General features: G+C 64.3%; 52 protein-coding genes and 7 tRNA genes (2 of these 59 running past the window's edge). 53 read left to right on the plus strand and 6 right to left on the minus strand.

Features of this window, described 5'->3' with window-relative positions; translation table 11 throughout:
• The 5 genes in view from lpxK to murB are tightly spaced (at most 34 nt apart) and all read left to right on the plus strand, a layout consistent with a single transcriptional unit that may run on beyond the window.
• Positions 1–154, plus strand: partial view of a tetraacyldisaccharide 4'-kinase gene (gene lpxK / locus K8374_RS06680; protein WP_224458393.1) — the end only. 866 nt of this gene lie to the left of the window's left edge; the window shows 154 of its 1,020 coding nt (coding positions 867–1,020); its start codon lies beyond the left edge, outside the window; it ends in the stop codon at positions 152–154.
• A gap of 34 nt (positions 155–188) precedes the next feature.
• On the plus strand, positions 189–374 hold the full coding sequence (locus tag K8374_RS06685) for a Trm112 family protein (protein ID WP_003247142.1): 186 nt from the start codon (positions 189–191) through the stop codon (positions 372–374).
• Positions 371–1,135 (plus strand): 3-deoxy-manno-octulosonate cytidylyltransferase, encoded by a 765-nt coding sequence (gene kdsB / locus K8374_RS06690; protein ID WP_224458394.1) that lies wholly within the window; start codon positions 371–373, stop codon positions 1,133–1,135. The genes K8374_RS06685 and kdsB overlap by 4 nt, the downstream gene beginning before the upstream one ends.
• Entirely contained in the window at positions 1,135–1,599 is a 465-nt protein-coding gene (locus K8374_RS06695; RefSeq protein ID WP_224458395.1) for a low molecular weight protein-tyrosine-phosphatase, read from the plus strand. The genes kdsB and K8374_RS06695 overlap by 1 nt, the downstream gene beginning before the upstream one ends.
• On the plus strand, positions 1,596–2,615 hold the full coding sequence (gene murB / locus K8374_RS06700) for a UDP-N-acetylmuramate dehydrogenase (protein ID WP_224458396.1): 1,020 nt from the start codon (positions 1,596–1,598) through the stop codon (positions 2,613–2,615). The genes K8374_RS06695 and murB overlap by 4 nt, the downstream gene beginning before the upstream one ends.
• A gap of 231 nt (positions 2,616–2,846) precedes the next feature.
• Here the strand turns inward: murB and rne are convergent, their stop codons facing one another.
• Positions 2,847–6,080: a ribonuclease E gene (gene rne, locus K8374_RS06705; RefSeq protein WP_224458397.1), complete on the minus strand. Its 3,234-nt coding sequence runs from the start codon at positions 6,078–6,080 to the stop codon at positions 2,847–2,849.
• Between the two features lie 785 nt (positions 6,081–6,865).
• Here rne and rluC point away from each other — a divergent pair.
• Genes rluC through sppA form a run of 3 tightly spaced genes read left to right on the plus strand, consistent with a single transcriptional unit; the run spans position 6,866 to position 9,500 of the window.
• A complete protein-coding gene (gene rluC, locus K8374_RS06710) occupies positions 6,866–7,822 on the plus strand; it encodes a 23S rRNA pseudouridine(955/2504/2580) synthase RluC (protein ID WP_196144999.1) in 957 nt (318 codons plus the stop codon).
• Between the two features lie 6 nt (positions 7,823–7,828).
• On the plus strand, positions 7,829–8,515 hold the full coding sequence (locus K8374_RS06715) for an HAD family hydrolase (protein ID WP_224458398.1): 687 nt from the start codon (positions 7,829–7,831) through the stop codon (positions 8,513–8,515).
• Positions 8,508–9,500 (plus strand): signal peptide peptidase SppA, encoded by a 993-nt coding sequence (gene sppA, locus K8374_RS06720; RefSeq protein ID WP_224458399.1) that lies wholly within the window; start codon positions 8,508–8,510, stop codon positions 9,498–9,500. The genes K8374_RS06715 and sppA overlap by 8 nt, the downstream gene beginning before the upstream one ends.
• 75 nt (positions 9,501–9,575) lie before the next feature.
• Here the strand turns inward: sppA and K8374_RS06725 are convergent, their stop codons facing one another.
• Complete coding sequence (locus tag K8374_RS06725; protein WP_224458400.1) at positions 9,576–10,154, minus strand: Maf family protein; 579 nt, start codon at positions 10,152–10,154, stop codon at positions 9,576–9,578.
• Between the two features lie 96 nt (positions 10,155–10,250).
• Between K8374_RS06725 and K8374_RS06730 the strand changes: the two genes are divergently transcribed.
• The 17 genes from K8374_RS06730 (at position 10,251) to K8374_RS06810 (ending at position 24,103) form a co-directional block, all read left to right on the plus strand.
• Positions 10,251–10,778 (plus strand): YceD family protein, encoded by a 528-nt coding sequence (locus K8374_RS06730; RefSeq protein WP_224458401.1) that lies wholly within the window; start codon positions 10,251–10,253, stop codon positions 10,776–10,778.
• Positions 10,779–10,791: 13 nt separating this feature from the next.
• Entirely contained in the window at positions 10,792–10,974 is a 183-nt protein-coding gene (rpmF, locus tag K8374_RS06735) for a 50S ribosomal protein L32 (RefSeq protein WP_224458402.1), read from the plus strand.
• Positions 10,975–10,977: 3 nt separating this feature from the next.
• Positions 10,978–11,988, plus strand: a complete 1,011-nt coding sequence (gene plsX, locus K8374_RS06740) for a phosphate acyltransferase PlsX (RefSeq protein ID WP_411969606.1) — start codon at positions 10,978–10,980, stop codon at positions 11,986–11,988.
• 124 nt (positions 11,989–12,112) lie between these two features.
• Complete coding sequence (fabD, locus tag K8374_RS06745) at positions 12,113–13,051, plus strand: ACP S-malonyltransferase (RefSeq protein WP_224458403.1); 939 nt, start codon at positions 12,113–12,115, stop codon at positions 13,049–13,051.
• Positions 13,052–13,067: 16 nt separating this feature from the next.
• On the plus strand, positions 13,068–13,808 hold the full coding sequence (fabG, locus tag K8374_RS06750; RefSeq protein ID WP_224458404.1) for a 3-oxoacyl-ACP reductase FabG: 741 nt from the start codon (positions 13,068–13,070) through the stop codon (positions 13,806–13,808).
• A gap of 203 nt (positions 13,809–14,011) precedes the next feature.
• Entirely contained in the window at positions 14,012–14,248 is a 237-nt protein-coding gene (gene acpP, locus K8374_RS06755; protein WP_043214413.1) for an acyl carrier protein, read from the plus strand.
• A 153-nt stretch (positions 14,249–14,401) separates the two neighbouring features.
• Positions 14,402–15,646: a beta-ketoacyl-ACP synthase II gene (gene fabF, locus K8374_RS06760; protein WP_224458405.1), complete on the plus strand. Its 1,245-nt coding sequence runs from the start codon at positions 14,402–14,404 to the stop codon at positions 15,644–15,646.
• A complete protein-coding gene (pabC, locus tag K8374_RS06765; protein WP_224458406.1) occupies positions 15,646–16,467 on the plus strand; it encodes an aminodeoxychorismate lyase in 822 nt (273 codons plus the stop codon). The genes fabF and pabC overlap by 1 nt, the downstream gene beginning before the upstream one ends.
• A 3-nt stretch (positions 16,468–16,470) precedes the next feature.
• Complete coding sequence (gene mltG / locus K8374_RS06770; RefSeq protein WP_224458407.1) at positions 16,471–17,652, plus strand: endolytic transglycosylase MltG; 1,182 nt, start codon at positions 16,471–16,473, stop codon at positions 17,650–17,652.
• A 9-nt stretch (positions 17,653–17,661) separates the two neighbouring features.
• Positions 17,662–18,294, plus strand: coding sequence for a dTMP kinase (gene tmk / locus K8374_RS06775; RefSeq protein ID WP_224458408.1), 633 nt, complete (start codon positions 17,662–17,664; stop codon positions 18,292–18,294).
• Positions 18,287–19,273 (plus strand): DNA polymerase III subunit delta', encoded by a 987-nt coding sequence (locus K8374_RS06780; protein WP_224458409.1) that lies wholly within the window; start codon positions 18,287–18,289, stop codon positions 19,271–19,273. The genes tmk and K8374_RS06780 overlap by 8 nt, the downstream gene beginning before the upstream one ends.
• 36 nt (positions 19,274–19,309) lie before the next feature.
• The gene (locus K8374_RS06785; protein ID WP_084855034.1) at positions 19,310–20,092 is read left to right on the plus strand and encodes a TatD family hydrolase; all 783 of its coding nucleotides are present in this window, start codon (positions 19,310–19,312) and stop codon (positions 20,090–20,092) included.
• 417 nt (positions 20,093–20,509) lie between these two features.
• Positions 20,510–21,145 (plus strand): TetR/AcrR family transcriptional regulator, encoded by a 636-nt coding sequence (locus tag K8374_RS06790; RefSeq protein ID WP_084855035.1) that lies wholly within the window; start codon positions 20,510–20,512, stop codon positions 21,143–21,145.
• A gap of 178 nt (positions 21,146–21,323) precedes the next feature.
• A complete protein-coding gene (locus K8374_RS06795) occupies positions 21,324–22,292 on the plus strand; it encodes a GTP 3',8-cyclase MoaA (RefSeq protein ID WP_224458410.1) in 969 nt (322 codons plus the stop codon).
• A 65-nt stretch (positions 22,293–22,357) separates the two neighbouring features.
• Positions 22,358–22,963 carry a DUF4823 domain-containing protein gene (locus tag K8374_RS06800; protein WP_084855037.1) on the plus strand — a complete coding sequence of 202 codons (606 nt, stop codon included), beginning with the start codon at positions 22,358–22,360 and terminating at the stop codon, positions 22,961–22,963.
• A 10-nt stretch (positions 22,964–22,973) separates the two neighbouring features.
• Entirely contained in the window at positions 22,974–23,531 is a 558-nt protein-coding gene (locus K8374_RS06805) for a DUF1285 domain-containing protein (RefSeq protein ID WP_224458411.1), read from the plus strand.
• 158 nt (positions 23,532–23,689) lie between these two features.
• Positions 23,690–24,103: a cupin domain-containing protein gene (locus K8374_RS06810; RefSeq protein WP_224458412.1), complete on the plus strand. Its 414-nt coding sequence runs from the start codon at positions 23,690–23,692 to the stop codon at positions 24,101–24,103.
• A gap of 65 nt (positions 24,104–24,168) precedes the next feature.
• Here the strand turns inward: K8374_RS06810 and K8374_RS06815 are convergent.
• Both K8374_RS06815 and K8374_RS06820 read right to left on the minus strand, forming a co-directional pair.
• Positions 24,169–24,244, minus strand: a tRNA-Asn gene (locus tag K8374_RS06815).
• A 63-nt stretch (positions 24,245–24,307) separates the two neighbouring features.
• Positions 24,308–25,504 carry an amino acid aminotransferase gene (locus K8374_RS06820; RefSeq protein WP_224458413.1) on the minus strand — a complete coding sequence of 399 codons (1,197 nt, stop codon included), beginning with the start codon at positions 25,502–25,504 and terminating at the stop codon, positions 24,308–24,310.
• A 276-nt stretch (positions 25,505–25,780) separates the two neighbouring features.
• On the opposite strand from K8374_RS06820, the gene uvrB reads away from it, so the two are divergent.
• The 13 genes from uvrB (at position 25,781) to K8374_RS06885 (ending at position 35,008) form a co-directional block, all read left to right on the plus strand.
• Positions 25,781–27,796 carry an excinuclease ABC subunit UvrB gene (uvrB, locus tag K8374_RS06825; RefSeq protein WP_224458414.1) on the plus strand — a complete coding sequence of 672 codons (2,016 nt, stop codon included), beginning with the start codon at positions 25,781–25,783 and terminating at the stop codon, positions 27,794–27,796.
• A gap of 164 nt (positions 27,797–27,960) precedes the next feature.
• Positions 27,961–29,442 carry a glutamate--tRNA ligase gene (gene gltX / locus K8374_RS06830; protein WP_084855042.1) on the plus strand — a complete coding sequence of 494 codons (1,482 nt, stop codon included), beginning with the start codon at positions 27,961–27,963 and terminating at the stop codon, positions 29,440–29,442.
• A gap of 334 nt (positions 29,443–29,776) precedes the next feature.
• Positions 29,777–29,852 (plus strand) — tRNA-Ala (locus K8374_RS06835).
• Between the two features lie 78 nt (positions 29,853–29,930).
• A tRNA-Glu gene (locus K8374_RS06840) sits at positions 29,931–30,006 on the plus strand.
• A 53-nt stretch (positions 30,007–30,059) separates the two neighbouring features.
• A tRNA-Ala gene (locus tag K8374_RS06845) sits at positions 30,060–30,135 on the plus strand.
• A gap of 42 nt (positions 30,136–30,177) precedes the next feature.
• Positions 30,178–30,253, plus strand: a tRNA-Glu gene (locus K8374_RS06850).
• Positions 30,254–30,322: 69 nt separating this feature from the next.
• A tRNA-Ala gene (locus K8374_RS06855) sits at positions 30,323–30,398 on the plus strand.
• Between the two features lie 42 nt (positions 30,399–30,440).
• Positions 30,441–30,516, plus strand: a tRNA-Glu gene (locus K8374_RS06860).
• Between the two features lie 166 nt (positions 30,517–30,682).
• Complete coding sequence (locus K8374_RS06865; protein WP_224458415.1) at positions 30,683–31,222, plus strand: TetR/AcrR family transcriptional regulator; 540 nt, start codon at positions 30,683–30,685, stop codon at positions 31,220–31,222.
• A 22-nt stretch (positions 31,223–31,244) separates the two neighbouring features.
• Positions 31,245–32,078, plus strand: coding sequence for an alpha/beta fold hydrolase (locus K8374_RS06870; RefSeq protein ID WP_084855044.1), 834 nt, complete (start codon positions 31,245–31,247; stop codon positions 32,076–32,078).
• Positions 32,079–32,121: 43 nt separating this feature from the next.
• Positions 32,122–32,559, plus strand: a complete 438-nt coding sequence (locus K8374_RS06875) for an acyl-CoA thioesterase (protein WP_224458416.1) — start codon at positions 32,122–32,124, stop codon at positions 32,557–32,559.
• Between the two features lie 807 nt (positions 32,560–33,366).
• Complete coding sequence (locus tag K8374_RS06880; RefSeq protein ID WP_224458417.1) at positions 33,367–34,338, plus strand: tRNA dihydrouridine synthase; 972 nt, start codon at positions 33,367–33,369, stop codon at positions 34,336–34,338.
• A 226-nt stretch (positions 34,339–34,564) separates the two neighbouring features.
• Positions 34,565–35,008, plus strand: coding sequence for an Hsp20 family protein (locus K8374_RS06885; protein ID WP_224458418.1), 444 nt, complete (start codon positions 34,565–34,567; stop codon positions 35,006–35,008).
• Positions 35,009–35,068: 60 nt separating this feature from the next.
• Here the strand turns inward: K8374_RS06885 and K8374_RS06890 are convergent, their stop codons facing one another.
• Both K8374_RS06890 and K8374_RS06895 read right to left on the minus strand, forming a co-directional pair.
• Positions 35,069–38,365 (minus strand): PAS domain S-box protein, encoded by a 3,297-nt coding sequence (locus K8374_RS06890; RefSeq protein WP_224458419.1) that lies wholly within the window; start codon positions 38,363–38,365, stop codon positions 35,069–35,071.
• Between the two features lie 56 nt (positions 38,366–38,421).
• A complete protein-coding gene (locus K8374_RS06895; protein ID WP_224458420.1) occupies positions 38,422–39,300 on the minus strand; it encodes a LysR family transcriptional regulator in 879 nt (292 codons plus the stop codon).
• 131 nt (positions 39,301–39,431) lie between these two features.
• Between K8374_RS06895 and leuC the strand changes: the two genes are divergently transcribed.
• The 15 genes from leuC to K8374_RS06970 all read left to right on the plus strand — a co-directional run.
• Entirely contained in the window at positions 39,432–40,865 is a 1,434-nt protein-coding gene (leuC, locus tag K8374_RS06900; protein ID WP_084855050.1) for a 3-isopropylmalate dehydratase large subunit, read from the plus strand.
• Positions 40,862–41,506 (plus strand): 3-isopropylmalate dehydratase small subunit, encoded by a 645-nt coding sequence (gene leuD, locus K8374_RS06905; RefSeq protein WP_084855051.1) that lies wholly within the window; start codon positions 40,862–40,864, stop codon positions 41,504–41,506. Before leuC ends, leuD begins: the two co-directional genes overlap by 4 nt.
• Before the next feature lie 148 nt (positions 41,507–41,654).
• Positions 41,655–42,419, plus strand: a complete 765-nt coding sequence (locus K8374_RS06910) for a class I SAM-dependent methyltransferase (protein WP_084855052.1) — start codon at positions 41,655–41,657, stop codon at positions 42,417–42,419.
• Between the two features lie 54 nt (positions 42,420–42,473).
• A complete protein-coding gene (leuB, locus tag K8374_RS06915; protein ID WP_224458421.1) occupies positions 42,474–43,556 on the plus strand; it encodes a 3-isopropylmalate dehydrogenase in 1,083 nt (360 codons plus the stop codon).
• A gap of 64 nt (positions 43,557–43,620) precedes the next feature.
• Positions 43,621–44,733, plus strand: coding sequence for an aspartate-semialdehyde dehydrogenase (gene asd, locus K8374_RS06920; RefSeq protein ID WP_196147006.1), 1,113 nt, complete (start codon positions 43,621–43,623; stop codon positions 44,731–44,733).
• Between the two features lie 197 nt (positions 44,734–44,930).
• A complete protein-coding gene (locus K8374_RS06925) occupies positions 44,931–45,935 on the plus strand; it encodes an aspartate-semialdehyde dehydrogenase (protein WP_224458422.1) in 1,005 nt (334 codons plus the stop codon).
• 71 nt (positions 45,936–46,006) lie between these two features.
• Entirely contained in the window at positions 46,007–48,649 is a 2,643-nt protein-coding gene (locus tag K8374_RS06930) for a FimV/HubP family polar landmark protein (protein WP_224458423.1), read from the plus strand.
• Positions 48,650–48,868: 219 nt separating this feature from the next.
• Entirely contained in the window at positions 48,869–49,723 is an 855-nt protein-coding gene (gene truA / locus K8374_RS06935; protein WP_411969607.1) for a tRNA pseudouridine(38-40) synthase TruA, read from the plus strand.
• A gap of 60 nt (positions 49,724–49,783) precedes the next feature.
• Entirely contained in the window at positions 49,784–50,404 is a 621-nt protein-coding gene (locus tag K8374_RS06940; protein WP_224458424.1) for a phosphoribosylanthranilate isomerase, read from the plus strand.
• Positions 50,405–50,655: 251 nt separating this feature from the next.
• On the plus strand, positions 50,656–51,549 hold the full coding sequence (accD, locus tag K8374_RS06945) for an acetyl-CoA carboxylase, carboxyltransferase subunit beta (RefSeq protein WP_084855144.1): 894 nt from the start codon (positions 50,656–50,658) through the stop codon (positions 51,547–51,549).
• The gene (gene folC / locus K8374_RS06950) at positions 51,549–52,835 is read left to right on the plus strand and encodes a bifunctional tetrahydrofolate synthase/dihydrofolate synthase (protein WP_224458425.1); all 1,287 of its coding nucleotides are present in this window, start codon (positions 51,549–51,551) and stop codon (positions 52,833–52,835) included. Before accD ends, folC begins: the two co-directional genes overlap by 1 nt.
• Positions 52,836–53,516 carry an SPOR domain-containing protein gene (locus tag K8374_RS06955; protein ID WP_224458426.1) on the plus strand — a complete coding sequence of 227 codons (681 nt, stop codon included), beginning with the start codon at positions 52,836–52,838 and terminating at the stop codon, positions 53,514–53,516. It begins immediately after the preceding gene.
• Positions 53,517–53,861: 345 nt separating this feature from the next.
• Entirely contained in the window at positions 53,862–54,416 is a 555-nt protein-coding gene (locus K8374_RS06960; RefSeq protein ID WP_224458427.1) for a CvpA family protein, read from the plus strand.
• Between the two features lie 42 nt (positions 54,417–54,458).
• A complete protein-coding gene (gene purF / locus K8374_RS06965) occupies positions 54,459–55,964 on the plus strand; it encodes an amidophosphoribosyltransferase (protein ID WP_084855061.1) in 1,506 nt (501 codons plus the stop codon).
• Between the two features lie 15 nt (positions 55,965–55,979).
• Positions 55,980–56,735: the 5' portion of an O-succinylhomoserine sulfhydrylase gene (locus K8374_RS06970; RefSeq protein WP_224458428.1), read on the plus strand. It continues 456 nt past the right edge of the window; only the first 756 of its 1,212 coding nucleotides appear in the window; its start codon is at positions 55,980–55,982; its stop codon lies off the right edge, out of view.

The following is a 56,735-nucleotide window of genomic DNA, read 5'->3' on the forward strand; positions in this document are numbered from 1 at the left end:
GACCGAGAAGGATGCGGTGAAGTGCCGCGCCTTCGCTGCCGAAGACTGGTGGTACCTGGCCGTGGATGCGGTGCCGTCCCAGGCCTTCGCCGCCTGGTTCGACGGCCAACTGCAGCGGTTGCTGCCCGGGCGCCCCGCGCCTCAAGATCGTTAATTTTTCCGGCCTCTGGCCTCGTAAGGAAGCCTCCATGGACACCAAACTGCTCGATATCCTGGCCTGCCCGATCACCAAGGGCCCGCTCAAGCTCAGCGCCGACAAGACCGAGCTGATCAGCAAAGGCGCAGGCCTTGCCTACCCGATCCGCGACGGCATCCCGGTGATGCTGGAAAGCGAAGCGCGCACCCTGACCGATGACGAGCGCCTGGATAAATGAGCCTGAACTTCACCGTGGTGATTCCCGCCCGCCTGCGCTCCACGCGCCTGCCGGGCAAACCCCTGCTGCCGATCGCCGGCAAGCCGATGGTCCAGCATGTCTGGGAGCAGGCGCGCAAGAGTGGCGCCAGCCGCGTGGTCATCGCCACCGATGACGCCAGTATCGTCGAGGCCTGCCAGGCCTTTGGCGCCGAGGTCCTGTTGACCCGCGCCGATCATGAGTCGGGCACCGATCGCCTGGCCGAAGTGGCCGCGCAATTGGCGTTGCCCGCCGATGCCATCGTGGTCAATGTCCAGGGCGACGAACCCCTGATCCCACCGGTGATCATCGACCAGGTGGCCGCCAACCTCGCGGCCCACCCGGAGGCCGGCATCGCCACCCTGGCCGAGCCGATCGCCGAGCCGGAAACCGTCTTCAACCCCAACGCGGTGAAGGTGGTCAGCGACAAGAATGGCCTGGCCCTGACCTTCAGCCGCGCTCCGCTGCCTTGGGCTCGGGATGCCTTCGCCAAAGACCGCGAAAACCTTCCTGGGGGCGTTCCGTACCGTCGTCACATCGGCATGTACGCCTACCGCGTGGGCTTCCTGCAAGACTTCGTCGGCTGGGGGCCATGCTGGCTGGAGCAGACCGAGTCGCTGGAGCAACTGCGCGCCCTGTGGCATGGCGTGCGCATCCATGTCGCCGACGCCATCGAGGCGCCTGCGGTCGGCGTGGATACCCCTGAAGACCTGGAGCGCGTACGGCGCTTGCTGGAGGCCTGATGCGCGTTCTGTTCGTCTGCCTGGGCAACATCTGTCGTTCGCCGACTGCCGAGGGCGTGCTGCGTCATCAACTGCAGGCCGCAGGCCTGGCCGAACAGGTGCACGTGGCGTCTGCCGGCACCGGTGACTGGCATGTGGGCAAGGCGCCCGACAGCCGTACCTGCCAGGCGGCCCTGGCGCGTGGCTACGACCTGTCGCGCCAGCGCGCCCAGCAGGTCAAGGTCGAGCATTTCGGTGACTACGACCTGATCCTGGCCATGGACAAGAGCAACCTCGGCCACCTGCAGGCCATGCGCCCGCATACCGCCCGCGGCGAACTCGACCTGTTCCTGCGCCGCTATGGTGCGGCCCTGGATGAAGTACCAGACCCTTACTACGGCGGCGCCGAAGGTTTCGAGCAGGTCCTGGACCTGATCGAGGCGGCCTGCCGTGAGCTGGTCGTGGAAATCAAGGGGCGGCTATGACGGCGAGTTGGCAGGAACGGGTATCGCTCAAGCCTTACAACACCTTTGGCATCGACGTGAGCGCCCGGTACTTCACCCAGGCCCATGACGACGACGAAGTGCGCCAGGCCCTGGCCGAGGCTGCCGAGCGGCAGGTGCCGGTGCTGGTGATCGGTGGCGGCAGCAACCTGCTGCTGACCGGTGATATCGACGCCCTGGTGCTGCACATGGCCAGCCGTGGTCGCCGGGTCGTGCAGGAGGACAGTGACCGGGTCGTGGTCGAGGCCGAGGCCGGTGAGCCTTGGCATCCTTTCGTGCAATGGTCCCTGGAACAGGGGTTCTGCGGCCTGGAAAACCTCAGCCTGATTCCTGGCACCGTGGGCGCTGCGCCCATGCAGAACGTCGGCGCCTACGGGGTGGAAATCAAGGACGTGTTCGCCGGGCTGACCGCACTGGACCGGGAAACCGGCGAGCTGCGCGATTTCGCTCTGGAAGAGTGCGCCTTCGCCTACCGTGACAGCCTGTTCAAGCGTAACCCTGGGCGCTGGTTGATCTTGCGGGTGCGTTTCGCCCTCAGCCGGACCTTGAGGGCTCACCTGGACTACGGGCCGGTGCGCCAGCGCCTGGCCGAGCAGGGCGTCGAGACGCCGACAGCCCAGGCTATCAGCGAGGCCATCTGTAGCATTCGCCGGGAAAAACTGCCCGACCCGGCCGAACTGGGCAACGCCGGCAGCTTCTTCAAGAACCCGGTGGTTCCGGCGGCGCTGGCAGAACGCATTCGTGAGCACTACCCGAACGTGGTGGCTTATCCACAACCCGACGGCCAGGTGAAACTGGCTGCTGGCTGGCTGATCGAGCAAGCTGGGTGGAAGGGCTATCGGGATGGCGATGCCGGGGTGCACCGCCTGCAGTCGCTGGTGCTGGTGAATTATGGGCAGGCGACGGGTGCCCAGCTGCATGATCTGGCGCGTAGGATCCAGGCCGACATCTTCGAGCGGTTTGGTGTGGTGTTGGAGATGGAGCCCAACCTGTACTGATGGTGTCGTCAGTGCTTGGCATGGCCTTTGTAGGAGCGGGCTTGCCCCGCGATCGGCTGCGTAGCAGCCGCAAACCCGGCAAGAATTTGGTCTGCCTGGTCTATCGAAGTGGCTGATCTTACGGCTGCTACGCAGCCGATCGCGGGGCAAGCCCGCTCCTACACGGAACAACGCCCATGAAAAAGCCCCGCCAGTTCGCACTGGCGGGGCTTTTTCATTCAACCGATGGCATCAACCGTGGTTAGGCTTTTGCGCTTCGGTGGTTTCCAGCGCCTCGGGCTCCTGGGCTGCTGCAGCGGCCTTGGCGGCAGCGGCGGCAGCTTCGGCTTCGCGCTTGCGGCGACGCACTTCGCGTGGGTCGTTCGGGGCGCGGCCGTTGGGCAGCATCACAGTGGCCGGTTCGACCGGGGCCGGTGCCTCTGGCGCTGCTTCTGCAGGCGCGGCTTGGGCTGCGACCGGAGCAGGTTCGACCACTTCAGGCGTTGCCTCGACGGCTTCGACAACCGGCTCTGCAACCGGCGCTTGCCCGGTGGCAGGGGCTTTCTCGGCTTCGCCGGACTCAACGGCCGGTGCTTGTGCGGCAGTTTCGACCGCAGGGGCTTCGGCAGCGGGCTGTTCAGCCGTTTCCACGACAGGTTCGGCACCAGGCTCGACTACGGCAACCGGTGCGCTGACAGGCTGCTCTACCACTGGGGCGATAGCGGCTTGCTCGACCTGGGTAGCCGGCTCTGCGGCGACCTGTTCAGCCGACAGGGCGATGACTTCACCTTCGGCAACCGTGGCAGTGGCTTGTTCGGCCTGCTGGTTGGCCTGGGCTTCGGCGTCGGCGCTGATGTTGCTGGTGGCGACGGCGGCCGTCACGGCCAGGCCGGCGGCCAGTTCCGCACCCAGCTCGGTGGCTTGGTGCTGCGGTGCTGCCTGTTCTTCGCCGGTAGCGTCCTCGTCACCGCCTTCGATCAGCTCGCCGTTGGCGTTGCGCTGACGTTCGCGACGGTTGCTGCGACGACGCTGGCCACGGGAACGGCGGCGTGGGCGTTCGCCATCGGTGCCTTCCTGTTGCTCATCCTGCAGCAGCTCTTCGTTGGGCAGTTGCTCCTCGGTGGCTTCGGCTGCTTGCTCGGCGGCACGCGGCTGGCGCTCTTCGCGTGGTGGGCGCGGCTGGCGTTCTTCACGCTCGGCACGCTCTTCGCGCGGAGCACGTTCTTCACGAGGGACACGTTCTTCACGCGGAGCACGTTCTTCACGAGGAGCGCGTTCTTCACGCGGGGCTCGTTCTTCACGCGGGGCACGTTCTTCGCGAGGCGTACGTTCTTCACGTGGCTGGCGTTCTTCACGCGGTGCGCGTTCTTCGCGGGCTACGCGTTCTTCACGTGGCGCACGTTCTTCGCGCGGCTGGCGCTCCTCGCGGGCGGCCGGTGCGGCGTCCAGCGGTTCACGCAGCTCGCGTACACGCTCTTCGCGGTTGCCACGGCGGTCTTCGCGTGGCTGGCGCGGCTGGCGCTCTTCACGTGGTGCGCGCTCCTCGCGAGGTGCACGTTCTTCACGCGGCGCACGCTCTTCGCGTGGCTGGCGCTCTTCACGCGGGGCTCGCTCGCCACGCTCTTCGCGCGGCTTGCGCTCCTCATCGCGGCGGCCGTTGCGATTGCGGCTCTGCTGACGGCCGTTGCGACGCTCTTCGTTACGCTGCGCGCGTTCGGTGGCAGGTTTCTCGGTGGCGGCAGCCGGAGCGGCAACAGGCTCTTCCTTGCCGGCGAACAGGCTGACCAGGGACTTGACCAGGCCTTTGAACAGGCTCGGTTCAGGTGCGCTCGGCGCCGGCGCGGCAGGAGCGGCCGGTTGCGGTTCGGGCGTGGCCGGTACCGGGGCATTGGCGCGGGCCGGAGCGGTCTTCACTGCGGCTTCCTGGCGAACCAGGGTGCGGGTGGCGGTCGGCTGCGGTGCTTCTTCGGTTTCGGCGGCCGCGATCTCATAGCTGGACTGGCTGTTGAGCACGTCCGGGTTGTCGTCGCGCAGGCGCTGGACTTCGAAGTGCGGGGTTTCCAGGTGATCGTTCGGCAGGATGATGATGCGCGCACGGGTGCGCAGTTCGATCTTGGTGATCGAGTTGCGCTTTTCATTGAGCAGGAAGGCGGCCACCGGGATCGGCACTTGGGCGCGTACCTCGGCGGTACGGTCCTTGAGGGCTTCTTCCTCGATCAGGCGCAGGATCGCCAGGGACAGCGACTCGACGTCGCGGATGATGCCGGTGCCGGAGCAGCGTGGGCAGACGATGCCGCTGCTTTCGCCAAGCGATGGGCGCAGGCGCTGGCGGGACATCTCCAACAGGCCGAAGCGCGAAATGCGGCCAACCTGGACGCGGGCACGGTCGGCCTCGAGGCATTCGCGTACGCGCTCTTCCACGGCGCGCTGGTTCTTCGCCGGGGTCATGTCGATGAAGTCGATGACGATCAGGCCGCCGATGTCGCGCAGACGCAGCTGGCGGGCGATTTCCTCGGCCGCTTCCAGGTTGGTCTGCAGGGCGGTTTCCTCGATGTCGCTACCCTTGGTGGCGCGCGCCGAGTTGATGTCGATGGAAACCAGGGCTTCGGTCGGGTCGATGACGATGGAGCCGCCCGACGGCAGGTCGACCACGCGCTGGAAAGCGGTCTCGATCTGGCTTTCGATCTGGAAGCGGTTGAACAGCGGGACGCTGTCTTCGTACAGCTTGACCTTGCTGGCGTACTGCGGCATCACCTGGCGGATGAAGGTCAGGGCTTCTTCCTGGGCGTCGATGCTGTCGATCAGCACTTCGCCGATGTCCTGGCGCAGGTAGTCGCGGATGGCGCGGATGATGACGTTGCTTTCCTGGTAGATCAGGAACGGCGCGGCGCGGTCTTGGGACGCTTCCTTGATGGCGGTCCACAGTTGCAGCAGGTAGTCCAGGTCCCACTGCATTTCTTCGCTGCTGCGGCCAAGGCCGGCGGTGCGCACGATCAGGCCCATGTCGCCCGGGACGGTCAGGCCGTTGAGGGCTTCGCGCAGCTCGTTGCGCTCTTCGCCTTCGATGCGGCGGGAAATGCCGCCGGCACGCGGGTTGTTGGGCATCAGCACCAGGTAGCGGCCGGCCAGGCTGATGAAGGTGGTCAGGGCGGCGCCTTTGTTGCCGCGCTCTTCCTTCTCGACCTGGACGATGACTTCCTGGCCTTCGCTCAGTACTTCCTTGATGTTGACGCGGCCTTCGGGCGCCTTCTTGAAGTATTCGCGGGAGATTTCCTTGAGTGGCAGGAAGCCGTGGCGTTCGGAGCCGAAGTCGACGAAGGCGGCTTCGAGGCTGGGTTCGATCCGGGTGATCCGGCCTTTGTAGATGTTGGCCTTCTTCTGCTCGCGCGCCCCGGACTCGATATCCAGGTCGTAGAGGCGTTGGCCATCCACCAGGGCTACACGCAACTCTTCGGGTTGAGTCGCGTTAATCAGCATTCTTTTCATGTTGTACCGTCGGTTTCCGGGCTGCCGGAAACGGCGTTCGGCACACACGACTGTTCATGGTCGGTGCCAAGGTGCGCAAAGGGTGGCGGGCCACCCCCGTGTCCAGCGACGTTCGGCACCAGCCGGTTACCCAGCCTGCCGTGGTCGCGACGACGCGTCCTGTTTGCTGCGATGCCAAAAAGACCTGTGGTATCCGAATCAACCATACAGGCCCCGTGCACTCAGTCAGGAGGAGGAATCAACCGTCGGCCGTGGACGCCCGAGGGGCATCTGTCCAGGACCGGGTCCGCTCATCGGCCAAACAAGGGGCCGGTGGCCGGACGCGGTGCTACACGGTCCGAGGGCTGTGCATCTCCACCCTGCACGTATCCTGATCATTCGGGTGCTGCCGCGCGCTGAATCCGCAACGGGTTGCATTTTTCGCCAGCTCCGATTCGGGAACTGGCGCCATTCATATCCAAGGCAGGTATTTCCGAAGCATTCGCCGGGCGATGCGTGCAAGCGCCGGAGCGGGCAGAGGTACGGCGAAAAGAAGCGGGTAAGCAGGTGAAATACCGCACTTGTCGTTTTTTTTCGGTCTTCTCTACACAGCGCTGGTGGCGATTCCAGGCATTTCGGTAAACTGGCGAAAACCCCGTAGGACGGCCTCGCGTCCTCGAGAATTGCGATGGTCAGGGGCGGGCCTGGAGCCTGCTGCCGCTGGCCTGCCGCTTTTGGCGGCGTTCGCGACTATAGCAGTAATGATTAAGTGCTTCAATTCCATAAAAAATTGTTATGATTCCCGCATGACGACCAATACCCCCCCGACTTCCGGCGTACAGCTGATCGAAGTCGCGCCGGAGCTTGCCGGCCAGCGCATCGACAATTTCCTCATCACGGCCCTCAAGGGCGTGCCCAAGACCCTGGTCTACCGCATCCTGCGCAAAGGCGAGGTGCGGGTCAACAAGGGCCGGATCAAGCCTGAGTACAAACTCCAGGCCGGCGATATCGTGCGCGTGCCGCCGGTGCGCCTGCCCGAGCGTGACGAGCCGGCCCCGGTGGCCCAGGGGCTGCTGCAGCGCCTGGAGGCGGCCATCGTCTACGAAGACAAGGCGCTGATCGTGCTCAACAAGCCGGCCGGCATCGCCGTGCATGGCGGCAGCGGCCTGAGCTTCGGGGTGATCGAGGCGCTGCGCCAGTTGCGTCCGGACGCCAAGGAGCTGGAGCTGGTCCATCGACTCGACCGCGACACCTCCGGTCTGCTGATGATCGCCAAGAAGCGCAGCATGTTGCGCCACCTGCACGCGGCCCTGCGTGGCGATGGTGTCGACAAGCGCTACATGGCCCTGGTGCGCGGCCATTGGCCGACGTCCAAGAAACAAGTCAGTGCGCCGCTGCAGAAGAGCAACCTGCGTTCGGGCGAACGCATGGTCGAAGTCAACGACGAAGGCAAGGAGGCGCTGACCCTGTTCCGCGTGTTGCGCCGCTTCGGCGACTTCGCCACCCTGGTCGAGGCGCGTCCGGTGACCGGCCGCACCCACCAGATCCGCGTGCACACCCTGCATGCAGGGCACAGCATCGCCGGTGACAGCAAGTATGGCGACGAAGACTTCTCCAAGGAGATCCGCGACCTGGGCGGCAAGCGCTTGTTCCTGCATGCCTATGCCCTGACCGTGCCGCTGCCCGACGGCGGTGAGCTGAAGGTCGAGGCGCCGGTGGACGAGGTATGGGCCAAGACCGTGGAGCGTTTGAGTGCGACCTGATTTCCCATGAACAAACCGTATGAGCTGTTGATCTTCGACTGGGATGGCACCCTGGCCGACTCCATCGGGCGGATCGTCCTGGCCATGAACAGTGCCGCCGAGCGTGCCGGCGAGGCGCCCAGTGACGAGGGTGCGATCAAGGGCATCATCGGGCTGGCCCTGGGTGAGGCGATCGCCACGCTGTACCCGCATCTGGATGTTGGTCAGGTCGAAGTGTTCCGCCAGCACTACGCCGATGTGTACATGGCGCTGGACCAGCAGCCTTCGCCGCTGTTCGAGGGCGTGGTGGAATCGCTGGAGGCGTTCCGTGCCGAGGGTTACCGCCTGGCGGTCGCCACCGGCAAGGCGCGCCGTGGGCTGGACCGGGTGCTCAAGGCCAATGGCTGGGAGCGTTACTTCGACATCACCCGCGCTGCCGACGAAACCCGTGGCAAGCCGCACCCGCTGATGCTCGAGCAGATCCTTGCCCATTGCCAGGTCGAACCGCAGCGCGCATTGATGGTCGGAGATTCGGCGTTCGACCTGCAGATGGCCGCCAATGCCGGGATGCATTCGGTCGCCGTGGGGTATGGTGCCATGTCCCTGGAGGCCTTGAGCGAGTTCGGTCCGCAGGTGTGCATCGATCATTTTTCACAGTTGCGTGAGTGGCTGGCCACATCGCGCACCCATTCCAAGGTAGGTGAGCATGGCTGACGAGTGGCGGGCACCCGAGCCCGAGGGCTCCGGGGACAACGACGAGCGCAAGAGCTGGAAGCTGCTGGAGAAGACCCTGCTGGCAGGTGTGCAGGAGCAGCGTCGGGCACGGCGCTGGGGGATCTTCTTCAAGCTGCTGACCTTCGTCTACTTGTTCGGCATCCTGCTGCTGTTCACCCCGCTGATGGACATGGACAAGGCGGCTTCGCGCAGTGCCAGCCATACCGCCTTGGTCGAGGTGCGCGGCATCATCGCCGACCAGGAGCCTGCCAGCGCGGACAATGTCGTCAAGAGTCTGCGCGAAGCTTTCAAGGACCCGAAGACCAAGGCCGTTGTCATGCGCATCAACAGCCCGGGCGGCAGCCCGGTGCAGGCGGGCTACATCTATGACGAGATCCGTCGCCTGCGTGGCGAATACCCGGGGATCAAGCTCTATGCGGTGATCGCCGACCTGGGGGCGTCGGGCGCCTACTACATCGCCAGTGCGGCCGACGAAATCTATGCCGACAAGGCCAGCCTGGTGGGCTCTATCGGTGTCACGGCGGCCGGCTATGGTTTCGTCGGCACCATGGAGAAGCTTGGCGTGGAGCGGCGTACCTACACGGCCGGTGAGCACAAGGCCTTCCTCGATCCCTTCTCGCCGCAGAAGCCTGAGGAAACCGAGTTCTGGCAGGGCGTGCTGAACACCACCCATCAGCAGTTCATTGCCATGGTCAAGCAGGGGCGGGGTGATCGGCTCAAGGACAAGGAGCACCCCGAGCTGTTCAGCGGCCTGATCTGGTCGGGTGAGCAGGCCAAGGCCCTGGGACTGGTGGATGGCCTGGGCAGTGCCAGCTATGTGGCGCGTGAGGTCGTGGGCGAGAAGGAGTTGGTGGACTTCACGGTCGAAGAGTCGCCGTTCGATCGCTTCTCCAAGCGCCTGGGAGCCAGCGTGGCCGAGCGCCTGGCCATGTGGATGGGGTTCCAGGGCCCTGCCTTGCGCTGATCTGGGATCGGGCCGCTGTGCGGCCCTTTCGCGGCACAAGGCCACTTCTGCCAGGAAGGGCGATGCCGGGGCGTTTCAGGGAACCTGCACGCCTTCTTTCAGCAGCATGTCCACCAGGCGGATCAGCGGCAAGCCGATCAGGCTGGTGGCATCGCACCCGTGGGTGCTTTGGAACAGGCTCACGCCCAGCCCTTCAGCCTTGAAGCTGCCTGCGCAGTCCAGCGGCTGTTCGGCCCTCACATAGCGCTCCACGCGTTCACGATCCAGTTCCCGCAGGTGTACGGTAAACGGCACGCAGTCCACCTGGCAGCGGCCGGTGGTGCTGTTGTACAAGGCCAGGCCGGTGAGGAAGCTGACCTGTTGCCCGCTGGCGGCCAGCAGTTGCTCGCAGGCACGTTCGAAGGTGTGCGGCTTGCCCAGGATCTGTTCGCCGAGCACCGCCACCTGGTCGGAGCCGATGATCAGGTGGTCGGGGTGGCTGCTCGCCAGGGCCTCGGCTTTTTGCCGGGCCAGGCGGCGAACCAGGTCGACGGCCGGTTCGTCATCCAGGCGCCGCTCGTCTATGTCGGGGCTTGCCCAGGTGAAGGGCAGGCGCAGGCGCTCGAGCAGTTCGCGCCGGTAGGGGGAGCTGGAAGCCAGTAACAGGGGAAGCATGATAGACTCCTGGGCAGATGACCCCGATTCTAACATGCGTGATGCTGCCGAATTTCCTTTGACAGGGGCGGGGGGCATCCCTAGAATGCTGCGCCTATGTTGAATGACCCGATTCCACCTCACGTTGACCCGCGCAAATTGGCTGATCGCGGCGTAACCCTCCAAGGTTCGCTGCAACTCGCTGATTTGGAAAGACTCTGCGACCCGCTTTCCGACGATGTCGGTACGGTGCAGGCGAAGTTCGATTTTGAGCGAGACGAACAGAACGCCGTGGTTATCCACAGCGAACTCGACGTCGAGGTCAAGATGGTTTGCCAGCGTTGTCTTGAGCTGGTCACCCTGCCGATCCACAGCGAATGTACGTACGCCGTGGTGAAGGAGGGTGCGAATACCCAGTCGTTGCCGAAAGGCTATGACGTGCTGGAACTGGGCGAAGATCCTTTGGATCTGCAGGCGCTGATCGAGGAAGAGCTGTTGCTCGCCCTGCCGATCGTACCTGCTCATCATCCGGAAGAATGCCAGCAGCCGGCGGGCGCCGATGAGCCCGAACCGAGCAAGGACGAGGTATCGCGGTCCAACCCGTTCAGTGTTTTGGCGCAGTTAAAGCGTGACCCAAACGTTTAGGAGTTAATCAATTATGGCTGTTCAGCAGAACAAAAAATCCCGCTCTGCCCGTGACATGCGCCGTTCCCACGACGCCCTGTCGGAAAACGCGCTGTCCGTAGAGAGGAGCACCGGTGAAGTACACCTGCGCCACCACGTTTCGCCAGAAGGCGTATACCGTGGTCGCAAAGTGATCGACAAGGGCGCTGACGAGTAATCCTTGTCTGCTCAGATCATCGCGATCGACGCAATGGGCGGGGACTTCGGTCCCCGCAGCATTGTTCAGGCAAGTATTGCTTGCCTCTCGGCTACCCCCTCGCTGCACCTGACCCTCGTCGGTCAACCTTCCCTCCTCGAAGAACTCATCAGTGGCCTTGCAGCTGCGGATCGCGCACGCCTGCAAATTGTCGCGGCCAGTGAGGTGGTGGGTATGGACGAGCGGCCATCCCAGGCGTTGCGTGGCAAGCCTGACTCGTCGATGCGCGTCGCCCTTGAGTTGGTGCGGGACGGCAAGGCCCAGGCCTGCGTGAGCGCCGGTAACACGGGTGCCCTGATGGCCTTGTCGCGTTTCGTGCTCAAGACCTTGCCGGGCATCGACCGGCCGGCGATGGTGGCGGCGATCCCGACCCAGGGCGGCTACTGCCAGTTGCTCGACCTGGGTGCCAATGTCGACTGCAGTGCCGAAAACCTCTACCAGTTCTCCGTGATGGGTTCCGTGGCCGCCCAGGCCCTGGGTATCCAGCGCCCGCGCGTGGCGTTGCTGAATGTCGGTACCGAGGACATCAAGGGCAACCAGCAGGTCAAGCTGGCGGCCAGCCTGCTGCAGAATGCCCGCGGCCTCAACTACATCGGTTTCGTCGAAGGCGATGGCCTGTATCGGGGTGAGGCCGACGTGGTGGTGTGCGACGGTTTCGTCGGCAACATCCTGCTCAAGTCCAGCGAGGGCCTGGCGACCATGATCGGGGCGCGCATCGAGGCGTTGTTCCGTGGGGGAGTGCTGACGCGTGCCGCCGGTGCCTTGGCCATGCCGCTGCTCAAGCGCCTGCAGGCCGACCTGGCTCCGGCGCGACACAATGGCGCGAGCTTCCTCGGCCTGCAGGGTATCGTCATCAAGAGCCATGGCTCTGCCGGGGTGCAGGGCTTCCAGAGCGCCATCCAGCGGGCGCTGATCGAAATCCAGGAGAACCTGCCGCAACGCTTGCATGGTCGCCTGGAAGATCTCTTGCTTTAATTCCCGCGGTGAAATGGTTAAATGTGACCGCTTGGTCTCTTTTCCCATCCAAGTTTTCAGTTTCCGCGTCCAGCCCTTGGCTCGACGCACCCTATCCGACGACAAGATCATAAGGGCTTGTTCAATGTCTGCATCCCTCGCATTCGTCTTTCCCGGTCAAGGCTCCCAGTCGCTGGGCATGCTCGCCGAACTCGGCGCAGAAAAGCCGGTGATCGTCGAGACCTTCAAGGAAGCTTCCGAGGCTCTGGGCTACGACCTGTGGAAGTTGGTCCAGGAAGGTCCGGAAGAACAACTCAACCAAACCGACAAGACCCAGCCGGCGATCCTCACTGCCTCTATCGCCTTGTGGCGCCTGTGGCTGGAGGAGGGCGGGGCGCGTCCGGCCTTCGTTGCTGGCCACAGCCTGGGTGAGTACAGCGCGCTGGTCGCCGCTGGCAGCCTGAGCTTGAAGGACGCCGTGCGCCTGGTCGAGCGCCGTGGCCAGTTGATGCAGGAAGCCGTGCCGGCCGGTCACGGTGCCATGGCCGCGATCCTCGGCCTGGATGACGCCGACGTAGTCGCCATCTGCGCCGAAGCGGCCGAAGACGAAGTGGTCAGCGCGGTCAACTTCAACTCGCCAGGCCAAGTCGTCATCGCCGGTAACAAGGCTGCGGTCGACCGCGCCATCGAGCTGTGCAAGGCCAAGGGTGCCAAGCGCGCGCTGCCGCTGGCGGTCAGTGTCCCGTCGCATTGCGCATTGATGAAGCCGGCTGCCGAGCGTTTTGCCGAAGCGGTCAACGCCATCGAGTGGAAGGCCCCGCAGATTCCCGTGGTGCAGAACGTCACCGCCGCGGTCGCCGCTGACCTCGCTGCCCTCAAGCAGGACCTGCTGGCCCAGCTGTACCAGCCGGTGCGTTGGGTCGAGTGCGTGCAGACCCTGGCGGCCAATGGCGCGGTCAACCTGGTCGAGTGCGGCCCGGGCAAGGTCCTGGCCGGCCTGAACAAGCGTTGCGCCGACGGCGTGACCACCTACAACCTCAACACCCCTGACGCTGTCGCCGCCACCCGTGCGGCGCTGGCCTGAAATTGGAGAAGCTTGCATGAGCCTGCAAGGTAAAGTCGCACTGGTCACCGGCGCCAGCCGTGGTATCGGCCAGGCCATCGCCCTCGAGCTGGGCCGCCAGGGCGCGACCGTGATCGGCACCGCCACCTCGGCTTCGGGCGCAGAGCGTATCGCCGCCACCCTGAAGGAGCACGGTATCACGGGCACCGGCATGGAACTGAACGTGACCAGCGCCGAGTCCGTGGACGCCGTGCTGGCCGCCATCGGCGAGCAGTTCGGTGCGCCGGCCATCTTGGTCAACAATGCCGGTATCACCCGTGACAACCTCATGCTGCGCATGAAGGACGACGAGTGGTTCGACGTGATCGACACCAACCTGAACAGCCTCTACCGTCTGTCCAAGGGTGTGCTGCGTGGCATGACCAAGGCGCGTTGGGGTCGTATCATCAGCATCGGCTCGGTCGTCGGTGCCATGGGCAACGCCGGCCAGGCCAACTATGCCGCCGCCAAGGCCGGCCTGGAAGGTTTCAGCCGCGCCCTGGCGCGTGAAGTGGGCTCGCGCGGCATCACCGTCAACTCGGTGACCCCGGGCTTCATCGACACCGACATGACCCGCGAGCTGCCAGAAGCGCAGCGTGAAGCGCTGCAGACCCAGATTCCGCTGGGTCGCCTGGGCCAGGCCGAGGAGATCGCCAAGGTGGTTTCCTTCCTGGCATCCGAAGGCGCGGGCTACGTTACCGGCGCCACCGTGCCGGTCAACGGCGGGATGTACATGTAAAAACCCAGTGCGATGTGACGGATTGCTTCAAAAAAGAGTCATACACGAAGCCTAAAATCCGTTATAAAGCTGCAACCAGATTCCAGGCAGAGGGTGGAGTGACTGGGTGAACGGCGCGTTGCGCTTGAAAAGCAGGCGTCTTTCTATAAACTTGGTCACCGGCCAGCTGCCTGACATATGTCCATTAGGAGTGAAAACTAGGTATGAGCACCATCGAAGAACGCGTCAAGAAAATCGTCGCCGAGCAACTGGGCGTCAAGGAAGAGGAAGTGACTGCCGAGAAGTCCTTCGTCGATGACCTGGGTGCCGATTCGCTTGACACCGTTGAGCTGGTGATGGCTCTGGAAGAGGAATTCGAGACCGAAATCCCTGACGAAGAAGCCGAGAAGATCACTACCGTTCAAGCTGCAATCGACTACGTCAAAAGCCACCAGGCCTAAGACGCAGTAGTCGACGCTTCTTGTCGGGAAAAACCGCACTGCCTTTGCCGGCGTGCGGTTTTTTCTTTGCGAGCCCCCAGAGCCTGTTGCATTGCATTTCGTCGCCATTGAATGCAATGGCAAGAGACTCTGTTATCAGAAGAGGAGAGTACTGTGTCGCGTAGACGCGTCGTGGTCACCGGTATGGGTATGCTGTCGCCACTGGGTACCGATGTACCGAGCACCTGGCAGGGCATTCTGGCTGGCCGCAGTGGCATTGGGCCGATCGAACACACGGACCTGTCTGCCTATACCACCCGTTTTGGCGGCTCGGTGAAAGGCTTCGAGGTCGAGCAATACCTGTCGGCCAAAGAGGCCCGCAAGCTTGACCTGTTCATTCAGTACGGCCTGGCGGCCGGTTTCCAGGCGGTGCGCAACGCTGGCCTGGAAGTCACCGACGCCAACCGTGAGCGCATCGGCGTGGCCATGGGCTCGGGCATCGGCGGCCTGACCAATATCGAGGAAACCAGCCGGACCCTGCATGACCAGGGCCCACGGCGGATTTCGCCGTTCTTCGTGCCTGGCTCGATCATCAACATGATCTCCGGCTTCCTGTCGATCCATCTGGGGTTGCAGGGCCCGAACTACGCCATTTCCACGGCCTGCACCACCGGCACCCACTGCATCGGCATGGCCGCGCGCAACATCGCCTACGGCGAGGCCGACGTGATGATCGGCGGCGGCGCCGAAATGGCGGCCTGCGGCCTGGGCATGGGTGGTTTCGGAGCCTCCCGCGCGCTGTCGACCCGCAATGACGAACCGACCCGCGCCAGCCGCCCGTGGGACAAGGGCCGCGACGGTTTCGTGCTGTCCGACGGTGCGGGTGCCCTGGTGCTCGAGGAGCTCGAGCACGCCAAGGCCCGAGGCGCGACGATCTATGCCGAGCTGGTCGGTTTCGGCATGAGCGGTGATGCCTACCACATGACCTCGCCACCCGATACCGGTGACGGCGCCGCACGTTGCATGGTCAATGCGCTGCGCGATGCCGGCATCGCCCCCGAGGCGGTCAGCTACATCAACGCCCATGGCACCTCGACCCCGGCTGGCGACATCGCCGAAGTGGCCGCGATCAAGAAGGTGTTCGGCGAGCATGCCTACAAGCTGGCGGTCAGCTCGACCAAGTCGATGACCGGCCACCTGCTGGGCGCCGCGGGCGCGGTGGAGGCGATCTTCAGCGTGCTGGCGATCAACAGCCAGATGGCGCCGCCGACCATCAACCTGGACGAACCGGACGAAGGTTGCGACCTGGACTTCGTGCCCCACGAAGCCCGCAGCATGCCGATCGACGTGGTGCTGTCCAACTCCTTCGGCTTTGGCGGAACCAACGGTTCGCTGGTATTCCGCCGGTTCGTCGGCTGATGCACAGCTGGATCGACGGCCAGCCCGCTGCTGCACTCAACCTGCAGAATCGCGGCCTGGCCTACGGCGATGGGCTGTTCGAGACCATCGCCGTGCGTGCCGGCAGGCCCAGCCTGCTCACGCAGCACCTCGACCGCCTGGCGCTGGGTTGCCAGCGCCTGGCGATCGAAGCTGACCTGTCTGTTGTCCGTAACGAAATCATCGCCTATGCCCGCCAACTCGGCGAAGGCGTGGCCAAGCTGATCCTTACCCGTGGCGATAGCCTGCGTGGCTACGCCCCCATGGTGGGCGCCGCGCCCCGGCGCATTCTCCAGGGCAGCCCGTTGCCCGCCTACCCGAAGGAACACGCCGAACAGGGCGTACACCTGTTCGATTGCCAGACCCGTCTGGCCGAACAGCCGCTGTTGGCCGGCCTCAAGCACCTCAACCGCCTGGAACAGGTACTGGCCAGAAGCGAATGGCAGGGTGGCGAATATGCCGAAGGGCTGATGCGTGACATGCACGGGCGGTTGATCGAGGGCGTCTACAGCAACCTCTTCCTGGTCCGCGACGGCGAGCTGTTGACGGCCGACCTCAATCGTTGCGGCGTGGCGGGCGTCATGCGTGCGGCGTTGCTGGAGCAGGCCGCAGCCCTGGGCATCACGGCCCAAGTGCGCGACCTGGCGCTCGACGACCTGAAACAGGCCGACGAAGTGTTCCTGTGCAACAGCGTCTATGGTGTATGGCCGGTGCGTACATTTTCTGCCTTGAAGCTCGACTGGCCGCCAGGCCCACTCACCCGTAAACTGCAGGCCGTTGCCCGTACGTTACTGGAAACCTGATTCGTGAGACGTAAATTCCTGCTGCTGCTGGAAATGGGGTTGATCCTCGCTGGCCTGGCCTTCGGCTGGTCGGCCTGGAAGGTCAACTCAGTCCTGGAGCAGCCCCTGCACGTGACGCAGGAGCAACTGCTCGACGTGCCCACTGGCACCACGCCCAATCGCATGTTCTATCGCATGCAGAACGAGGGCCTGCTGGACGACGCCATCTGGTTGCGCCTGTACTGGCGCTTCAACATGGCCGGCACCCCCTTGCACACCGGCGAATACCGCCTCACCCCTGGCATGACTGTGGCCGAGCTGTTCGATGCCTGGCGCCGTGCCGACGTGGTGCAATACAACCTGACCCTGGTCGAAGGCTGGACCTTCCGCCAGGTGCGTGCTGCGGTCGCCAAGCATGAAAAGATCAAGCACACCCTCGACGGGCTGTCCGACGCGCAGGTGATGGAAAAGCTTGGCCATACCGGGGTGTTTCCCGAAGGCCGCTTCTTCCCTGATACCTACCGCTTCGTGCGCGGCATGAGTGATGTCGAACTGCTGCAGCAGGCCTACATGCGCCTGGAGGAAGTACTCGCCAAGGAATGGGCCGAGCGCGCCACCGACCTGCCGTACCGCGACCCGTACCAGGCGCTGATCATGGCGTCGCTGGTGGAGAAGGAAACCGGTATTCCCCAGGAACGCGGGCAGATCGCCGGGGTGTTCGTGCGCCGCCTGCGTCTGGGCATGATGCTGCAGACCGACCCGACCGTGATCTACGGCATGGGCGAGCGCTACAACGGCCGCATCACCCGCGCCGACCTGCGCGAGCCGACGCCCTACAACACCTACACCATGACCGGGTTGCCGCCGACACCGATCGCCATGGTCGGCCGCGAGGCCATCCATGCCGCGCTGAACCCCGCCAACGGCTCCAGCCTGTACTTCGTCGCTCGCGGCGACGGCAGCCATGTGTTCTCCGATGACCTGGACGACCACAACAGCGCCGTGCGGGAGTTCCAGCTCAAGCGTCGCAGTGACTACCGCTCGAGCCCCGCGCCCCAAGCGCAACCAGGCGCTGGCGAGCAGGCGCCGGTCGAGCCTGCGCCACCTGCCAGCGGGCCATCAGGCGAAGGCCTGGCGCCCGAAGGTGATGCGCCTGCCAGCGAACCCGCGCCGGCCGAGACGCCGGCTCCCGACGAACAACAGTAAGGACTGCCCGTGAGCGGTTTGTTTATCACCCTGGAAGGCCCCGAAGGCGCGGGCAAGAGCACCAATCGCGAATACCTGGCCGAGCGCCTTCGTGAACAGGGCCTGGACGTGGTCCTGACCCGCGAACCGGGCGGTACGCCGCTGGCCGAGCGGATCCGCGAACTGCTCCTGGCGCCGAGCGACGAGGCCATGGCCGCCGACACCGAGCTGCTCCTGGTGTTTGCTGCCCGTGCCCAGCACCTGGCCGAGGTCATTCGCCCGGCACTGGCCCGCGGTGCGGTGGTGCTGTGCGACCGTTTCACCGATGCCACCTATGCCTACCAGGGCGGTGGTCGCGGCTTGTCCCAGGAGCGCATCGCCACCTTGGAGACCTTCGTCCAGGGCGCACTGCGCCCCGACCTGACGTTGGTTTTCGACCTGCCGGTGGAAGTGGGCCTGGCCCGCGCTGCCGCCCGCGGTCGCCTGGACCGTTTCGAGCAGGAGGGCCAGGCGTTCTTCGAGGCCGTGCGCCAGGCCTACCTGCAGCGCGCCGGGCGCGAGCCCCAGCGCTACCGCTTGCTGGATGCCGCACAGCCGCTGGAGGCCGTGCAGCGCGCCATCGATGCGTTGCTGCCGGGCATCCTGGAGCGCTGCCGTGGCTGAGGCCTACCCCTGGCAGCAGGCGCTCTGGCAGCAGTTGTCCGGGCGCGCCCAGCACGCTCACGCCTACCTGCTCCATGGGCCCCAGGGTATCGGCAAGCGGGCCCTGGCCGAGCGCCTGATGGCCCGCCTGCTGTGCCAGCAACCCCAGGGCCTGGATGCCTGTGGCCAGTGCAAGTCGTGCCTGCTGCTCAAGGCCGGCAGCCACCCGGACAACTTCGTGCTGGAGCCGGAAGAGGCCGACAAGCCGATCAAGATCGACCAGGTGCGCGAGCTGGTGTCGTTCGTGGTGCAGACCGCGCAGCAGGGCGGGCGCAAGGTGGTATTGATCGAGCCGGTCGAGGCGATGAACGTCAATGCCTCCAATGCCCTGCTCAAGAGCCTCGAGGAGCCTTCGGGCGATACCGTGCTGCTGCTGGTCAGCCACCAGCCCAGCCGTCTGCTGCCGACCATCAAGAGCCGCTGCCAGCAAGTCGCCTGCCCGCAGCCGAGCCTGCCCCAAAGCCAGGCCTTCCTCGCCGGAGCCCTGCCCGACGTTGCGCCCGAAGAACGCGACGAGCTGTTGACCCTGGCTGCCGGTTCGCCCTTGATGGCCATGAGCTTGCAGGCCCAAGGCGTGCGCGAGCAGCGTGCATTGGTCACCGATGGCGTGAAGAAACTGCTCAAGCAGCAACAGTCCCCCAGCCAGTTGGCCGAAGCCTGGAGCAACGTGCCGTTGTTGTTGCTGTTCGACTGGTTCTGTGACTGGTCGCACCTGATCCTGCGCTACCAATTGACCCAGGACGAAGAGGGGCTAGGCTTGGGCGATATGCGCAAGGTGGTGCAATACCTGGCGCAGAAAAGCCGGCAGGGCAGGGTGCTGGAGGTCCAGGCATGGATCCTCGAGCAACGCCAGAAGGTGCTGGCCAAGGCCAACCTCAATCGTGTCCTGCTGCTCGAAGCCTTGTTGGCCCATTGGGTCCAATTGCCGGGTTCACGCTGATTCCTCTTTCGTTTCCTTCATGTGTGCCGTAATCCCATGCTCGTAGATTCCCATTGCCACCTCGACCGACTTGACCTGAGCGCCCATGGTGGCTCCCTCGATGCTGCCCTGCAAGCCGCCCGCGAACGGGGCGTGGGGCATTTCCTGTGCATCGGCGTGAGCGCCGACAATGCTGGGGCGGTCAAGGCCCTGAGCGAGCGATACGCTGACGTGGATTGTTCGGTAGGTGTGCACCCGCTGGACCTGGCGCCCGGTGAAACGCCAGCGCTGGAATGGTTGTTGCGCGAGCTGGCCCACCCGCACGTGGTGGCCATCGGCGAGACTGGCCTGGACTACCACTACGAGCCTGAGGCCGCTGAGCTGCAGCAGGCCTCCTTCCGTCTGCACCTGGAAGCCTCGCGCCAGACCGGCAAGCCGGTGATCGTCCACACCCGCGCGGCGCGGGCCGATACCTTGGCCCTGCTGCGCGAGGCCGGCCTGCCGCAAGCTGGCGTGCTGCACTGCTTCACCGAGGACTGGGACATGGCCCGGGCCGCGCTGGACCTGGGCTACTACATTTCATTGTCGGGTATCGTCACCTTCCGCAATGCCGACGCCCTGCGCGAGGTGGCCCGCCAGGTCCCGGCCGACCGCCTGCTGGTGGAAACCGACTCGCCGTACCTTGCGCCGATCCCGTACCGCGGCAAGCCGAACCTGCCGCAGTATGTGCGCGAAGTGGCCGAATACGTGGCTTCGCTGCGTGGGGTGAGCTATGCGCAGCTGGCCGAGCAGACCACGGCCAACTTCAAGCGCTTGTTCCCGTTGGCGCGGGTGGCCTGATTCCCTGCCGGTGCTTGGCGCCCGCCTCCAGAGGCAAGCACCTGTTCCGCGGGCAAAAAAAACCCGGGTTCTGGGGGGGGAATCCGGGTTAAGACCATTAGGAGTAAAACAAAGGTACCGCGGTCCCTGGGCACCTTTATTGACGCGCCACTTGGGGGGATGCGCCGCGCCAACACTCCAAGTATCGATCAGGTTTGGCACAGTGCCAGCGACAACTGGTCGTTTTTTAAACAGATTTGGAATACACCTGGAAACCATAGGGTCTTCCCTGCATGTCCAAAGGGACAAACGGTTACTCTTCACGCCGCCTGGATTACGCTCGACACGCACCGTGATACATAGAAGCGAGGATGATCCGTGCATTTTCCTGCAAGTTAGGCATAATAAACCGCTTCGATTGTCCATCCAGTCCTTCCTATGCAGAAAGAACCTCGTAAGGTCCGTGAGTTTCGCCGCCGCGAACAAGAGATCCTCGATACCGCGCTCAAGCTGTTTCTCGAGCAAGGTGAAGACAGCGTCACCGTCGAGATGATCGCCGACGCCGTGGGTATCGGCAAAGGCACGATCTACAAGCACTTCAAGTCCAAGGCCGAGATCTACCTGCGCCTGATGCTCGACTATGAACGCGACCTCAACGCCCTGTTGCACTCGGACGACGTCGACCGCGACAAGGAAGCCCTGTCGCGCGCCTATTTTGAGTTCCGCATGCGTGACCCGCAGCGTTACCGGTTGTTCGACCGCCTGGAAGAAAAGGTCGTCAAGGGCAACCAGGTGCCAGAGATGGTCGAGGAGCTGCACCGCATCCGCGCCTCCAACTTCGATCGCCTCACCCTGTTGATCAAGGGCCGTATCAGCGAGGGCAAGCTCGAGGACGTACCGCCTTATTTCCACTACTGTGCCGCATGGGCGTTGGTGCACGGCGCCGTGGCACTGTATCACTCGCCGTTCTGGAGCAATGTGCTGGAGGATCAGGAAGGCTTCTTCCAGTTCCTCATGGACATTGGCGTGCGCATGGGCAACAAGCGCAAGCGCGACCCGGAGATCGCGAACTAGAGCATCGCGATACAAGTCGCTCCTGCAGGCCTGGTACATCTGTAGGAGCGGCCTTGTGCCGCGAAAGGCTGCATCGCAGCCTCCGTTCGCCCGTCGGCCAGAAGTTGGGGCTTGCAAAAACCTGATTTATGAGTCAGGTTTTGCCAGCCCGATTCATCCGTGCCGGAGTCACCCACCCATGATCGTCGATCGTCAAGGCAGGCGCTTTCGCAACCTGCGTGTCAGCCTGACGGCTGCCTGCAACTATGCCTGTACGTACTGCGTGCCCGATGGCAAGCGCCTGGTGGCGGCGCAGGATGAGCTTCCGGCCGAGTTGCTGGCCCGTGGCGTGGCCTACCTGGTCGAAGCGGCCGGGATCGAGCGGCTGCGTATCACCGGTGGCGAGCCGTTGGTCAGCCCGCGCCTCGAGGCCTTTCTCGAAGCAGTCGGAACGCTGGGCCTGGCCGATATCGGCCTGACCACCAACGGCCAGTTGCTCTCGCGCAAACTCCCATTGCTCAAGGCCGCCGGTATTCGTCGTCTGAATGTGTCCCTCGACACGCTCGACCCCGACGCCTTCCGCCGTATTGCCCGTGGCGGCGATCTGGCCACGGTGCTGGCTGGCATGGAACAGGCCAGTGCCGCCGGCATGGGCATCAAGGTGAACATGGTACCCATGCGCGGGCAGAACCTGGATCAGGTATTGCCACTGCTCGACTACTGCTTGGAGCGGGGTTACGAATTGCGCTTCATCGAGCTGATGCGCATGGGCCATCTTGCCCGCGACCACAACGCCTTTCTTCAGCAATTCGTCGGCCTCGAACAATTGCTCGATCTGATTGGCCAGGCCCATGCCTTCCAGCAGGCCAGCGCGCCACTGGATGCCACCGCCTTGCGCTATCGAGTGGCTGGCAAAGGCCATTTTGGCGTGATCGCCAACGAGAGCGTGCCGTTCTGCCGGACCTGCTCACGGCTGCGCTTGTCCTCCACGGGCTGGTTGCACGGCTGTCTGTCATCGGGTAACCGGCATTTCGTCGGTGACCTTCTGGAAAAGCCTCGCCATCAGGCCCTGCCGGCCTTGCAACGCTTGCTGGTCAAGGCCCTGGCGGATAAGCAGGACCTGGCGTTTTCCGGCGGCATGACGGTGATGAAGGTGATCGGTGGCTGACCTGGCGTAAAAGCTGCATCTGGCGGCTATTCGCCGGTTTTTCGTCGCCGGTTTCTGGAGGAAGAATGCGTAGGCTGGTCTTGTCGCTGGCGCTGTTGGCGCTGGGCGGTTGCATGAATGTCAGTGATATGGGCGAGGGGGTTCGCTACCACATGAGCGATGCCGGGCTGCTGGACCACAGCGATACCCGACGTAGCCTGTCGGTGCGCCTGCAGCCCGACTCGTTCATCTTCATCGGCCAGGGGCATTTCGCACCGCCAGGCAAGGGGCCGGTGCCCCGGCCGAACGTGGTGGCCGAGGAAGCCTACAAGAGCTTCGTCGAATATTTCCCGCTGGTGCGTCGCGCCCAAGGGCCGCTGGGGTTGGAAGAGGCGCTGGCCGAAGCTCGCTCGGTGGGCGCCCATTATGTGCTCTACACCCGTTTCGCGCGGACCGATGACCGCATCGGCAATGGGGACGAATGGTACGACGAGCAGGCCGTCGATCGCCTGGGGGTCGATACCGGTGTGGTGCAGATGATGCTGATCGAGACCAGCACCCGCTATTTGATCGATACGGCGCGGATCAAGAGCCGTGGCGGTTTGTTGACGTTCCACGACAAGGCGCCGGAAGATTTGCTTGGCCCCCCCATGCGCGATTACGCTCGTAGCCTTCTGGGCATGAGTCGTTGAGGGCAGGGTGATGGCAGGTACCGGCAAGGCCAATGATCTTCTGGCGCAGATCCCGAAGGAAAAAGGGTTGCCGCCGGTACACCTGTGGAATCCAGATTTTTGCGGCGACATCGACATGCGCATCGCCCGCGACGGGACCTGGTACTACCTGGGTACGCCGATCGGGCGCAAGCCGATGGTCCGGTTGTTTTCCACCATCATTCGCCGCGATGGCGATGATTATTTCCTGGTTACGCCGGTGGAGAAGGTCGGTATCCGGGTCGATGACGCACCCTTCGTCGCCGTGCTGCTGGACGTGCAGGGCAGTGGCGAGCAGCAGGTGCTGCGCTTTACCAGCAATGTCGATGACCAGGTCGAGGCGGGCCCGGAGCATCCGCTGCGGGTCGAGATCGATCCCCTGACCCAGGAGCCTTCGCCGTACATTCTGATGCGCAGCAACCTCGAGGCGCTGATCCATCGCAATGTGTTCTACCAATTGGTGGAGCTGGCGGTCCCGCGTGAAATCGAGGGCCAGGAGTGGCTTGGGGTTTGGAGCGGCGGGGCGTTCTATCCTGTGGGGCGTCTTTGAGAATGCTGGGGCTGCCTTGCAGCCCTTTCGCGGCACAAGGCCGCTCCTTAGGTGCTCAGCACACGTATCGATAGGCCTCCTCGTTTTTCCCTGTATTGGCCATTGGTCCGCGAGCCGTCCGGGCATAACCTGCTGGCAATCGCCAACAGGAGAACGCCATGAACATTCCCCGCTTATCCCTTGCCGTGCTGTTTGCCCTCGGCGTAACAGGTGTCCAGGTGCCCGCCTGGGCTCACGGCGAGCAACCTGACCAGGTCAAGGTCCTGCAGGAAAAGCGCCCCAGCAATGCGCCCGGCAAGAAAGCCGTGATGCTTACCGTCCACTATGCCCCGGGCCAGGCATCGCCCGCCCATCAGCACCCTGGCGCGGTGATGGCCTACGTGCTCGAAGGTGCGGTGGTATCGAAGCTCAACGATGACCAGGAGAGGACCTACAAGGCCGGCGAATATTGGTACGAAGCGCCTGGTACCGTGCACAGCGTGTCTCGCAACGCCAGTGAATCCGCTCCGGCCAAGCTGCTGGTCTGGAGCCTGGTGGACGAAGGCAAGCCGGTGACCGAGCCGTTGAAATAGCGAGTGCAGGCGGCAGAAACGAAAAAACCTCCAGTGCTTGCGCAACTGGAGGTTTTTTCAGTGTTTGGCTCCGCGACCTGGACTCGAACCAGGGACCCAATGATTAACAGTCATTTGCTCTACCGACTGAGCTATCGCGGAATCTGCTGCGTATCTTACTGATAGCCAGGGGGAAGTCAAGCTTACCCCCTGGCAATCAATGGGTTACAGCACTTCGACGATGGCCTTGGTGACCACGTGGATGTTGCTCTGGTTCAGCGCGGCCACGCAGATGCGACCGGTATCCAGGGCATAGATTCCGAACTCGTCCTTCAGGCGGCCGACCTGCTCTGCGGTCAGGCCCGAGTAGGAGAACATGCCGCGCTGGCGACCGACGAAGCTGAAATCGCGCTTGGCACCGTACGCGGCCAGCAGCTCGACCATCTGCTTGCGCATGCCATGGATGCGGCCACGCATCTCGCCCAGCTCGGCTTCCCACATCTGGCGCAGCTCAGTGCTGTTGAGCACGGCGGCGACGATGCTGGCACCGTGGGTCGGCGGGTTGGAGTAGGTGGTGCGGATCACGCGCTTGACCTGGGACAGCACGCGGGTGCTTTCGTCCTTGGAGCCGGTGACGATCGACAGGGCGCCGACGCGCTCGCCGTACAGCGAGAACGACTTGGAGAACGAGCTGGAGACGAAGAAGTCCAGGCCAGACTCGGCGAACAGGCGCACGGCGAAGGCGTCTTCGGCGATGCCGTCGCCGAAGCCCTGGTAGGCCATGTCGAGGAACGGCACGTGGCCCTTGGCCTTGACCACTTCCAGGACGTTCTTCCAGTCGTCCAGGCCCAGGTCGACGCCGGTCGGGTTGTGGCAGCAGGCGTGCAGGACGATGATCGAGCCGGACGGCAGGTTGTTCAGGTCCTCGAGCATGCCGGCGCGGTCGACGTCGTTGCTCGGTGCATCGTAGTAACGGTAGTTCTGCACCGGGAAGCCGGCGGTTTCGAACAGGGCGCGGTGGTTTTCCCAGCTCGGGTCGCTGATGGCGACCACGGCGTTCGGGGAGAGGCGCTTGAGGAAGTCCGCGCCGATCTTCAGAGCACCGGTGCCGCCGACCGCCTGCACGGTCACCACGCGGCCTGCAGCCAGCAGCGGCGACTCGGCGCCGAACAGCAGCTTTTGCACCGCCTGGTCGTAGGTGGCGATACCGTCGATCGGCAGGTAGCCGCGGGAGGCGTGCTGGGCGGCACGCTGGGTCTCGGCTTCGATCACCGCGCGCAGCAGCGGGATACGGCCTTCCTCATTGCAATAGACGCCCACGCCCAGGTTGACCTTGGCGGTACGGGTATCGGCGTTGAATGCTTCGTTGAGGCCCAGGATGGGGTCGCGGGGTGCCAGCTCGACAGCGGAAAACAGGCTCATTGTTACCTTGGCTCTGATTGGAGAGTGATAGGGCGCGCACGCTCCGGCCGAGTGCGTTGAAGCGGTGCGCAAACGGGGAGTCAGTATAGTGATACCGACCGGTCATCGCGACAGTCTGGCGCAGCTTTTGCGGGCTTTTGTGCGATTATTTTTCGACCATTGGTCTAATTGCCCGGTCCACTGAAAGACCAGTCCTTGAAACGGGCGCCGGGCGCGCTCATTTCGGTTAGACTACTGGCTAAATTTACAGTTGCCGCGTCATCCACGAGGTCCGTCATGTCCGAGTTCCAGCTCGTCACCCGTTTCCAGCCGGCCGGCGACCAGCCCGAGGCCATCCGCTTGATGGTCGAGGGCATCGAGGCCGGGCTTTCGCACCAGACCCTGCTCGGGGTGACCGGCTCGGGCAAGACCTTCAGCATCGCCAACGTCATCCAGCAGGTGCAGCGCCCGACCCTGGTGCTGGCGCCGAACAAGACCCTGGCCGCACAGCTGTATGGCGAGTTCAAGGCGTTCTTCCCGAACAATGCGGTGGAGTACTTCGTTTCCTACTACGACTACTACCAGCCGGAAGCCTACGTGCCGTCGTCGGACACCTTCATCGAGAAGGACGCCTCGATCAACGACCATATCGAGCAGATGCGCCTGTCGGCGACCAAGGCACTGCTGGAGCGCCGCGACGCCATCATCGTCACCACGGTGTCGTGCATCTACGGCCTGGGCAGCCCGGAGACCTACCTGAAGATGGTCCTGCACGTCGATCGCGGCGACAAGCTCGACCAGCGTGCCTTGTTGCGCCGCCTGGCGGACCTGCAGTACACCCGCAACGAGATGGACTTCGCCCGCGCCACCTTCCGCGTGCGCGGCGACGTGGTCGACATCTTCCCGGCCGAATCGGACCTCGAAGCCATCCGCATCGAGCTGTTCGACGACGAGGTGGAGAACATCGCCGCCTTCGACCCGCTCACCGGCGAGGTCATTCGCAAGCTGCCGCGCTTCACCTTCTACCCCAAGAGCCACTATGTCACCCCACGCGAAACCTTGCTCGAGGCGGTGGAGGGCATCAAGGAAGAGCTCAAGGATCGCCTCGAGTACCTGCACAAGGCCAACAAGCTGGTGGAAGCCCAGCGCCTGGAGCAGCGCACCCGCTTCGACCTGGAAATGATCCTGGAGCTGGGCTACTGCAACGGCATCGAGAACTACTCGCGCTACCTGTCCGGGCGCCCAGCTGGCGCGCCGCCACCCACGCTGTACGACTACCTGCCGGCCGATGCGCTGCTGGTGATCGATGAGTCCCACGTCAGCGTTCCCCAGGTCGGTGCCATGTACAAGGGCGACCGCTCGCGCAAGGAAACGCTGGTGGAGTATGGCTTCCGCCTGCCGTCGGCGCTGGACAACCGCCCCATGCGCTTCGATGAGTGGGAGGCGGTCAGCCCGCAGACCATTTTCGTGTCCGCCACGCCCGGCCCCTACGAGGCCGAGCATGCCGGCAGGGTCGTGGAGCAGGTGGTTCGCCCCACCGGCCTGGTGGACCCGGAGGTGGAGGTGCGCCCGGCGCTGACCCAGGTCGACGACCTGCTTTCGGAGATCGGCAAGCGGGTCGCGGCAGGCGAGCGGGTGCTGGCCACCACCCTGACCAAGCGCATGGCCGAAGACCTCACCGACTACCTGGCCGACCACGACGTGCGTGTGCGCTACCTGCACTCGGACATCGACACCGTCGAGCGGGTGGAGATCATCCGCGACCTGCGCCTGGGCACCTTCGACGTGCTGGTGGGTATCAACCTGCTGCGCGAAGGCCTGGACATGCCCGAAGTGTCCCTGGTGGCCATCCTCGACGCCGACAAGGAAGGCTTCCTGCGCTCGGAGCGCTCGTTGATCCAGACCATCGGCCGGGCCGCGCGCAACCTCAACGGCAAGGCGATCCTCTATGCCGACCAGGTCACCGGTTCCATGCAGCGGGCCATCGACGAGACCGAGCGGCGCCGGGCCAAGCAGATCGACTTCAACCAGGCTCACGGCATCGTGCCCAAGGGCGTGGTCAAGGACATCACCGACATCATGGAAGGCGCCAGCGTGCCCGGCGGGCGAAGCAAGAAACGCAAGGCCATGGCCAAGGCGGCAGAGGAGAGCGCCCGCTACGAGGCCGAGCTGCAGACCCCGGCCCAGATCACCAAGCGCATCAAGCTGCTGGAAGAGAAGATGTTCCAGTTGGCCCGAGACCTGGAGTTCGAGGCCGCGGCGCAGCTGCGTGACGAAATCGCCCAATTGCGCGATCGCCTGATCGCCAGCTGAGCGCCTGTAGGAGCGGGCTTGTCCCGCGATAGGGACGGCCCTGCCTTCAAAGCTGCAGAACGCCGCTGCGGCCGTCGACATTCGCCTGCGCGCCATCGCTGGAGCCCGACGCCTGCTCCCTGCTACCATTCGGCCTTTGTTTCATCTTTCGTTCGAGACTCTCCATGACCACCGTTCGCACGCGCATCGCGCCATCGCCCACCGGCGATCCCCATGTCGGCACCGCCTACATCGCCCTGTTCAACTACTGCTTCGCCAAGCAGCACGGCGGTGAGTTCATCCTGCGTATCGAAGACACCGACCAGCTGCGTTCGACCCGTGAGTCGGAACAGCAAATCTTCGACGCCCTGCGTTGGCTCGGCATCGAGTGGAACGAGGGCCCGGACGTCGGTGGTCCCCATGGCCCTTACCGGCAGAGCGAGCGCGGCGAGATCTATGCCAAGTACGCCAAGCAGTTGGTGGATGCCGGCCACGCCTTCTATTGCTTCTGCACCGCCGAAGAGCTGGAGCAGATGCGTGCCGAGCAGATGGCGCGCGGCGAGACCCCGCGCTACGACGGTCGCGCCCTGTTGCTGAGCGCCGAGGAAGTGCAGCGCCGCCTGGATGCCGGCGAACCCCACGTGATCCGCATGAAGGTGCCGAGCGAGGGCGTCTGCGTGGTGCCGGACATGCTCCGTGGCGACGTCGAGATCCCATGGGACCGCATGGACATGCAGGTGCTGATGAAGAACGACGGCCTGCCGACCTACTTCCTGGCCAACGTGGTCGATGACCACCTGATGGGCATCACCCACGTCCTGCGCGGCGAGGAGTGGCTGCCGTCGGCACCGAAGCTGATCAAGCTGTACGAGTACTTCGGCTGGGAACAGCCCAAACTGTGCTACATGCCGCTGCTGCGCAACCCCGACAAGAGCAAGCTGTCCAAGCGCAAGAACCCAACCTCGGTGACTTTCTACGAGCGCATGGGCTTCATGCCCGAGGCGATGCTCAACTACCTGGGCCGCATGGGCTGGTCGATGCCGGACGAGCGCGAGAAGTTCTCCCTGGCCGAGATGGTCGAGCACTTCGACCTGTCGCGCATCTCCCTGGGTGGCCCGATTTTCGACATCGAGAAGCTGTCCTGGCTCAACGGCCAGTGGCTGCGCGACCTGCCGGTGGAAGAGTTCGCCGCACGCGTGCAGAAGTGGGCCTTCAACAGCGACTACATGATGAAGATCGCCCCCCATGTACAGGGCCGGGTCGAAACCTTCAGCCAGATCGCTCCGCTGGGTGGCTTCTTCTTCGAAGGCGGCCTGAAGCTCGACGCCAAGCTGTTCGAAAGCAAGAAGCTGTCCGCTGACCAGGTGCGCCAGGTGATGCAGTTGATCCTGTGGAAGCTCGAGAGCCTGCGCCAGTGGGAAAAGGACCGTATCACCGGCTGCATCCAGGCCGTGGTCGAAGCCCTGGAGCTGAAGCTGCGTGACGCCATGCCGCTGATGTTCGCCGCGATCACCGGCCAGGCCAGCTCGGTCTCGGTGCTCGACGCCATGGAGATTCTCGGCCCTGACCTGACCCGCTACCGTCTGCGCCAGGCCCTGGACCTGCTCGGCGGCGTGTCGAAGAAGGAAAACAAGGAGTGGGAGAAGCTGCTGGCGACCATCGCCTGAGGCCTTTACGCCCCCCCTGTAGGAGCGGCCTTGCGCCGCGAAAGGACCGCAACGCGGTCCTACGTTGCGAGCGTCGATGCCAAACCCATGGGGCCGCTGTGCGGCCCTTTCGCGGCACAAGGCCGCCCCTACAATCCGTGCTTGCAGAAGCAAGTGGCCTCGAAAACGGGGCAGGGCGATAAGTGATTGTTATCTGTGAAAAAATTTTTGGATATTTTCAAAAATATGTTTGACAGCCCAGCAATCGGAACTTAATATGCGCCCCGTCCACAGCGATGAGCTAAAACGAAACGCCAGGCACCCAGCCGGTGATTTGAGTTCAGCGCGACATTGTGGGGCTATAGCTCAGCTGGGAGAGCGCCTGCATGGCATGCAGGAGGTCAGCGGTTCGATCCCGCTTAGCTCCACCAAATTCCGCTTCACGATCAGCTGGGCTGGTCGGGAAGAAAGATCGGTTCCAGCAAATCGGTCTTGAAGGTAGAAGGTTCGTCCCCTTCGTCTAGTGGCCTAGGACACCGCCCTTTCACGGCGGTAACAGGGGTTCGAGTCCCCTAGGGGACGCCAGTTTTGCACAAGCGATGTTTCACGATGTCGCTGGGCCGAGAGGCTAGAAATCCGGGGCTATAGCTCAGCTGGGAGAGCGCCTGCATGGCATGCAGGAGGTCAGCGGTTCGATCCCGCTTAGCTCCACCAATTTTGCCAGGTCCGCGCAAGCGGGTCGGTACGAAGGTTGTTGTCCCCTTCGTCTAGTGGCCTAGGACACCGCCCTTTCACGGCGGTAACAGGGGTTCGAGTCCCCTAGGGGACGCCACTTTTACCCGCGTCTTGCGGGAGTTGAAAGGCTCATTCGCACATTGGATGGGCCTTTTGTTTTCACCTTGGGGCTATAGCTCAGCTGGGAGAGCGCCTGCATGGCATGCAGGAGGTCAGCGGTTCGATCCCGCTTAGCTCCACCAATTCTGCCAGGGTCTGCGTAAGCAGCCTGCACGAAGGTTCACGTCCCCTTCGTCTAGTGGCCTAGGACACCGCCCTTTCACGGCGGTAACAGGGGTTCGAGTCCCCTAGGGGACGCCATTTTTACCCGCGTTTTGCGGGACTTCAAAGGCTCATTCGCATATTGAATGGGCCTTTTGTTTTTCTCCCTCCGAAAAAATCAAGGGCATGCTGAATGGCAGTAGATTTCGCTTGCCAATAAATATTATGAGCATAATATTACGCTCATAATGTTTCGGAGCCGGCCATGAGCGACAGAAAGAGCAAGACCCGCGAACGCATCCTGGACGCGGCCTGCAGCGCCCTGATCCAGCACGGCCCCGCCGAGCCGAGCGTTAGCCAAGTAATGAGCGCCGCAGGGCTGACGGTGGGTGGGTTCTATGCCCATTTCAACAGCAAGGATGAACTCATGCTGGAGGCGTTTCGCCAGTTGCTGGGCGAGCGACGCGCATTGCTCGCCCAAGTGGACCCCAGCCTCGATGCTGAAGGGCGGCGGGCCCTGGTGGCGGCCTTCTACCTGTCGCGCAAGCACCGCGATGCCCAGGAGCATGCCTGCCCGTTGCCCAACGCCTTGAGCGAGATGCAGCGCCTGCCGGACGCCTTTCGCGACGTGCTGGCCGAGCACATCGAGCTGATCACCGCGCAGATGGTCGATCGGCCCGAAGACATCGACAAGGCCATCGCCGACCTCGCCTTGATGGTTGGCGGCCTGGCCCTGGCCCGGGCCCTGGGCGGTACCGAGCTGTCCGACCGGATCCTGCGTGCCGCCAAGTCGGCAGTGATCTGAACCACCTCCTCTGGAGCAAGCCATGACTACCCTGAGCTGGATTCGCGGCGTCAACGCAACCCTCGGCCGCCTGGCCCCCGAGCATGTCGCCGGCAGGATGCGCCGGGCCTTCATGACACCGCGCAACTTACCCCCACGGCAGTGGGAGCTGCCGCTGCTGGCCAGAGCTGAGCGCATCACCTTGCGCTTTGGTCTGTCGGCCCTGCGCTGGGGCAAGGGGCCTACGGTATTGATGATGCATGGTTGGGAAGGGCGCCCGACGCAATTCGCTGCGCTGATCGACACCTTGGTGGCCGCTGGGCATACGGTGGTCGCTCTGGAAGGCCCGGCCCATGGTCGCTCTCCAGGCCAGCAGGCGCATGTGGTGCTGTTCGCCCGTGCCCTGTTGGAGGCCGCCGGCGAATTGCCACCGCTGCGGGCCGTGATCGGCCATTCTATGGGAGGCGCCAGCCTGCTGCTGGCCTTGCAATGGGGCCTGCGTACCGAGGCGGCGGTAAGCATCGCTGCGCCGGCGCAGCTGCTGGGTGTTCTGCGTGGCTTCGCCCATCGCCTGGGGTTGCCGGCAAGGGCCAGGGCGGCGTTCATTCGCCAGATCGAACAGGATGTCGGCGTGCAGATCTCGCGCCTGGACGTCAGCGGCTACCAGCTGGACGTGCCCGGGCTGGTGGTGCACGCCAGTGACGACCCCCTGGTGCCGGCCAGCGAGGCCCAGTTGATCCACAAGGCCTGGTTCGACAGCCGCCTGATGGTGCTGGAGGAGGGTGGGCACCAGCGTGTGCTGGCCGACCCGCGCTTGAACGAGGCCGTGCTCGAGCTGCTGGCCCGCACCGCGATCGGGGCACGGCAAAGCGCCTGATATCCGGTACACTCTGCCCGTTCACAGACCAACGGGAGCGGGCATGAGCTGGGACCTGGCATCGCCATTCATCATCGACCTTCGCGTCGGCGCCGAGGACATCGACGGCCTCGGCCACGCCAACAACGCCGTCTACGTCACCTGGCTGGAACGCTGCGCCTGGCGCCATTCCCAGCGCCTGGGGCTGGACCTGACCGAATACCGGCGCCTGGACCGCGCCATGGCCGTGGTGCGCCACGAAATCGACTACCTGGCCGCCGCCTACGAGGACGACGAGCTGCAACTGGCCACCTGGATCATCGACTGGGACCAGCGCCTGCGCATGACCCGCCGCTTCCAGCTCAAGCGCCCCCGCGATGGTGTCACCGTGCTGCGCGCACAAACCACCTTCGCCTGTATCGAGCTTTCCAGCGGCAAGCCCAAGCGTATGCCGGCCGAGTTTCTCGACGGTTATGGTCCGGCGCTTTTGCCGAACAGTTGACTGATTCTCTCAATGATCGCACCGATCAATGTTGGCTTGACCAAGGGACGGGTGTTACTAGCGGCTCTGTTCTTTTCTATTACAGTTTCTTCGGAGTCTGGTGGTGGCTTTTCTTCCGATGGCTCAAGGTAGAAATTGAGTATCTCGTAATTGCAAGGCCTGATTTGTTTCATGGGACGATAATCGCGTAGGCTCCCCGGCGTCCTTTGGGTTGCAGAGAGCATTTATCGTGAGGCATCGTCTCTTTGTGCTTGGTCTTGAGCTGGAAGCCAGGAGGAGCGCAATGCCGCGAAGAATTCTTGGTTCCCGGTCGATAAATAGCGTTTTCATTGAGTTCCCCTGGTTTCGGTAATGGCTTGGGGAATCGTATTCCAGGCGTTAGATAGATATTTGTGGCTTACTTCCGTACGGGATGTAGTCCTTTTCCTTTTATGGCTGGGCTGATAGATGTACGGTTTGGGCCTTGTAGTGGGGCGAAATCCAGCGCCGCCCGCGCGGCGCATCGCGAGCTTTGCTCCTACGTTTGTTTCGGGCCAATGATGCTGTGGGTTTTTCGCGCGGACGCCTTGGTGCATGACACGATATTGCAACGTACCCATCAGGCGGTCTCGTGCGACTGCCATGGGCGTTACTGGTACTTAACAAACGTAGCGAGCAAAGCATCGCGATGCGCGGCGTGGAAGCAACGTCTTGTTCGTCCCCCAGATGGTGCGTTCGGGGTGGCAGATGCGCCTTCGGACGAAAGCTTGGCCGCTTTTTTGATGAGTCTGGTAGCATTCGCGCATTTTCCAAATGTGGCGTACCTCAATGCAAATTGCCCTGGCCCCCATGGAGGGGCTGGTCGACAACATCCTGCGCGACGTCCTGACCCGGGTCGGTGGCATCGATTGGTGCGTCACCGAGTTCATCCGTGTCTGCGATCGCCTGTTGCCGCCTTCGTCGTTCGACAAGCTGGCGCCGGAGCTTCGCCAGGGCGCGCGGACCGCGGCCGGGGTGCCGATGCGCGTGCAACTGCTCGGCTCCGACCCGGCGTGCCTGGCCGATAACGCGGTGCTGGCCTGCGAGCTTGGCGCGCCGGTGATCGACCTGAACTTCGGCTGCCCGGCCAAGACCGTGAACAAGTCACGCGGTGGCGCGGTGTTGCTCAAGGAGCCGGAGCTGCTGCACGCCATCGTCCGCGAAGTGCGCCGGGCGGTGCCGGCGCATATTCCTGTGACCGCCAAGATGCGCCTGGGCTTCGACAGCCCGGACGGTGCCCTGGAATGCGCCACGGCGTTGGCCGAAGGCGGTGCCGAGCATTTGGTGGTGCATGCCCGGACCAAGGTCGAGGGCTACAAGCCGCCGGCTCACTGGGAATGGGTGGCGCGGGTGCAGGAGGTGGTGAAGGTGCCGGTGTTCGCCAATGGCGAGATCTGGACCGTGGACGATTGGCGGCGTTGCCGTGAGGTCAGCGGGGCCGAGGACATCATGCTCGGCCGGGGCCTGGTCTCGCGGCCGGACCTGGGTCTGCAGATCGCCGCTGCGCGCGATGGGCGGGACTATCAGCCCATGAGCTGGGACGAGTTGCTGCCGCTGCTGCGCGAATTCTGGCGCCAGGCCCAGGCCAAGCTGTCGCCGCGCTATGCACCAGGGCGGCTGAAACAGTGGCTGGCCATGCTGACCCGCAGCTATCCCGAAGCAGTTGCGTTGTTCGCCCAGTTGCGGCGCGAGGATGATTGCCTGCGGATCAGTGGATTACTCGGGGTTGGGGTGCAGGCATTCGATGAGTGCGTTGCTTGATGCGGTCCTGATCGCTGGCAAAGCCGACCCCTACGCCTGACGTCGCGGTTGTATGGCAAAGGCTTCGCCCTTGATCGCGGGGCAAGCCCGCTTCTACAAGAGCCCCGCAAAAAAATTTTGTTCATACCTCTTGAAACCGTCTTGTCGGCCCCTATCTCTTGAGTACGCGATGCCGAAGTCGGGTCGCGTAGTGACTTAACTTGCTGAATCTCAGGAGTTCATGACCATGACTACCGCTTTCTCTCTCGCACCGCTGTTCCGCAATTCCGTCGGCTTCGACCGTTTCAACGACCTGTTCGAGTCCGCGGCACGTAACGAGGCGGGTAGCAGCTACCCTCCCTACAATGTGGAAAAGCACGGCGATGACCACTATCGCATCGTGGTTGCCGCAGCCGGTTTCCAGGAGCAGGACCTCGACCTTCAGGTCGAGAAAGGCGTCCTGACCGTTACCGGCGGCAAGCGCGACAACAGCACCGAAGGCGTTACCTACCTGCACCAGGGCATTGCCCAGCGCGCCTTCAAGCTGTCCTTCCGCCTGGCCGACCACATCGAAGTGAAGTCCGCAGGCCTTGCCAACGGCCTGCTCAGCATCGACCTGCTGCGCATCGTGCCGGAAGAAGCCAAGCCCAAGCGCATCCCGATCAATGGCGAACAGCCTGCGTTGAACTGAGTTCGGCTCAGTGAAGAAAGGGCACCTTCGGGTGCCCTTTTTGCGTTTCTGGGACGCGCCTCAATAATCCGCCGGGGTCTCGATCAATATCTGGCGGAACTCCATCAACGGCAGCGGCCGGCTGTGCAGGTAGCCCTGGTACAGGTGGCAGCCTTGGCGCTCGAGGAATTCCAGCTGCCCGGACTGCTCGACCCCTTCGGCGATCACCGCCAGGTCCAGGCTGCGGGCCATGGCCACGATGGCCCGGACGATCTCCGCGTCATTGGGGTCGTTCGGTGCATCGCGTACGAACGTCTGGTCGATCTTCAAGGCATCCACCGGCAGGCGCTTGAGGTAGGTCAGCGAGGAATAGCCCGTGCCGAAGTCGTCCATGGCGAAGCTCACCCCGTAGCGTTTCAGTTCGCGCATCTTGCTGATGGTGTCCTCCAGGTTCTGGATGACGATGCCCTCGGTGATCTCCAGCGTCAGCATGGACCGTGGCAGGCGATAGTCGTCCAGGCTGCGTAGCACTCGCTCGACGAAATCGTTCTGGCGGAACTGCCGGGGGCTGATGTTGACGCACAGGCTGAAGTCGTCGGCCTCGATCAACCCGTCGGCCAGCATGCGTGCGCAGGCGTCGCAGGCTTCGTCGAGAATCCAGTTGCCAACTTCGAGAATCAGGCCGCTTTCTTCCAGTACCTGGATGAACTGGGCTGGAGGTTGCTGGCCCAGCTGGGGGTGATGCCAGCGCAGCAGCACTTCGGCGCCGACGATGCGATTGTCGCGGGCATCGACCTGGGGCTGGAAGTGCAGGGCCAGCTCGCCCCTGGCCAAAGCCAGACGCAGGTCGGTCTCCATGCGCAGGCGCTCGCTGGCCGCCTTCTGCATGGTGGTATGGAACAGCTGTGTGGTGTTGCGCCCCGAGTCCTTGGCCCGGTAGAGGGCGATATCGGCACGCTTGAGCAGATCGGCCGGGGTCGCGCCATGGTCGGGAATCAGCGCCACGCCGATGCTCGGTGTCACCTGCAGGCGCTGGCCGTCCAGGGACATCGGCTCGGCGAGCAGCTCGCGCAGGGTGTCGGCCAGGTCGCGCACTTTGCGCTCGACCTGTTCGCGGCTACCCTCAAGGCCGCTGAGCAGCACCACGAACTCGTCGCCGCCCAGGCGCGCCACGGTGTCTTCCAGGCGAACGCTGGCCTCCAGGCGGGCGGTGATGATCTTGAGGACCGTATCGCCCACCGGGTGGCCGAGGGAATCGTTGATGTGCTTGAAGTGGTCCAGGTCCAGGAACAGCAGGGCGCCGCGCAGGTTGTGGCGCTTGAGCAGGGCGATCTGCTGGCTCAGGCGGTCCATCAGCAGGGCGCGGTTGGGCAGGTTGGTCAGCGGGTCGTGGTAGGCCAGGTGGCGGATCTGCGCCTGGGCGTTCTTCAACTGGCTGACATCCCGGGCGGTCAACAGCAGGCAGTCGGCTTCGTTGAGGCTGATCGGCTCCACCGAGACCTCGACGGTAAGGATGTCACCGCGTTTGTTGCGCCCGAGCATTTCCCGGTGATGCACCCGGCCGTGCTCCTTGAGTTCGGCCAGAAGGGCGGCACGTTGCTTGTCGTCGGCCCAGATACCGATTTCGTAGACGCTGCGGCCGATCACCTCGGCGGCGGTGTAGCCGGTCAGCCGGCAGAAGCCGTCGTTGACTTCCAGGTAGCGACCGCTCTTGCGTTCGGTGAGGGTGATGGCGTCGGGGCTGGAATGAAAGGCCTTGGCGAATTTCTCCTCGCTGGCCTTGAGCGCCGCCTCGGCGCGTTGCTGCTGGGTGATGTCGCGCAGGGTGGTGACGCTGCAAGGGAAGCCGTCGACCGTGATCAGGCAACTGGAGATCAGGCAGGTGAGGGCGGTGCCGTTGCGGTGGTTGACCACCACCGCCACATTGCTCAGGGCCTTTTCGCGGATCACCCGTTCTATGCGTTGCGCGCGGGCGGCCGATTCGGCCCATAGGCCGATCTGTTCGGCAGTGCGACCGATCACCTGGTCGGCGCTCCAACCGAAGGTCTGGGTGAAGGCTCGATTGATTTCGATGAATTGGCCGCTGTCCTGGCGGGTCACGCAGATCGGGTCGGGGCTGACCTGGAACAGGCTGGCGAACTTTTCCTCCGAGGCCGTCAGACGTTGTTCACGTTCCACCTGGTCGGTGATGTCGAGCAGGGTGCCGGCCATGCGCAGCGGGTTGCCTTGCTCGTCGCGGTACAGGCGGGCGCGGCTTTCGATATAGCGCGAGGCGCCGTTCTCCAGTTGCACGCGGTAGGTGATCTGGTAGTTGCCTGCCGGCCCTTCGCGCAGGCTGCGGTAGGCCTGGCGCATGACATTGCGCTCTTGTTCGGGCACGCCTTCGAAGAATGCCTCGAAGGACTCGTGGAACGGCACCGGTTCCAGACCGTGCAATTGCGCGGCCCGGGCCGAGCCGTAGAGCATGCCGCTGGGGATGTGCCAGTCCCAGGTGCCCAGCTGCGCGGAGTCCAGGGCCAGGTCCAGGCGCTCCTGGCTGTCCTTGAGCGCCTGCTCGGCGCGCTTGCGCTCGCTGGTGTCGACGAAGGTGCTGAGCAGGTACGTCACGCCCTCGAGCTCGATGCTCTGGGTGCACAGGATGCCGTCGTGGAGCTTGCCGGTACTGGCGCGGAACTGCACTTCCAGGGTCAGTGGGCCGCCATTGCCACGGGTGTTGTCGAGTACCTGGTGGCGCAGCTCGGGGTTGACCCATAGGCCCAGCTCCAGAGTGGTCTTGCCGACCACCTGGTCGCCCGGCCAGCCGAACATGTCCTCGAAGTGCTGGTTGACCTCGTAGATCATGCCGTCATGGCGACGGGTCAGGAGAATGGCGTTGGGGCTCAGGTGAAACAGCGTGGCAAAGCGTTTTTCCGAGTTGATCAGCGCCGTTTCCCGCTCCCGTTGGCGCGTGATCTCCCGCACCACACCGATCATCTGGGGGCGGCCGTGGGCATCGTGGGTCAGGCTGCCATTGATCTCCAGCCAATGCAGGCTGCCATCCGGCCAACGGATGCGATGGCGCATGGCCTGCTCCACCGGCTCGCCATTGACCACGGCCTGGAACACCTGGCGCGTGCGGGCGCGGTCTTCCTCGGGCAGCAGCTCGAGGTAGTCGATATCGCGGGGTATCGGCCGCTGCGGGTCGAAACCGAACAGGGCCTGGGTGGCACGGGACCAACTGACCCGGCCACTTTCTATGTCCCATAGCCAGGCACCCAGGCGGGCCCCATTGAGCGCGGCCAGCAGTTGCGGGGCGTTCTGCCAGGTCTGCTCCGACTCCTGGGGATCCGCCGCGTGGATGCGCGGCAGGCGCGGAAAACGGTTTGCTGATTTTGGCATCGATACCAGACCTTTGGCGGATGACGCGTCCTTGAAGAAGGCCGACCGACCCGGGGTCAGACGGACCCCGCGTGACTGTCGAGCAAGGCCATGAACGCCCTGGCCGCATTCGACAGCGTGCGTTCCGTATGCAGAATGTAGCCTAGCTGGCGAGACAGCTGTATGCCGGGCAAGGCGATGGATGCAACCTGTTCATCGAGCATGGTGCGCGGCAGCACGCTCCAGGCCAGGCCGATGGACACCATCATCTTGATGGTTTCCAGGTAATTGGTGCTCATGGCGATGTTCGGCGTCAGCCCCTGGCTTTCGAACAACCGCTGGACGATGTGGTGGGTGAAGGTGTTGCCGCCGGGGAATACCGCCGGGTGGTGGGCCACATCGGCGAGGCTGACCTGCTGGTTACTGGCCAGGGGATGTTCCGGTGCTGCGACGAAATCCAGGGCATCGTCCCATACCGGCACTGCCCGAATCAGGTGGTGAGGCTCGGGGGCGAGGGTGATCACGGCAATTTCCGCACGGCCATGGAGAATTTCATCGTAGGCCGCTTCCGAATCGAGGAACTGAATATCCAGCGCAACGCCGGGGTGCTCCCGGGTGAAGGCCCGCAACAGCGGGGGCAGGCGGTGCAGGCCGATATGGTGGCTGGTGGCAAGGGTCAGGCGACCCGTGACTTCGCCGGTCAAATTGTTCAACGCCCGCCGGGTATCATCCAGTACGTTGAGGATCTGGTAGGCGCGCGGCAGCAGGGCCCGGCCCGCCTCGGTCAGTGTCACTTCGCGGCCCAGGCGGTCGAACAGGCGTACGTCCAGTTGCTGCTCGAGCCCGGCGATGCGCTTGCTGATGGCTGGCTGGGTCAGGTGCAGGCGTTCTCCGGCCCCGGAAAAGCTGCCGGTTTCGGCGATGGCGATGAAAGCGCTGAGGTTGGCCAGGTCCACGGCATCGAATTCCTATTGGTTATCCAAAGCATAAAAATTATGAATTTGAGTTATTCAATCTAACGCCATAGCATCGACCGTACAAGCCAAGGGGTTATTGGCATAGAAATACGCTGATGAGGAACAGTCTGATGGCTGGCAAAACGCTCTACGACAAACTCTGGGAAGCACATGAAGTCAAGCGGCGCGACGATGGTTCGTCCTTGATCTACATCGACCGTCACATCATCCACGAAGTGACCTCGCCCCAGGCCTTCGAAGGCCTGCGCCTGGCCAACCGCAAGCCGTGGCGCATCGATGCCAACATCGCCACCCCGGACCACAACGTGCCGACCACGCCCGAGCGCAAGGGCGGCATCGATGCCATCGTCGACCAGGTGTCGCGTCTGCAGGTGCAGACCCTCGACGAGAACTGTGACGAGTACGGCATCGTCGAATTCAAGATGAACGACGAACGCCAGGGCATCGTCCACGTCATCAGCCCTGAGCAGGGCGCCACCTTGCCCGGCATGACCGTGGTCTGCGGCGACTCGCACACCTCGACCCACGGCGCCTTCGGCGCACTGGCCCACGGCATCGGCACCTCCGAGGTCGAGCATGTGCTCGCCACCCAGTGCCTGGTCGCCAAGAAGATGAAGAACATGCTGGTGCGCGTCGAAGGCACCTTGCCTGCCGGCGTGACCGCCAAGGACATCGTCCTGGCCGTGATCGGCAAGATCGGCACCGCCGGTGGCAATGGCCACGCCATGGAGTTCGCCGGCAGCGCCATCCGTGAGTTGTCCATGGAAGGCCGCATGACCATCTGCAACATGTCCATCGAAGCCGGTGCCCGCGTGGGTCTGGTCGCCGTGGACGACACCACCGTCGCCTACGTCGAGGGCCGCCCGTACGCGCCCAAGGGCGAGCAGTGGACGCAGGCGGTGCAGGCCTGGAAGGGCTTGGTCTCCGATGCCGACGCGGTGTTCGACACCGTGGTCGAACTGGACGCCTCGCAGATCAAGCCACAGGTCAGCTGGGGCACCTCGCCTGAGATGGTCCTGGCCGTCGACCAGCGCGTGCCGGACCCGGCCGCCGAGCCTGACCTGATCAAGCGCGGCTCCATCGAGCGAGCGCTCAAGTACATGGGCCTGGCCGCCAACCAGGCGATCACCGACATCAAGCTCGACCGCGTGTTCATCGGCTCGTGCACCAACTCGCGTATCGAAGACCTGCGCGCCGCCGCCGAGATCGCCAAGGGCCGCAAGGTCGCGGCCAACGTCAAGCAGGCGCTGGTGGTACCGGGCTCCGGCCTGGTCAAGGCCCAGGCCGAACGTGAAGGGCTGGACAAGATCTTCATCGAGGCCGGTTTCGAATGGCGTGAGCCAGGCTGCTCCATGTGCCTGGCCATGAACCCGGACCGCCTGGAGAGCGGCGAGCATTGCGCCTCGACCTCCAACCGCAACTTCGAAGGCCGTCAGGGCGCCGGTGGCCGTACCCACCTGGTCAGCCCGGCCATGGCCGCCGCCGCCGCAGTGACCGGCCACTTCATCGATGTCCGCGAGTTGATCCAAGGGAGCGCAGCATGAAAGCCTTTACCCAGCACACCGGCCTTGTCGCGCCATTGGATCGCGCCAACGTCGACACCGACCAGATCATTCCCAAGCAATTCCTGAAGTCGATCAAGCGTACCGGCTTCGGCCCCAACCTGTTCGACGAGTGGCGCTACCTGGACGTGGGCCAGCCCTACCAGGACAACAGCAAGCGCCCGCTGAACAAGGATTTCGTGCTCAACCACGAACGCTACCAGGGGGCCAGCGTGTTGCTGGCACGGGAGAACTTCGGTTGCGGTTCGAGCCGCGAGCACGCTCCGTGGGCGCTGGACGAATATGGCTTCCGTAGCGTCATCGCCCCGAGCTTCGCCGACATCTTCTTCAACAACAGCTTCAAGAATGGCCTGCTGCCGATCATCCTCAGCGATGAGGAAGTCGACGAGCTGTTCAGGCAGGTCGAGGCCAACCCGGGCTACCAGCTGACCATCGATTTGCAGGCCCAGGCCGTGACCCGTCCGGACGGCAAGGTGCTGCACTTCGAGATCGATGCCTTCCGCAAGCATTGCTTGCTCAACGGCCTCGATGACATCGGCCTGACCCTGCAGGACAGCGACGCGATCAAGGCGTTCGAAGGCAAGCACCGCGCAGCGCAGCCTTGGCTGTTCCGTGATGCCTGAAGTGTGCAGGTGACAGTACCGGCCTCTTCGCGGGTAGATCCGCTCCCACAGGTACAGCGCAGGATTCGAAACCTGTAGAGGTTCTGTGGGAGCGGGTTGACCCGCGAAAGGGTCGGTGCAGGCAGCAAGAAACCCAAAGGATCGAGACATGACCAGCACCCAACACACCGATGTGGTCCAACGCCAGTTCGGCGAACAGGCCAACGCCTACCTCAGCAGCGCCGTGCATGCACAGGGCAGTGAATTCGCCCTGCTGCAGGCCGAGCTGGCGGGGCAGGGCCATGCCCGCGTGCTGGATCTGGGCTGCGGTGCCGGTCATGTCAGTTTCCATGTCGCCCCGCTGGTGGCCGAAGTGGTTGCCTACGACCTCTCCCAAGCCATGCTCGACGTGGTTGCCCGTGCCGCTGCCGAGCGCGGCCTGGCCAATATCACGACCGAACGCGGCGCCGCCGAGCGCCTGCCGTTCGCCGACGCCGCGTTCGACTTCGTCTTCAGTCGCTACTCGGCCCATCACTGGAGCGACCTGGGGCTGGCCCTGCGCGAAGTGCGCCGGGTGCTCAAGCCGGGCGGCGTGGCGGCTTTCATCGACGTCATGTCGCCCGGTAGCCCATTGCTCGACACCTACCTGCAAACGGTGGAAGTGCTGCGTGATACCAGTCACGTGCGTGACTATTCCGCCGCCGAATGGCAGCGCCAGGTCAGCGAGGCGGGGCTGCACGTACGCAGCCACACCCGCCAGCCGCTGCGCCTGGAGTTCGGCAGCTGGGTCGAGCGCATGCGCACCCCCGAGCCGATGCGCGTGGCCATCCGCCAGTTGCAGCAAGCCATGGGCGAAGAAGTGCGGCAGTATTACCAAGTCGAGGCCGATGGCTCGTTCAGCACTGACGTGCTGGTGTTGTGGGCCGAGCGTTAAGAACTTTTCGGTGTGGCCCGCTTGGCTGCACCGTATGAATGGATAGAGGAAAGCATGAGCAAGCAGATTCTGATTCTCCCAGGTGATGGCATCGGCCCGGAAATCATGGCCGAGGCCATCAAGGTGCTGGAGCTGGCCAACGACAAGTTCCAGCTCGGCGTCACCCTGGAGCACGACGTCATCGGTGGTGCCGCCATCGACAAGCACGGCGTGCCGCTGGCCGACGAGACCCTGGAGCGCGCACGCAAGGCTGACGCCGTGCTGCTCGGTGCGGTGGGCGGGCCGAAGTGGGACAAGCTCGAGCGCGACATCCGTCCCGAGCGCGGCCTGCTTAAGATCCGTTCGCAACTGGGCCTTTTCGCCAACCTGCGTCCGGCGATCCTCTACCCGCAACTGGCCGATGCCTCCTCGCTCAAGCCGGAAATCGTCGCCGGCCTGGACATCCTCATCGTCCGTGAGCTGACCGGCGGCATCTACTTCGGTGCTCCGCGCGGCCAGCGCGAGCTCGAAGGCGGCGAGCGCCAGGCCTACGACACCCTGCCGTACAGCGAAAGCGAAGTGCGCCGCATCGCCCGCGTCGGCTTCGACATGGCCCGTGTGCGCGGCAAGAAGCTGTGCTCGGTGGACAAGGCCAATGTCCTGGCCTCCAGCCAGCTCTGGCGCGAAGTGGTCGAGGACGTGGCCAAGGACTACCCGGACGTCGAGCTCAGCCACATGTACGTCGACAACGCCGCCATGCAGCTGGTCCGTGCACCCAAACAATTCGACGTGATGGTGACGGACAACATGTTCGGTGACATTCTGTCGGATGAAGCTTCCATGCTGACCGGTTCCATCGGCATGCTGCCGTCTGCGTCGCTCGACGCCAACAACAAGGGCATGTACGAGCCGTGCCACGGCTCGGCCCCGGACATCGCCGGGCAGGGCATCGCCAACCCGTTGGCGACCATCCTGTCGGTGTCGATGATGCTGCGCTACAGCTTCAACCAGGTGGCCGCCGCCGACGCGATCGAGCAGGCTGTCAGCCGGGTGCTGGACCAAGGCCTGCGTACCGGCGACATCTGGTCGGCCGGGTGCAGCAAGGTAGGTACGCAGGAAATGGGCGACGCAGTAGTCGCAGCGCTGCGGAATCTGTAATCTCTCTGGCCCGCCATCGTCTTCCCTTCGATGGCGGCCCACTTTTAGCAAAGGTGTAGTTGCGATGAAACGTGTAGGTCTGATCGGTTGGCGCGGTATGGTCGGTTCCGTGCTCATGCAGCGGATGCTGGAGGAGCAGGATTTCGACCTCATCGAGCCGGTGTTCTTCACCACGTCCAACGTGGGTGGCCAGGGTCCGAACGTGGGCAAGGACATTGCTCCGCTCAAGGACGCCTATAGCATCGAAGAACTCAAGACCCTCGACGTCATCCTGACCTGCCAGGGCGGCGACTACACCAACGAAGTCTTCCCCAAGCTGCGCGAAGCCGGCTGGCAGGGCTACTGGATCGATGCCGCCTCGTCCCTGCGCATGCAGGATGACGCGGTGATCATCCTCGACCCGGTCAACCGCAAGGTCATCGACCAGCAGCTGGACGCCGGTACCAAGAACTACATCGGCGGCAACTGCACCGTCAGCCTGATGCTGATGGGCCTGGGTGGCCTGTTCGAGGCGGGCCTGGTGGAGTGGATGAGCGCCATGACCTACCAGGCGGCCTCCGGTGCCGGCGCGCAGAACATGCGTGAACTGATCAAGCAGATGGGCGGCATCCACGCGGCGGTGGCCGATGACCTGGCCAACCCGGCCAGTGCCATCCTCGACATCGACCGCAAGGTCGCCGAGACCATGCGCGGCGAAGCCTTCCCGACCGAGAACTTCGGCGTACCGCTGGCGGGCAGCCTGATCCCCTGGATCGACAAGGAGCTGCCGAACGGCCAGAGCCGCGAGGAATGGAAGGCCCAGGCCGAGACCAACAAGATCCTCGGTCGCTTCAAGAACCCGATCCCGGTCGATGGCATCTGCGTGCGTATCGGCGCCATGCGTTGCCACAGCCAGGCGCTGACCATCAAGCTGAACAAGGACGTGCCGCTGGCGGACATCGAAGGCATGATCAGCCAGCACAATCCTTGGGTGAAGCTGGTGCCGAACCAGCGTGACATCAGCATGCAGGAGCTGAGCCCGACCAAGGTGACCGGTACCCTGAACGTGCCGGTTGGCCGTTTGCGCAAGCTGAACATGGGTTCGCAGTACCTGGGCGCCTTCACCGTGGGTGACCAGCTGCTGTGGGGCGCTGCCGAGCCGCTGCGCCGCATGCTGCGGATCCTGCTGGAGCGTTGATCGCCCCTCGGTGGATTGAACGAAAAACCCGTGCCCTGGTGGTGCGGGTTTTTTGTTTATGGGGGGTACGGTTTGGTGGGGCGGAAATCGCGCGCCGCGCGATTCACGTACCACCCCAAAACTCAAGCCAAGCACTTACCCTCAGCCGGCCAACCCAAGTAAAGTGCCCACCCCAAGTTCCACCAGAAGGATCCCACATGCCCCAGCCCATCGACATCGCCATCATCGGCGCCACCGGTAACGTCGGCGAAACCCTCGTCCAGATCCTCGAGGAACTCGAGTTCCCCGTCGCTACCCTGCACCTGCTGGCCAGCATGGAATCGGCCGGCAGCAACCTCATGTTCCGCGGCAAGAAACTGCGTGTACGCGAAGTCGACAGCTTCGATTTCACCCAGGCCAAGCTTGCATTCTTCGCCGCCAGCCCCGCCGTGACCCGCAGCTTCGCCCCCAAAGCCCAGCTGGCCGGCTGCACGGTCATCGACCTGTCCGGTGGCCTGGACCAGGCCATGGCTGTAGTGCCCGAGGCCAACGGCGACCAGCTCGCCAAGCTCGAGCAACCTGCTCTGATCGCCAGCCCCAGCGCTGCCGCGGTCGCCCTGGCCGTGGCCCTGGCACCGCTCAAGGGCCTGCTGGACATCGAACGCGTGCAGGTCATGGCATGCCTGGCCGTCTCAGCCCAGGGCCGTGAAGCGGTCACTGAACTGGCCCGCCAGACCGCCGAGCTGCTCAACGCCCGGCCACTGGAGCCTCGCTTCTTCGACCGCCAGGTCGCCTTCAACCTGCTGGCGCGGGTAGGCGCTGCCGATGAACAAGGCCACACCCGCCTTGAACGCCGCCTGGTCGATGAACTGCGCGTACTGCTCGACCTGCCGACCCTGAAAATCTCCGTGACCTGCGTCCAGGCCCCGGTGTTCTATGGCGACAGCTTCAGCGTGGCCGTGCAGAGCCGGCGCCCGGTCGACCTGGCCGCCGTCAACGACGCCCTGGAAGCCGCCGAAAGCATCGAATTGGTCGAGCCGGACGACTTTCCGACGGCCGTCGGCGACGCAGTGGGCCAAGACGTGGTCTATGTTGGTCGTGTACGCCATGGTATCGACGAACAAGAGCAGCTCAATGTGTGGCTGACCACCGACAATGTGCGCAAGGGCGCAGCGCTCAACGCCGTGCAAGTGGCCGCATTGTTGATAAAAGACATGGCGTAAAAGATACTGGCGGGTACTTTTGTCCTGCACCATACGCAGGTTTCAGGACGATTCTTACAAGGGAAGAGGTCATGCTTCGAATTCGCAAACTGGTTCTGGCCATGGCGGCAGCCTCGGCGTTGTCGTCCGGCATGGCGAACGCCCTCGGGTTGGGTGAACTGACCCTCAAGTCGGCACAGAACCAGCCACTGGATGCCGAGATCGAACTGCTCGATGTGCGCGACCTCACCGCGGCTGAAGTGGCGCCGAGCCTCGCGCCACCGGAAGAGTTCGCCAAGGCAGGCGTGGCCTATCCCAGCTACCTTGAGGACCTCACCTTCACCCCGGTGATCAACCCCAACGGCAAGAGCGTGTTGCGGGTCACCTCCAGCCAGCCATTGCCGGCGCCGGTGGTGAAGTTCCTGGTCCAGGTGATGTGGCCCCAGGGCCGCCTGTTGCGTGACTACAATGTCCTGCTCGACCAAGCCAAGGCCCAGGGCGAGGCGCCATCGGCGGCCAATGTCGAACCGGCAGTCAGCGGTGCGGGCAGCTACACCACCAAGCGCCGCGACACCCTGTGGCAGATCGCTGCGCGCAACACCCAGGGCGGCTCGATCCAGCAGACCATGCTGGCGATCCAGGCCTTGAACCCCGATGCCTTCATCGGCAACAACATCAACCAGCTCAAGACCGGGCAGGTCCTGCGCCTGCCCGACCCGCAACAGGTCCAGAGCATTCCCCAGGGCGAAGCCGTTCGCGAGGTGGCCGAGCAGTATGCCGCCTGGCGTGAGGGTCGGCGCCTGGGGCCGCGTGCCCGGCAGCTGGACGCCACCCGGCGCGCAGCGGCCGGTGAGGCGCCGGAGCGTATTGCCCAGGGGGACAACCTGCGCCTGGTCAGCCCGGGCGGGCAGGGTGAAGCGGGGGAGACCAAGGCCCTCAGCGACAAGCTCGCGGTGGCCCAGGAAAGCCTGGACACCAGCCGCCGTGACAACGAGGAACTCAAGAGCCGCATGGCGGACCTGCAGAGCCAGCTGGACAAGCTGCAGCGTCTGATCGAGCTCAAGAACGACCAGCTGGCACGCCTCGAAGCGCAGGGGGCGGCGGCGCAAACCCCGCCGCCTGCCGCGTTGCCGGGCGAGCCGGCACCCACGCAACCGCCGGTCAATGCCCAGCTGCCGTCGGCCGAGCCGGTGGTCAAGCCAGCTCCGGCCGCCGTGGACACGGCCCCAGCCGAGCAAGGCGAGCAGGCCCAGGGTGTGCTCGACGAACTGATGGGCAACCCGTTGCTGTTGGGGCTGCTCGCCGGTTCTGCGTTCCTGGTGCTGCTGCTGTTGCTGTTGTTGCTTGCCCGCAAGCGCAAGGCCCAGCAAGAAGCCGAGAAGCACCTGCGCATGGCGCGTGCACTGGCCGAGGAGGGCGAACGCAGCCCTGACCTGAACGTGCCGCCCGGAAGCTTCGATGATCTGGATGTATCGGCGCCGAGCGTGAAGCTCTCGCCGGCGGTGGTCGCCGCTTCGGCCGCCGCTGCCACAGCTGCGGAAAAACCGCTTGCACCGGAGCCGGCGCCCGCCCCGGCAACGCCTGCAACTGACCAGGACCCAATGGCCAGCCTGCTGGCCGAGGTGGACCAGAGCCTGGCGCAAGGTCGCCTGAACCATGCCGCCGACCTGCTCGAGCCGGCAGTGGCTGCCGAGCCACAGCGCAGCGACCTGCGTTTGAAACTGATGGAAGTCTATGCCCGCCAAGGCGACCAGACCGCCTTTGCCGATCAGGAGCGTGCGCTTTCGCCTACCGACCAGGACAAGGCCCAGGTCGACACCTTGAAGGAACGCTTCCCGGCCATGCTCGGCGTCGCCGCCCTAGGCCTGGGGGCGGCGGCCCTGGCGGCCGAGATGGACAAGCAGTACGTCCACGATCTGCTGCAGGACGGCGAACAGGCGCCTGCAGGCGCCGAGCCGGACCCGCTCGATACACCTATCGTGAGCGAGAACTCGCCTGAAGCAGCGCTGGAGGCTGTCACCGACGTCCCTGCCATCGAAGAAGATGATCTGGACGGTGCATTCGACCTGAGCCTGGACGATGACCTGCCGGTGGATGCGGCGCTTGAGGCCGCGCCGTCGGAGCAAGCCGCAGTGACCGAAGCTGCACCACAGGAAGCCGAACCGGTCGCCACCGACGCCGATGCCGATTTCGAAGCCCTGCTGGAGCAAGCCCAGGCCGAGCCGCAGAGTCTCGATGACCTGTCCGATTTCGACCTGGATGTCGGCGAGCCACAAGCGCCGGCAGCACCGGAAGACGCCCCGGTCGACGTAGCCGCGGAGCTGGCGGCTTTCGACGAAATCCCGGAATTCGACCCGCTCTCGGAACTGGAGCTGCCGGAAGACTTCGACCTGTCGCTGTCGCTGGACGACGAGTCGCCGGCCGACAAGCAGTTCGCCTCGGAGCTCGATGACGTCAATGCCGAGCTGGACAAGCTGTCCCAGAGCCTGGAGTCGCCGTCGCTGGAGCCGCACTTCACTGCCGCCGATGCCGCCCAGGAGCCGGACCCGCTGGACGACCTGGACTTCGACTTCTTCTCCGGCACCGATGAGGTGGCCACCAAGCTCGACCTGGCGCGTGCCTACATCGACATGGGCGACCACCAGGGCGCCCGCGATATCCTCGATGAAGTGGTCAAGGATGGCGATGAGGAACAGCGTCAGGAGGCCGAAGACATGCTGTCGCGACTGGTCTGACATCCAGGCGTGGCCTGTGGAAGATGCCCGGGCAAGGGTTTCGCCCTTGTTCGCGGGGCAAGCCCACACACAGGATAACGCACGGCCCCCTGTGGGAGCGGGCTTGTCCCGCGATAGGCCGGCATTGCCTGTGAACAGCTTCGCCAGCAACGGCAGCCCTCCCGGCTGCCGTTGCCGTTATAATGCCCGCCTTCCGTTTCACCCACAGGTTTCGCGCTCTTGGACATCAATGACATCGACCCGGCCGAATCGGCGGCCGAAGGCTACGCCCGCATCGCTCTGGGCGTGGAATACAAAGGTTCGCGCTACCGCGGCTGGCAGCGCCAGGCCAGCGGTGTGCCGAGTGTCCAGCAGGCCCTGGAGCAAGCCCTGTCGACGGTGGCCAACGAGCCGATCTCGGTGATCTGTGCCGGGCGCACCGATGCCGGCGTGCACGGCTGCGGGCAGATCGTCCATTTCGACACCCGTGCCGTGCGCGATGAGCGAGCCTGGACCCTGGGCACCAATTTCAACCTACCCCATGACATCAGCGTCACCTGGGCCAAGCCGATGCCGGCGCATTTCCATGCCCGCTTCAAGGCGACCGCGCGACGCTATCGCTACGTTATCTACAACGACCCGATCCGCCCTGCGCACCTGGCCGAGGAAGTGACCTGGAACCACCGTCCACTTGACGTCGAACGCATGGCCGAGGCCGCGCAGTTTCTGCTCGGCACCCATGACTTCAGCGCCTTCCGGGCCAGCCAGTGCCAGGCCAAGTCGCCGATCAAGCACATCCATCACCTACGGGTCACCCGCCACGGCAAGATGATCGTGCTGGATGTCCGGGCCACGGCCTTCCTGCATCACATGGTACGCAACATCGCCGGTGTGTTGATGACCATCGGGGCCGGCGAGCGGCCGGTCGGCTGGGCGCGTGAGGTGCTGGAGGGGCGCAACCGCCGGGAGGGCGGTGTGACCGCCCACCCCTATGGCCTGTATCTGGTCCAGGTGGAGTACCCCGAGGAATTCGCCCTGCCGGTCCGTTACATCGGCCCACACTTTCTGACCGGCTACGAGGCGCTGGCGGACTGACGGGCGAAACGTCATTTGCTAACATCCGGCCTTTCACCGATCACCCAAGGTTCGCTGTCCATGAGCAACGTTCGCAGCAAGATCTGCGGGATTACCCGTATCGAGGACGCCCTGGCGGCCGCCGAAGCCGGCGCCGATGCCATCGGCCTGGTCTTCTACGCCAAGAGCCCGCGAGCGGTGGACGTGCATCAGGCGCGGGCCATCATCGCCGCACTGCCGCCGTTCGTGACCACGGTCGGCCTGTTCGTCAACGCCTCGCGTTGCGAACTCAACGAGATTCTCGAAGCTGTGCCGCTGGACCTGCTACAGTTCCACGGCGATGAAACCCCGGCCGATTGCGAGGGCTACCATCGCCCCTGGATCAAGGCCCTGAGGGTACGCCCCGGCGATGACCTCGAGGCGGCTTGCCAGCAGTACGCCGGCGCCCGTGGCATCCTCCTGGACACCTACGTGCCCGGCATCCCGGGCGGTACGGGCGAGGCCTTCGACTGGTCGCTGGTGCCGGCTTCCCTGAGCAAGCCGATCATCCTGGCCGGTGGCCTGTCGGCCGGCAACGTCGGCCAGGCCATTGCCCAGGTGCGTCCGTTTGCGGTGGATGTCAGCGGCGGCGTGGAGCAGGCAAAGGGGATCAAGGACGCCGCGAAGATCGAGGCGTTCATGCGTGCGGTGAAACAGGCGTGACGACGGATGTGACGGCTGCCCGCGCGCCATCGTCCATAGCTTTCGCAGCCCGGTGCTGCCAGGCCTGCCTATCGGGCGGGCCATGCGGACTACCGGCATGACAGGTTGACGATGGCCCGGCCACCAGGCTGGCCCCGCATCGCGCGGGCCTCGGAGCCGGGCCGTCATCGTTTCATTGAAGAACATGAGCTCAAGGGCAGGGCATGGCCGGCCAGACCGGCCCCCGCCCACCGATACTGGAGAAAGAAAGCATGAGCAACTGGTTAGTCGACAAACTGATCCCTTCGATCATGCGTTCCGAGGTGAAGAAGAGCTCGGTGCCTGAAGGCCTGTGGCACAAGTGCCCGGCCTGCGAGGCCGTGCTGTATCGTCCGGAGCTGGAGAAGACCCTGGATGTCTGCCCCAAGTGCAACCACCACATGCGCATCGGAGCCCGTGCGCGCATCGACATCTTCCTCGACGCCGAAGGCCGTGCCGAACTGGGTGCCGACCTGGAGCCGGTCGACCGTCTGAAGTTCCGTGATGGCAAGAAGTACAAGGACCGCCTGACCGCGGCCCAGAAGCAGACCGGCGAGAAAGACGCCCTGATTTCCATGAGCGGTACCCTGATGGGCATGCCGATCGTGGTCAGCGCCTTCGAATTCTCCTTCATGGGCGGTTCCATGGGGGCCATCGTCGGCGAGCGCTTCGTACGCGCGGCCAACTACGCCCTCGAGCACCGCTGCCCGATGGTCTGCTTCTCCGCGTCCGGCGGCGCGCGCATGCAGGAAGCGCTCATCTCGCTGATGCAGATGGCCAAGACGTCCGCTGTGCTGGCGCGCCTGCGCGAAGAAGGCATTCCGTTCATCTCGGTGTTGACCGATCCTGTCTACGGTGGTGTTTCCGCGAGCCTGGCGATGCTTGGCGATGTCATCGTCGGTGAGCCGAAGGCCCTGATCGGCTTCGCCGGCCCCCGTGTGATCGAGCAGACCGTGCGCGAGAAGCTGCCAGAAGGCTTCCAGCGCAGCGAGTTCCTGCTCGAGCATGGTGCCATCGACCTGATCATCTCCCGTGGCGAGCTGCGTCCGCGCCTGGCTCGCCTGCTGGCGCAGATGACCGGCCAGCCGACCCCGGCAGAGGCCCTCGAGGTGGCTGCCGTCGCGTGATGAACCTTCATACCCTGGGCGACTGGCTCGCCTACCTCGAGCAACTGCACCCTTCGGCCATCGACATGGGGCTGGAGCGGTCGCAGCAGGTGGCCGCCCGGCTAGGGCTGGGCAGGCTTGCGCCCCGGGTGGTGACGGTCACCGGCACCAATGGCAAGGGCTCGACCTGCGCATTCGTGGCATCGCTGCTTCGGGCGCAGGGGCTGAAAGTCGGTGTGTACAGTTCGCCGCACCTGTTGCGCTACAACGAACGGGTGCGTATCGACGGTGTCGAGGCCAGCGATGAGCGCCTGTGCGAAGCCTTCGCAGCCGTCGAGGCGGCCCGTGGCGAGACTTCCCTGACCTATTTCGAAATGGGCACCCTGGCGGCCTTCTGGCTGTTCCAGCAGTCCTCGCTGGACGCCGTGGTGCTCGAGGTCGGTCTGGGTGGTCGCCTGGATGCCGTCAACCTGGTCGATGCGGACCTGGCGCTGGTCACCAGCATCGGCGTGGATCATGCCGATTACCTGGGCGATACCCGTGAATCCGTGGCCTTCGAGAAGGCGGGCATCTTCCGACAGGGCAAACCTGCGCTGTGTGGCGACCTCAACCCCCCACAGCCTTTGCTGGACAAGGCGCGCGAACTGGCTTGTCCGTTCCTGTTGCGCGGCCGCGATTTCGACCTGGCAACCACCGACCAGCATTGGCAGTGGCGGGGCAGCCGGCCCGACGGTAGCAGCGTGGAGCTGCATGACCTGCCGCTGCTGGATCTGCCGATGGAGAACGCCGCTCTGGCGCTGCAGGCCTATCTGCTGATGGGCTTGCCTTTCGAGGCCGGACAGGTTCGCCAGGCGCTGCTCGATACCCAGGTGACCGGGCGTTTGGACCGCCGCACGGTGCGCTGGCAAGGCCGGCGCCTGGAGCTGTTGCTGGATGTGGGGCACAACCCCCATGCCGCCGAATACCTGGCTGCCCGTCTGGCCGCGCGCCCGGTCAAGGGGCGCCGCCTGGCGGTATTCGGCCTGCTCGCCGACAAGGACCTGGAGGGCGTGATCGCACCGTTCAAGGGGTTGGTCGACGAATGGGCGGTGGCGCCGCTGGATACCCCCCGCAGCCGCCCGGCTGCGGAACTGGTGGCGGCCTTGACGAACCTCGGTGCGGCGGTGAAGTCTTACACCAGCGTCGAGGCCGCCCTCGAGGGGCAGTGCGCGCAGGCGACGGCAGATGACCAGATCCTGCTGTTCGGTTCGTTTTTCTGTGTTGGCCAAGCCCTGGAATGGCTAGAGCGGCAAGCTCCGGAGGAGTAGATGGCAGTGCTGGATAAAGGGATGAAGCAGCGCATGGTCGGTGCGTTGGTGCTGGTGGCGCTGGCGGTGATCTTCCTGCCGATGCTGTTCACCCGCGAGGACGAGATGCGCCAGGTGCGTGTCGAGGCGCCCGAGGCGCCGGCGATGCCGAGCTTGCCGCAGGTGGAGGTGACGCCTGTGCAGGTGCCGGAGCCTCAGCCTCTGCCCGAGGTGGCGGAGCAACCACCGGAGCAACCGCCAGTGGTGGTCAATGAATCCACCGCGCCCATGACCACGCCCAGCCAGCCGATCACCCCGGGGCCGTCCCAGCCAGCAGTCGCCCAGGCGCAGGCACCCAAGCCGGCACCGAAGGTCGAGGCCAAGCCGGCTGCGACGCCCGCCCCGGCGCCCACTGCCTCCGCACCCAAGCCTGCCGCGCCATCCAAGGTCGATGCCAATGGCCTGCCGGTGAGCTGGTCGATCCAGCTGGCCAGCCTGTCCAACCGTGCCGGTGCCGACAAGCTGCAGAATACCCTGCGTAGCCAGGGGTACAACGCCTACATCCGCTCGGTCGGCGGCATGAACCGCGTCTATGTCGGGCCACTGATCGAGCGTGCCGAGGCCGAGCGCCTGCGCGACGCGATCAACCGCCAGCACAATCTCAAGGGCTTCGTGGTGCGCTTCCAGCCCGAGCGTGGCTGAGCCTGTAGGGCCGCGCTTACAGCCCCATCGCCGGCAAGCCCCACCTGTTCTGCGCTGCTTTCAGAGATACCGCCGTACGTGTGGGAGCTGGCGACAGCCTGCGATGGGCCGCAAAGCGGCCCCTTGAGTCTGGAGGGCTCGACCGTTTGAGGGCTTGGGGCTGCTTTGCAGCCCATCGCAGGCTGTCGCCAGCTCCCACCGAGATTGCGCCGCCCTCAAGACTTGCGAAATCCCTGTGTGGGGGTTTGCCAGCGATAGGGCCCTCTCGAATCGCCTGACATTCCGCTTACCCCAAGCCTGCCGCTCTGGTAAAATGCGCCGCCTCAAACGTCGGCAGGCAACACCGTGGCATTTACCTGGGTTGATTGGGCGATCATCGCGATCATCGCCATTTCCTCATTGATCAGTCTCAAGCGCGGCTTCGTCAAGGAAGCCTTGTCCCTGCTCATCTGGATCGTCGCCGGTGCGGTCGCCTGGATGTTCGGCGGCTCCCTTTCGCAGTATCTTGAAAGCTATATCCAAACGCCCTCGGCCCGCATCATCGCCGGTTGCGCCATTCTTTTCGTCGCCACCCTGCTGGTGGGGGCCATGATCAACTTCCTCATCGGCGAGCTGATCCGCGTGACCGGGCTGTCCGGCACCGATCGTTTCCTCGGCATGGCGTTCGGCGCCGCGCGGGGGGCCTTGCTGGTGGTGGTGGCCATCGGGCTGTTGAGCCTGGGGCCGGTACAACAGGACCCGTGGTGGCAGGAATCGCGCCTGATCCCACAGTTCCTCCTTGTCGCTGACTGGTCGAAGAACCTGATCCTGGGGTTCACCGGTCAGTGGATGTCCAGTGGAGTCAGCACACCCGCTGATCTTCCGTTCAAGGAACAGTTGCTGGGGCCCACCAGGCCCTGAGCGCTTTTCAATCAAGTTTCATCAAAGTAGGGGTTGCGTCGCATGTGTGGCATCGTCGGTATCGTCGGTAAGTCGAACGTCAATCAGGCGCTGTATGACGCGCTAACCGTGCTCCAGCACCGCGGCCAGGACGCTGCCGGTATCGTGACCAGCCACGACGGCCGGTTGTTCCTGCGCAAGGATAACGGCCTGGTGCGCGACGTCTTCCAGCAGCGCCACATGCAGCGCCTGGTCGGCCACATGGGTATCGGCCATGTCCGCTACCCGACCGCGGGCAGCTCGACCTCGGCCGAGGCCCAGCCGTTCTACGTCAACTCGCCTTATGGCATCACCCTGGCGCACAACGGCAACCTGACCAACGTCGAGCAGCTGGCCAAGGAGATCTACGAGTCCGACCTGCGCCACGTCAACACCAACTCCGACTCGGAAGTGCTGCTGAACGTGTTCGCCCACGAGCTGGCCGTGCGCGGCAAGCTGCAGCCGACCGAGGAAGACGTGTTCGCCGCGGTTTCCCACGTGCACAGCCGCTGCGTCGGTGGCTACGCGGTGGTGGCGATGATCACCGGCTACGGCATCGTCGGCTTCCGTGACCCCAACGGCATCCGCCCGGTCGTGTTCGGCCAGCGCCATACCGACGAAGGCGTCGAGTACATGATCGCCTCGGAAAGCGTTGCCCTGGACGTGCTCGGCTTCACCCTGATCCGTGACCTGGCGCCGGGCGAAGCGGTGTACATCACCGAAGAGGGGCAGATGTTCACCAAGCAGTGCGCCAACAACCCGAAGCTGCAGCCGTGTATCTTCGAGCACGTCTACCTGGCCCGTCCGGACTCGATCATGGACGGCGTCTCGGTGTACAAGGCCCGCCTGCGCATGGGCGAGAAGCTGGCCGAGAAGATCCAGCGCGAGCGCCCGGACCATGACATCGACGTGGTCATCCCGATCCCGGACACCAGCCGCACGGCGGCCCTGGAGCTGGCCAACCACCTGGGCGTCAAGTTCCGCGAAGGCTTCGTCAAGAACCGCTATATCGGCCGTACTTTCATCATGCCCGGCCAGGCCGCGCGCAAGAAGTCGGTACGCCAGAAGCTCAATGCCATCGAGCTGGAATTCCGCGGCAAGAACGTGATGCTGGTGGACGATTCCATCGTGCGCGGCACCACCTGCAAGCAGATCATCCAGATGGCCCGCGAAGCCGGCGCCAAGAACGTCTACTTCTGCTCCGCGGCCCCCGCGGTGCGCTACCCCAACGTCTACGGCATCGACATGCCGAGCGCTCACGAACTGATCGCCCACAACCGTACCACCGAACAGGTGGCCGAGTTGATCGGCGCCGACTGGCTGGTCTACCAGGACCTGCCTGACCTGATCGATTCGGTCGGTGGCGGCAAGATCAAGATCGAGCACTTCGATTGCGCGGTGTTCAACGGTGAATACGTCACCGGAGACATCGACGACGCCTACCTGGAGCGTATCGAGCAGTCGCGCAACGACGCGGCCAAGGCGAAGAACCAGGCCGTCAGCGCGATCATCGACCTCTACAACAACTGATTTGGGAGCGACGGCATGACGGATCAATGGGATGCCGGTCGACTGGACAGTGACCTCGAGGGTGTCGGTTTCGACACCTTGGCGGTGCGCGCCGGTCAGCACCGTACACCGGAAGCCGAGCACAGCGAAGCGCTGTTCCTGACTTCCAGCTATGTCTTCCGCACGGCCGCCGACGCGGCTGCGCGTTTCGCCGGTGAAACGCCGGGCAATGTCTATTCGCGTTATACCAACCCGTCCGTGCGCGCCTTCGAGGAGCGCCTGGCGGCCATGGAGGGTGCCGAGCAGGCCGTGGGTACGTCCACCGGCATGTCGGCGATCCTGGCCGTGGTCATGTCGCTGTGCAGCGCAGGCGACCATGTGCTGGTGTCGCAGAGCGTGTTCGGCTCGACCATCAGCCTGTTCGAGAAGTACTTCAAGCGCTTCGGCGTTCAGGTCGACTACGTGCCACTGGTCGACATCGGCGGTTGGGAGAAGGCCATCAAGGCCAACACCAAGCTGCTGATCGTCGAGTCGCCGTCCAACCCGCTGGCCGAGCTGGTGGACATCACCGCCCTGGCCGAAGTCGCCCACGCCCGTGGCGCGCTGCTGGTGGTGGACAACTGCTTCAGCACGCCGGCCCTGCAACAGCCGCTCAAGCTCGGCGCGGACATCGTGTTCCACTCGGCGACCAAGTTCATCGACGGCCAGGGCCGTTGCATGGGCGGCGTGGTGGCCGGGCGCAGCGAGCACATGAAGGAAGTGGTGGGCTTCCTGCGTACCGCAGGCCCGACC

Origin of the sequence: Pseudomonas sp. p1(2021b) (assembly GCF_020151015.1) — a bacterium.
GTDB classification, from domain to species: domain Bacteria; phylum Pseudomonadota; class Gammaproteobacteria; order Pseudomonadales; family Pseudomonadaceae; genus Aquipseudomonas; species Aquipseudomonas putida_K.

What these genes read in the sequence shown, in the direction of transcription:
- K8374_RS06790 (WP_084855035.1), top strand. Translation starts at nt 20,510, where the DNA reads ATGCAGAAAGAACCTCGTAAGGTCCGTGAGTTTCGCCGCCGCGAACAA.
- accD (WP_084855144.1), top strand. Translation starts at nt 50,656, where the DNA reads ATGAGCAACTGGTTAGTCGACAAACTGATCCCTTCGATCATGCGTTCC.
- K8374_RS06820 (WP_224458413.1), bottom strand. Translation starts at nt 25,504, where the DNA reads ATGAGCCTGTTTTCCGCTGTCGAGCTGGCACCCCGCGACCCCATCCTG.
- K8374_RS06795 (WP_224458410.1), top strand. Translation starts at nt 21,324, where the DNA reads ATGATCGTCGATCGTCAAGGCAGGCGCTTTCGCAACCTGCGTGTCAGC.
- K8374_RS06730 (WP_224458401.1), top strand. Translation starts at nt 10,251, where the DNA reads ATGTTGAATGACCCGATTCCACCTCACGTTGACCCGCGCAAATTGGCT.
- K8374_RS06865 (WP_224458415.1), top strand. Translation starts at nt 30,683, where the DNA reads ATGAGCGACAGAAAGAGCAAGACCCGCGAACGCATCCTGGACGCGGCC.
- K8374_RS06910 (WP_084855052.1), top strand. Translation starts at nt 41,655, where the DNA reads ATGACCAGCACCCAACACACCGATGTGGTCCAACGCCAGTTCGGCGAA.
- K8374_RS06715 (WP_224458398.1), top strand. Translation starts at nt 7,829, where the DNA reads ATGAACAAACCGTATGAGCTGTTGATCTTCGACTGGGATGGCACCCTG.
- acpP (WP_043214413.1), top strand. Translation starts at nt 14,012, where the DNA reads ATGAGCACCATCGAAGAACGCGTCAAGAAAATCGTCGCCGAGCAACTG.
- rpmF (WP_224458402.1), top strand. Translation starts at nt 10,792, where the DNA reads ATGGCTGTTCAGCAGAACAAAAAATCCCGCTCTGCCCGTGACATGCGC.
- purF (WP_084855061.1), top strand. Translation starts at nt 54,459, where the DNA reads ATGTGTGGCATCGTCGGTATCGTCGGTAAGTCGAACGTCAATCAGGCG.
- asd (WP_196147006.1), top strand. Translation starts at nt 43,621, where the DNA reads ATGAAACGTGTAGGTCTGATCGGTTGGCGCGGTATGGTCGGTTCCGTG.
- K8374_RS06810 (WP_224458412.1), top strand. Translation starts at nt 23,690, where the DNA reads ATGAACATTCCCCGCTTATCCCTTGCCGTGCTGTTTGCCCTCGGCGTA.
- K8374_RS06870 (WP_084855044.1), top strand. Translation starts at nt 31,245, where the DNA reads ATGACTACCCTGAGCTGGATTCGCGGCGTCAACGCAACCCTCGGCCGC.
- K8374_RS06875 (WP_224458416.1), top strand. Translation starts at nt 32,122, where the DNA reads ATGAGCTGGGACCTGGCATCGCCATTCATCATCGACCTTCGCGTCGGC.
- K8374_RS06955 (WP_224458426.1), top strand. Translation starts at nt 52,836, where the DNA reads ATGGCAGTGCTGGATAAAGGGATGAAGCAGCGCATGGTCGGTGCGTTG.
- K8374_RS06695 (WP_224458395.1), top strand. Translation starts at nt 1,135, where the DNA reads ATGCGCGTTCTGTTCGTCTGCCTGGGCAACATCTGTCGTTCGCCGACT.
- K8374_RS06930 (WP_224458423.1), top strand. Translation starts at nt 46,007, where the DNA reads ATGCTTCGAATTCGCAAACTGGTTCTGGCCATGGCGGCAGCCTCGGCG.
- K8374_RS06785 (WP_084855034.1), top strand. Translation starts at nt 19,310, where the DNA reads ATGCTCGTAGATTCCCATTGCCACCTCGACCGACTTGACCTGAGCGCC.
- kdsB (WP_224458394.1), top strand. Translation starts at nt 371, where the DNA reads ATGAGCCTGAACTTCACCGTGGTGATTCCCGCCCGCCTGCGCTCCACG.
- K8374_RS06725 (WP_224458400.1), bottom strand. Translation starts at nt 10,154, where the DNA reads ATGCTTCCCCTGTTACTGGCTTCCAGCTCCCCCTACCGGCGCGAACTG.
- folC (WP_224458425.1), top strand. Translation starts at nt 51,549, where the DNA reads ATGAACCTTCATACCCTGGGCGACTGGCTCGCCTACCTCGAGCAACTG.
- gltX (WP_084855042.1), top strand. Translation starts at nt 27,961, where the DNA reads ATGACCACCGTTCGCACGCGCATCGCGCCATCGCCCACCGGCGATCCC.
- leuC (WP_084855050.1), top strand. Translation starts at nt 39,432, where the DNA reads ATGGCTGGCAAAACGCTCTACGACAAACTCTGGGAAGCACATGAAGTC.
- K8374_RS06685 (WP_003247142.1), top strand. Translation starts at nt 189, where the DNA reads ATGGACACCAAACTGCTCGATATCCTGGCCTGCCCGATCACCAAGGGC.
- fabG (WP_224458404.1), top strand. Translation starts at nt 13,068, where the DNA reads ATGAGCCTGCAAGGTAAAGTCGCACTGGTCACCGGCGCCAGCCGTGGT.
- K8374_RS06940 (WP_224458424.1), top strand. Translation starts at nt 49,784, where the DNA reads ATGAGCAACGTTCGCAGCAAGATCTGCGGGATTACCCGTATCGAGGAC.
- K8374_RS06890 (WP_224458419.1), bottom strand. Translation starts at nt 38,365, where the DNA reads ATGCCAAAATCAGCAAACCGTTTTCCGCGCCTGCCGCGCATCCACGCG.
- K8374_RS06925 (WP_224458422.1), top strand. Translation starts at nt 44,931, where the DNA reads ATGCCCCAGCCCATCGACATCGCCATCATCGGCGCCACCGGTAACGTC.
- K8374_RS06805 (WP_224458411.1), top strand. Translation starts at nt 22,974, where the DNA reads ATGGCAGGTACCGGCAAGGCCAATGATCTTCTGGCGCAGATCCCGAAG.
- sppA (WP_224458399.1), top strand. Translation starts at nt 8,508, where the DNA reads ATGGCTGACGAGTGGCGGGCACCCGAGCCCGAGGGCTCCGGGGACAAC.
- K8374_RS06800 (WP_084855037.1), top strand. Translation starts at nt 22,358, where the DNA reads ATGCGTAGGCTGGTCTTGTCGCTGGCGCTGTTGGCGCTGGGCGGTTGC.
- rluC (WP_196144999.1), top strand. Translation starts at nt 6,866, where the DNA reads ATGACGACCAATACCCCCCCGACTTCCGGCGTACAGCTGATCGAAGTC.
- rne (WP_224458397.1), bottom strand. Translation starts at nt 6,080, where the DNA reads ATGAAAAGAATGCTGATTAACGCGACTCAACCCGAAGAGTTGCGTGTA.
- K8374_RS06885 (WP_224458418.1), top strand. Translation starts at nt 34,565, where the DNA reads ATGACTACCGCTTTCTCTCTCGCACCGCTGTTCCGCAATTCCGTCGGC.
- pabC (WP_224458406.1), top strand. Translation starts at nt 15,646, where the DNA reads ATGCACAGCTGGATCGACGGCCAGCCCGCTGCTGCACTCAACCTGCAG.
- fabD (WP_224458403.1), top strand. Translation starts at nt 12,113, where the DNA reads ATGTCTGCATCCCTCGCATTCGTCTTTCCCGGTCAAGGCTCCCAGTCG.
- uvrB (WP_224458414.1), top strand. Translation starts at nt 25,781, where the DNA reads ATGTCCGAGTTCCAGCTCGTCACCCGTTTCCAGCCGGCCGGCGACCAG.
- leuD (WP_084855051.1), top strand. Translation starts at nt 40,862, where the DNA reads ATGAAAGCCTTTACCCAGCACACCGGCCTTGTCGCGCCATTGGATCGC.
- leuB (WP_224458421.1), top strand. Translation starts at nt 42,474, where the DNA reads ATGAGCAAGCAGATTCTGATTCTCCCAGGTGATGGCATCGGCCCGGAA.
- K8374_RS06880 (WP_224458417.1), top strand. Translation starts at nt 33,367, where the DNA reads ATGCAAATTGCCCTGGCCCCCATGGAGGGGCTGGTCGACAACATCCTG.
- murB (WP_224458396.1), top strand. Translation starts at nt 1,596, where the DNA reads ATGACGGCGAGTTGGCAGGAACGGGTATCGCTCAAGCCTTACAACACC.